Source organism: Xanthomonas sp. D-36-1 (assembly GCF_017746155.1).
Classification (GTDB): Bacteria; Pseudomonadota; Gammaproteobacteria; order Xanthomonadales; family Xanthomonadaceae; genus Xanthomonas; species Xanthomonas cissicola.
In genome coordinates this window covers 1-56,888 of sequence record NZ_JAGHWR010000020.1, presented here as the reverse complement: position 1 = coordinate 56,888, position 56,888 = coordinate 1, and the positions used below count along the sequence as shown (strand labels likewise).

The following is a 56,888-nucleotide window of genomic DNA, read 5'->3' as shown; positions in this document are numbered from 1 at the left end:
GCCTGGGCCTGTATCTCACCTACACGCCCCGCGTCGGGCTCACCGATGCAGCGCGCAACTGCATTTCCAACATTCGCGCCGAAGGACTGAGCTACGCCGAGGCGACCCACAAACTGGAGTATCTGCTGCGCGAGGCATTTCGCCGCAAACTCTCTGGCGTGCAGCTGAAAGACGAAGCCGAGCAACCTGCATTGTTGGCAGGCCCTGCCGATGCCATGCCGCGCACGTTCTTGCTGCCTGACTGACCTGCGCGGCGTGTGCGGGACCCGGGATCGACACCGCTCAGCAAGCAATCACTCCGTTATTTCAATGCCCCATCCTGCATATTGCTGGCGGCATAGGTGCTGGTCTGCAGCTCGTTGTCATGCGGATGGCGCAGGGCATTGCGTACATCATCGGGAAGCTTGTCGACATCCAGCATCACCTTTCCCGAATGCACATCACGCACCACCGATGCAGGCAGCACGAAGTCGCCGCCGTTTTCGATATTGATGACCAGCTCGGCCCCCTCGTTGCGGATGTCGCGGATGGCACCGACGCCGACTTCGCCATCGCGTAGAAACACCATCTGGCCAATTTCAATTTGCTGCATGTTCGATCTCCTGGAATGGCGTCATCACGCAAGCGCGCTGTGCCGGTGGCAGATCATCGCGCTGCGGTGCGTTGGCGTGCGGTGAAGCGCAGATCACTGTGGCGTGGGTGCGTGCAGCAAGGCGCCGCTTGGCAGTCGGGCCGGCTGCCCGGCAACGCGCTCGAACTCGCTTACATCGTGCGAACAGAACACCTCCACCTCACCGCCGTGCTGTTGCCGTAGCGCGCGCAGACGCTGCTGGTTGGTCAAGCGCGCAGTCCGGTCCTTTTCCAGCATCCATTGGTAAGCACGCAGCCCCGGCGTGCAGTAAGGCGCATCTGCATCCATTTCGCGATGGAAGAAATATGCATCACCTGCCAGCAGCAGCCATCGCTCCGGCGTATGCACCGCAACCGCGGCGTGACCCAGGGTGTGGCCGGGAAGCGGCACCATCAGCAGTTCTGGCGGTAGTCCATGCAGGTCGCGCACGCATTCCAGGCCCATCCAGTGCTCGCCTGCTGCGCCATCGTAGGTGCGCCACTGCCCACGCGTAGACCACTGCTGCGGACGAAAGCGCTGGCGATCCATCCAGGTACGCTGTGCCAGTGCGGCATCGCGCTCGCTCGTCATCAGGTGCACGCGCGCATGCGGAAAATCGTCCAGCCCGCCGGCGTGGTCGAAATCCAGATGGGTCAGCACGATGTGCCGCACATCGCGCGGATCCAGCCCGAGCCGTTGTATCTGCCGGATTGCGGTCATGTCCTCGCGCAAGTCTGGCTTGACCAGCGCCAGAAAAAATCGACTCAGAAGCGCGCGTGGCTCGGCCACATCGCGCAGGCCGAAACCGGTATCGATCAGCACCAACCCGGCGCTGGTTTCCACCAGCAAGCAATGGCAACACAGATGGCCGCGATCCAGTACCCCCGGCGTACGGCCGTCCATAAGATGGCCGCCTAGCGGGCAGGTGGAGATGCAATTGAGGTGATGCACGCGCATCGGCGCGCTCCGCTTGGCGGGCCAGCATTGCAACGCAGCCGTTGCACAGCGGTGAGCGGTACCGATCGCGCAACCAGCGCGCATACGCCACCTTGACGGTGGCGTATGCGAGGCAGGTGTCAGCGCAGCGGAACGTCCGCCACCTTGTCTTGATAATCCTTCTTCGGGTCTACGCCCAACAACACCTTGATTCCTGCCAGCAGGCTCGACTCGTTGAGCCAGATCTGCGCATGGTCGGCATCCAGGCGCAGCAGCGCCAAGTTCGGATCGGTCTTGCCGCCTTCGTACCACGCGGCGACATATGGATTCCACAACCGGTCGACCATGGCCGGGTCGGTGTCTTCGCGCAGCGAGCCGCTGATGCTGGCGAACAAGTCGTGGCCCTTGCTGCTGAAGGCGCCGATGACGCGGCGGCCCTGCCCCAGCATGGCGATCAGCGCGTTGTCCTTGGATGTAAAGAACCAGATCGGCCCACCGCTATCGCCCTCGATCTGTGCGGTCATCGGACGCGCGTGGCCGTCTTCGACACCGTCCAGGCCCAGCATCACGGTGCGATCTGATTTGAGCGCCTTCCAGAATTTTTCCTGCAACTCTTTGGTGTCTGCCATTTCGATTCCTGACATGCGCGTGGTACGCGGGTGAGCCAGTCTGAAAGGCCCGGCGCCCACGGCATGTGAGGACGCGCCGTCGATCGCCGTCGTTGTGCAACCGCAATATCGTCCGCGTGCGCGCGAGGTCCGTTGCGACAGTATTGGGCCGCAAAGCGTGACCGATTCGCAGTTCCGGGACATTGGCTGATACGTCATCAGCCAAGACATGAGCACGGCAGTAGGATCGGCCGGCCGCCCCTGCGGCACGAACGAGAACCGCGCATGGCAACGAGCTTCGTGCACTTGCGTTGCATTGCTCGGAATCCCGCAGCGGCCGGACACCTGTTGCGATCGTTCACCAGGCCAGCGCGCAACAGCGTCGTGACCGCTCCTGGCTTACCCGGCATCTGCAGCGTCTTGCGCACGCGTCCCCTCCCGAGAGAGCGCCACCACATGTCTGCATCGCATATCCGCAAGACCTGCATCGCCGCCGCATTGCTGAGCCTTGCCAGCGCCACTGCACTAGCACTGACCGGCACCGCCACACGGCCGCAACTCACCAGCAGCGAAGCGAGCACTTATACGATCGCCAAAGCCTTGGCCAAAGCCGGGCCGATCAGCGCATTGGTGACCGACAACTGGAACCCGACCGCAGGTGTCGCCCTGCTCAGTGCCGACTACGCGGTGGCTGCCGACGGCTCCACGCGCTATCGCAGCGTGCAATCTGCCATCGATGCTGCCGTGGCTGCCGGCGGCACGACGCGCCGCTACATCAGCATCAAGGCAGGCACCTACACCGAGCTGGTCTGCGTGCCGACCAATGCGCCACCGCTGACGCTGTTCGGGCTGGGCACAAACACCGGCGACACCGTCATCCGCTTCAACAACGCCAACCCCACTCCCAAGCCAGCGGGCACCGCAAGCCATCCGTGTGCGAGCAATGCGTCGGCGACCACGGTGGGCACCTCCAACAGCGCGACGTTCACGGTGCGCGCAGCGAATTTCGAGGCGCGCCATCTGCACGTGGACAACAACTATGTGGAAGGCACCTACACCGACAAAATCAATCAGCGGTGGCGCTGGCTGTGCGTGGCGACAAGGCCAACTTCCAGGATGTCCTGCTGACCGGCAACCAGGACACCTTGTTGATCAGCGCGACCAGTGCGTCCGATGTGATCCGTGCGTATTTCAAGAGCAGCACCATCGAAGGCGATGTCGATTTCATCTTCGGCTCCGGGGTCGGTGTTTTCGATGGCGCCACCATCCGTTCCACCGGCGCACGTCTGGGCAGCAGCCCCGGCGGCTATATTTTTGCCCCCAGCACGCGTCCCGGCAGCAGCTACGGATTTCTGGCGATCAACAGCAGCTTTACCGGTGTCTCCGGCTCTCCGGACAACAACACCTATCTTGGGCGTGCCTGGGACGAAAGCGTCGGCAGCCTGAGCGCCTACGTCAATGGCACTTCGCCCAATGGCCAGGTGACGGTGCGTGACTCGACCTTGGGCAGCCATATCCGCAAGACCGCGCCATGGAACGCATCGACGGTCGGCCGCCCGTATTGCAGCAGCAACTGCACCAATTCGGCCAACCGTTTTTACGAATATAAAAATAGCGGTACCGGCGCGGCCAATTGAGTCAGCGCTTGGCCGCAACTGCGTCGCAAGCCGGGCATTGCCCGTGCTTGCTGCGTAGCGCGACGAGCTGGAAGTCCTGCCGCGATGCCTGCCCGCTGTCGGCGTCGCGCAGCACGCGATCATCTCGGCCGCGACGACCGCAGCGCGCCGGCTGCCGGTAACAGAGCGTGCGAACGGTTCGACTGCGACGCCTTGATCCAAGGCCTGCGCAAAATTGGCGGTGTCATGATCTCCGCGCTGTGCTGCCAATCGCCCCGATCCGAACACGACAGATCGGGCCGCCGCGCCCGCCACGCATATACGCGCATGCAGCACGCAGCTGACGTACCGGCGCCGCTTAATCGGTGCCACTGGCAGCACGCCAGCAATGCCAGAGCTGTTGCATCGGCGGCGGGTACGCGGGCTTGCCCGCCAGCTCGCGCTGCAAGCGCAGCCGTGCCAGACGCGACCACACCCGGTGCGGCCGTGCCAAGGCGACTTTGCGCGGCCAGGCCTGCAGCAGCTGCGAGCGCCAGGCGGGCGTGGCGATATCGCCCGGCGCTGCGCCGTCGCCAGCCACGCGTTGGCGTGCATCCAGCCATTGCACCGCCACCGCAGTGGCATCGCCAGGCCGCGCCCGTGCGAACAGCACCGCTTCCACCGCAACCACCGCCTCGGCGAACGTGCGCAATGCCCCTAGCGCGTGCTGCAGCGATTGCGGCTGGACGCGTGCGGCCTGCATGGCAGGCAAGGTGTCGGCCAGCTGTGACCACGGCGCACGGACCGGCTCAAGCACGCGCCCCAACGGATGCCGCGAGCGCTGGCTCGACCAGTCACGCAGCTCCTGCTGCCACCACGCCAGCTTGGCATCGGCCGGCAACGGGTCGCCGGCGATATTCATGATGTCTTCCCATTCCTGCAGCAACGCGAACCAGGCAACGGCCAGGCGGCGTTGCGGCTCGGGCACGAACGGTTCGGCAACCGACCATTCCGGCCAGCGGGTTGCCCACTTGTCGAGAAAACTGTCGAGGGCGCTGGATTGGCTCATGGCGGGTCCAGAAAAATACCAAGAAAGATCAGATCTGCGGCCACGTTGCCGGATTCCAAAGCGCCCGCGGCTGCTCGACCAGCACATCGGCCTGCCAGCGCGACGGGTCGTCGTCGTCCAGACGATAGCCCCACAGCGCCGCGACCGACGGCATCGCCGCCGCGCGCGCAGCCACGATGTCGCGCTCATCGTCGCCGACATACACGCATTGCGCAGGTGCAACGCCGATGCGTTCTGCGGCTATCACCAGCGGCAACGGATGCGGCTTGCGCTCGGCCAGCGTGTCGCCACCAATCAGCACTGCGCAGCGCTGCTCCCAGCCCAACTGCGGCAGGATCAGGCGCGCCAGATATTCGGGCTTGTTGGTGACGATGCCCCAGACGCAGCCGGCATCCTCCAGCCGCATCAGCATCTGCTCGATGCCATCAAACAGCTGCGACTGCGTACCAATCAAGCCCTCGTAGCGCTGCAGGAATTCCGGCACCAGCGCAACGCACGCCGCGGCATCGAGCTCGGCAAAGGCCACGCCGAGCATCGCACGCGCACCTTTGGAGACCACCGGGCGCAGCGAAGCCAACGCAACGGGCGCACGCCCACGCGCATCCAGCATGGCGTTGACCGTCGCGAGCATGTCCGGCGCGCTGTCCAGCAAGGTGCCATCCAGATCGAATAGCACCACCCGCGGAAAACCCACAGCAGCAAGAGCTGTCGTCAATTGCATATCGCCCGGCACGCCACCGAGACCATCAAGACACCAACCAACGGCCGTTGCGAATCCCAAATCCCGAATTTGGAATCCTGGCTCCTCACGGCTTCACCGCATACGCCAGGTAATTCACCTCGGTACGCGAAGACAGGCGGGCGCGATTGCGCCACGGCTCGTACAGCATGCCGCTGACGTCTTCCAGCTGCAGCCCGGCGTTGCGCAACCATGCCGCAAGCTCGGCCGGCTTGATGAAATCCTTGTAGTGATGCGTGCCCTTGGGCAGCAGACGCGCGATGTATTCGGCGCCCACCACCGCCAGCGCGAACGCGGCCGGGGTGCGATTGAGCGTGGACAGGAACAGCTTGCCGCCCGGCTTGAGCAGGCTGGCGCAGGCACGGATGATCGCGGTCGGATCCGGCACGTGTTCGAGCATTTCCATGCAGGTCACCGCATCGAAACTGCCGGCCTGCTCGGCGGCCAGGTCTTCCACCGATTGCACGCGATAGTCGACCTGCACGCCCGATTCCAGGCTGTGCAGACGCGCCACCTTGACCAGTTCCGGCGCCAGGTCGATTGCAGTCACCTGCGCGCCCAGGCGCGCCATCGACTCGCTGAGCAAGCCGCCACCGCAGCCGACGTCGAGCACGCGTGCACCGGCAAGTTCCAGCCGCGCGGACACATACTCCAGACGCACAGGATTGAGCGCATGCAGCGGCTTCTGCGGGCCGTCGGCATCCCACCAGCGATTGGCCAGTGCGGCGAATTTATCCAGCTCGCTCTGATGGAAATTGCTGGATTTGGCGTGCGTATTCGAATTCATGCGGGGGGCTCCGTGATGCGGTGACGCGCGCTCAGGCGCGGACGGTGCGGATGCGTTCGCGCCATTGCCGCGCGTTGGCGACCAGGGCGGCGGTATCCATGTCGATGAGCTCGCGCTGCACCAGTTTAGGCTTGCCGGCGATCCACACATCGGTGACCTGATGGCGGCCGGCCGCGTAGATCAACTGCGACAACACGTGGTGCAGCGGTTGGGTTTCCAGTGCAGACAGGTCCACGCAGGCCAGGTCGGCCTGCTTGCCGACCTCGATCGAACCGATGGTGTCGCCGAAGCCCAAGGCACGCGCGCCGCCCAGGGTGGCCGCGCGCAAGGTAGTGGCCGCGTCCAGCGCGGTCGCATCGTTGGCCACGGTCTTGGCCAGGATCGCGGCGGTCCGGTTTTCGCTGAACATGTCCAGGTCGTTGTTGCTGGCGCAGCCGTCGGTGCCGATGGCCAGATTCACGCCCGCACGCTGCAGCGCGCATGCCGGGCAAAAACCCGAGGCGAGCTTGAGGTTGGATTCGGGGCAATGCACCACGCTGACGCCGCGCTCGGCGCACAGATGGATTTCCGCATCGGTGAGCTGGGTCATGTGCACCGCGATCAGGCGGTCGTTGACCAGGCCCAGGCGATCCAGCCGCGCCAGCGGGCGCTGGCCGTACTGCTTGATCGAATCGGCCACTTCCTGCGCGGTTTCGTGCGTATGCAGATGCACGGGGATGTCGAGCTGGTCGGCCAGCATGCGCACGCGTTCGAAGTTGGCATCGTTGACGGTGTACGGCGCATGCGGGGCGAACGCGGTACTGATCAACGGATCGTCGCGCCATTGATCGTGCAACTCGCCGGCACGCGCGAAGTATTCATCGTCCGACGATGCCCAGGCAGTGGGGAAATCGATGATCACCGCGCCCACCAGCGCGCGGAAACCGTGCTGCTTGTAGACGGCCGCCTGCACATCGGCGAAGAAGTAGTTTTCGTTGACGCAGGTCGTACCGCCGCGCAGCATTTCGGCGATTGCCAGCGTGGTGCCATCAGCCACGAATTCCGGCCCGATCACCGCCGCTTCCACCGGCCAGATATGCTGCTGCAACCACACCATCAGCGGCAGGTCGTCGGCGACGCCGCGCAGCAGCGTCATCGGATTATGCGTATGCGCATTGACCAGGCCGGGCATCAACGCAGCATCGGGCCGCGACACGGTCTGCTTGGGCGCAAAACGCGCGCGTGCGTCGGCAATCGGCAGCACGGCAACGATGACGCCGTGAGTGACCGCCACCGCGTGGTCTTCCAGCACCACCGCATGCGGTTCGATCGGCACGACATAGCCGGCCTCGATCAGCAGGTCGCAGGGTTCGGGCGGGGCATTGGTCATGAGTGGATCCATTGAAGTTAGTTGCCGAACGGCCAGGAGCCGTCGGAGCGTGACACAGGCGCATACCGCGTGCCGTCGTAGCGCAGCAGCTGGCGCTGGCGGTGCGTGCGCTCGATATCCTCTGCATCCTCGACCGTGGTCGAAGTCACCAGGTTGGCAGTAAGTGCGATGTCGGCATAGCCCGCGTGGACCGGCGCGTCCATCGACAGGGTGAGCGTGCCGCGCTCGGTCACCACACCCGTCGCGCCCCAGTTGCATGGTTCGCCTTCCACCCGCCGCCACACAGTCAGATCCCGCTGCAGCACCGGGCGCAACCGGCGCTGTTCGCGCACCAGCAAGGTCAATGCGTCGTTGCTGTCGAAATCCGGGCAACTGGGCCCGCGCGCAACGCTGTGCACTACCACGCCAACCGCGCGCACGCCCGGTGCCAGGTCATAGCGTGCGGTGTCCAGGCGCAGACTGTCGGCAGCAAGTTCGAAGCCGGCATCCTCGCCCATGTCCTGCGTGTACAACGCGACGACCTGGGCAGTGCGGGCATCGAGCATGGCTACGCGCAACTCAAGGTTGCGTTCGCCTGCCTCGGTGGTGGCATCGCCGGCGAACGCAATGGCCGCCAGCCGTATCGATGGGTCGTACGGCCACGGCTTGCAGGTCTGTGCCACCGCATGTTCGACCGGCACCGCCCCTGCGGCGCCGGATGCCGCACCAGCTGCCACCGCTGCCACGCTCTGCGCGTCGCAGGCGGTGGCGGTTTGCGCAAGCACCGGGCAGGCGGCCAGCATGCCGCTCAGCCCGGCCAGCAACGCAACGCGAACGCGCGTCAGGTGGGTGCGGACGGCGCACGGGACCTGCGGTGTCCGCATGCTAGGCGCCGATTCCGGACACGGGCCGCCCAAGCCTGGCGACTGGGCAGTCGGTTTGTCAGCTGCTCCTAACGCCATCAGGACACTGGCACTGCATACCGCTCGACCGGACCGGCGTCCCAGGCGCATCCGGATTACTTGACGCGCGCCGAGTATTCGCCCGAACGGGTGTCGACCTTGATGATTTCGTCCTGGTTGACGAACAGCGGCACGCGCACCACCGCGCCGGTTTCCAGCGTGGCCGGCTTGCCGCCGCCGCCGGAGGTGTCGCCGCGCACGCCCGGGTCGGTCTCGGTGATCTTGAGTTCGACGAAGTTCGGCGGCTGCACCCAGATCGGCGTGCCATTCCACAAGGTCACGATGCAGTCTTCCTCGCCCTTGAGCCACTTGTCGGCGCCACCCATGCCGGCCTTGTCGGTCTGCACCTGCTCGAAGGTTTCCGGGTCCATGAAGTGCCAGTACTCGCCATCGCTGTAGAGGTAGCGCATGTCGGTATCGACCACGTCGGCCACTTCCACATCGTCGGTCGCCTTCATGGTCATTTCGACCACGCGCCCGGACTTGATGAAGCGGTACTTCATGCGGGTGAAGGCCTGGCCCTTGCCCGGCTTGACGTATTCGGTCTCGGTGATGACCGCCGGCTCGTTGTTGACCAGGATCTTCATGCCGTTCTTGACGTCGTTCATGCCAACAGTGGCCATGGTGCAGCTCCTCGATAAGACCACGACCCGCCACGCGGTGGCAGGTCGGATTAGAATGGGGCGCCCGCCGCAACCGGCGGGCATTTGGTTTTGTGACCGCACATGATAACCGCAGCCCCCCTCGCCTTACAGCCATCCCCGCCCCCCGCCCTGCCGCCTTCGCGCTGGCAACAGCAATGGCGCGACGCCGTGCGCGATCCGCGCGTGATGCTGCAGCTGCTGGGCCTGGATGCGCAGGCGGCGGCGATCAGCGATGCCGCCGCCGCGCAGTTTCCGCTGCGGGTGCCGCGCGCGTTCGTGGCGCGGATGCGCCATGGCGACCTCCATGACCCGTTGCTGCGCCAGGTGCTGCCGCTGGATGCGGAAATGCAGCCGGCTCCCGGCTTCGGCCTGGACGCGGTCGGCGATGCCGCCGCCAGGACCGCTGCTGGGGTGATCCAGAAATACCGCGGCCGCGCCTTGCTGATCGCCACCGGCAGCTGCGCGGTGCACTGCCGCTACTGCTTCCGCCGCCACTTTCCGTATGCCGAAGAGACCGCTGCGCGCGATGGCTGGCGCGACGCCGTCGTCGCGATCGCCGCCGACCCAAGCATCGAGGAAGTGCTGCTTTCCGGCGGCGACCCGCTCTCGCTGGCCACGCCCAAGCTGGCCGAACTCACCGACGCCCTGGCCGCCGTTCCGCACCTCAAACGCCTGCGCATCCACAGCCGCCTGCCGATCGTGCTGCCCGAGCGCGTGGATGCGCCACTGCTGGCCTGGCTGCGCAGCCTGCCGTGGCCGGTGGCGTTCGTACTGCATGCCAACCATGCCAACGAATTCGATTCCGCGGTGGACGCCGCCGCGCAGGGGCTGCGCGAGGCCGGCGCACAATTGCTCAACCAGGCCGTGCTATTGCGTGGCGTCAACGACAGCGTGGATGCGCTGGCGGCGTTGAGCGAGCGCAGCTTCGCCGCCGGCGTGCTGCCCTACTACCTGCATCAGCTCGACCGGGTCGCCGGCCTGGCGCATTTCGAAGTGGACGATGCCCGCGCGCGCGCGCTGCATGCCGAGCTGGCCGCGCGCCTGTCCGGCTATCTGGTGCCACGATTGGTGCGCGAAATTCCCGGCGATACCGGCAAGCGGCCGTTGTAACCGCCCTTACCTCAGCCCGATCCGTCGTAGCAGCGCACCCGGGCGCGATGGAGCTTTACCGGTAACGCCCGGTCGCGCCCAGGTGCGCTCCTACGCTGTTATCCAGCGCTGCGCGAAGTCCCCGGCGATGACCGCTGCAACGACCCAAACACGCTTTTCCCAGCAGCGCACCCGGGCGCGATGGAGCCTTACCAATAAAGCCCGTTGCACTCAGGCGCACTCCTGCGCTGCTCAGCCTGCCGCGATCAGCTTGACCATGTCGGTCGGGCTCAACGGCCTGCTGAACCAATAGCCCTGGCCCAGATCGCAACCGCGCTCGCGCAACAGGTTGAATTGCGCCTCCTGCTCGATGCCTTCGGCAACCACGGTGATTCCCAGCGAGTGCGCCATGTTGATGATCGCGGTGGTCAGCGCCAGATCGTCCGGGTCGCGCTGCAGGTCGGCAATGAAACTCTTGTCGATCTTGACCCCGTCCACCGGCACCTGACGCAAATGGCTCAAGCCGGAGAAGCCGGTGCCGAAATCGTCCAGCCACACCTTCACGCCGGTGCGGTGCAGTTGATCGAGCAGGCTGGCAGCCATCATCTCGTCGCCGATCACGGCGGTCTCGGTCAGCTCCAGATGCAGGCGCGCGGCAGGCAGTCCCGACTCGGCCAGGCACCCGGCCACGGTGTCGATCAGCGCACCGCTGCGCAGTTGCCGCGGCGAAACGTTGACCGACACGAACAGGCCCTCGCCCAACACTGGCCACTGCGCCGCCTCCAGGCAGGCCGCGCGCAGTACCTTGGGGCCGATCACTTCGATCAGGCCGCTCTGCTCGGCAATATCGATAAAGGTGGACGGCGCAATCGTTCCGAGCGCCGGATGCTGCCAGCGCAATAGCACTTCCACGCCCACCAGCACGCGGTCGCTGGTGCGGTAGATGGGCTGGTAGACCAGGCGCAGCTCGTCGCGTTCCCAGGCCCCGCGCAACTCGTGCTCCATGTGCACGCGGCGTTCCACCGCGTGGTCGGCGGCGCGGCTGTAGAAGCGATGGCAGTTCTTGCCGGCCACCTTGGCCTGGTACATGGCGATGTCGCCATTCTTCAGCAGCGCGGTGGCATCGCGCGCATCATCGGGGAACAGCGTGATGCCGATCGAGGTCCCCAGGAACACTTCGCGGCCCTGCACGTTCAACGGCCGGCTCAGTTCGTGCACCAGCCGGTCGGCCAGTTGCGCCGCCAGCAGGCTGACATCGCCGCTCTGCAGCAGGATCACAAACTCATCGCCGCCGAAGCGCGCCAGAATCGCATCGTCGCCGCCCAGCGCGGCAACCGCGCGGCTGATGCGGCTGGCGAACTGCAGCAAGGCTTCGTCGCCGGCCTCATGGCCAAGCGTGTCGTTGACGCGTTTGAAGTCGTCGATATCGGCGAACAGCAAGGCCAGCTTGCTGTCGGTGCTGCGCGCGGTGTGGAGCAGATGATCCAGACCCTCGCGAAAGCCTAGGCGGTTGGTCAGCCCGGTCAACGCATCGGTGTAGGCCATATGCCGCACCTCGCGGTCGTGCCGGGCGATGCTTTCGCTCATGCGCCCGAACGCGGAAATCAGCTCGCCGATCTCGTCGTTGCGCGGATGCGGCGGCAGCTGCACCGCGTAGTCGCCCCGTTCGATCTGCTTTGCCGCTGCCGCCAGCAACCGAATCGGCGCCACCAGCGTGCGCTGCACGTAGATGGCCAGCAACACGCCCAGCCCGACCAGCGCGGCCAGCAGGACCAGCAACCAGCCCAGATCGCGCTTGCCGATGGCGTTGAGGTTCTGCACCAGGGTGAGATTGGCGCCGGATTCGATCTTGCGCACCCGCTCGCGCGACATGCCCACGCGCACCCCACCGATGCGCTGGTCGCCGATCTTGATCGGCACCGTCACATCCAGCACCTCCGGCGAGGACTGCAACACCATCGCCTGCGCCGCCAGCGCCTTGGCGGCGAGCGGATCGGTCATGGCCTGCCCGTAACGCTGCAAGGTCGGCGTGCCGTCATGAACCAGCCGGCCGTGGCGGTCGAACACCAGTACGTAGCTCACCACCTGCTGGCGCGAGGCATTGCGCACCAGCGCGCCCACCGCGCCCAGATCCGAGTAATACAAGGGGTTGGCCAATCCGGAAGCCAGCTCGGTCGCCAGCGTTTCGCCGCGCGTGCGCAGGCTACAATCGAACAGCTCGTGCAGGATTTGCGCACTCAAGCCGCGCACTTCGCGCTGCATCGCGCTTTGTCGCTGCAGCAGCGAAGCCAGAATCGCACCGACCAGCAGCAGCGTCAGCGCCATCACCAAGAGAAAGCGTGCCTGCAAGCCGAAGCGCACCTGAGTCATTCCACGTGATCCCTGACGCGTTGCACGCCCGCGCTCAACTCCTGCAGACGTCGGCGACTAGCGGAATCCAGCGGACGAAACCCGGTGGTATCGAAAAAGCGTTTCAGCGCCGGGCCCGCCTTGGGATCTGAGGCGGCCTGCAGCAACACCACCCGCAGACGCTGCTCCACGGCCGGATCCATTCCTGCGCGCACCATTTCCACCGCGCGCGGCACCGGCGCGGTGCGGTGCACGATGCGGAAGTCGCGCTTGAACACCGGTGGCATGTGGCGTTCGTCGTCCCAATCGACGTTGCTGAGCGCGCCCACGTCGATCAGGTGTTTGTACACGAACGCGGCAACGTTCAATTTCGACCCCACCATCAGATAGCCGGCCGATCCGCGCGCCGGGGTGTCGTCGGCCGACAGCAGCACATCGCACGCGATGCCGTTGCGCAGCAGTTCGAGCATCGGTAGCAGGTAGCCGCTGGTGGACGAGGCGTTCTGCAATGCCAGGGTGTGGCCGCGCAACTGCGACAGCGAATGGATCGGGCTGTCGCGGCGCACGAAGAACAGCGTATGGAAATCGCGCAGTCCGCCACGCTCGGTCATGAGCAAGGGGTGCGCGCTGCCGCGCTGTTCCAGCAGCATCGCCGCACCGGTCGTCTCGCTGACCCAATCGACCCGGCCACGCCGCAGATAGCTGGACATCTGGCGCGCATCCGGCGCCATCAGGATTTCGCCGCGGCGGATCCCGACCTCGCGCATGCGCGGCACCACGTAATCCAGCAGGGGCTTGAGCTGCTCGTAATGGCTGGCGGGATCATCGCTGATCCGTCCAAGCACCAGGACCGAGGAAGGCGCTGCCGCAGCCGTCACGGCCAAGCCTGCCCCGGCAATCAGCCAGCAGGCAATCAGACACCATCGTAGACCGCGCAAAACGGACACTCCCCTAGAGCCGCGGACAGCCTAGCCGAATCTTCGAAGATGTGACAGACGTCAGTTTCCGGCCTGTCTGGCAAGCATGGCCATGCGCTGCGCATCGGACAGGATGCCGCGAATCAGTCGCACCTCCTGCTCGGTCATCTCCGCGCGCAGCAACAGCCGGCGCAGCTTGCGCATCGCCGACTCCGGCGCACGGCCCTTGTGGAAGTCGATCTCGTCCAGCGTGTCGCCCAGCTGGCCGAACATCCCTTCCAGCTGTGCGTGGCTGGCCGGTCCGTCGCGCAACCCGGAAGCCGCTGCCGGAGCTGGTTCGGCCTCGCCTGCCGCCAGTTGCGCCAGTCGTACTTCATACGCCAGCACCTGCACGGCCGCAGCCAGATTCAGCGAACTGAACTGCGGATCGGAGGGGATATGGACCGCGGCGTGGCACAGCTGCAGCTCATCGTTGGTCAGACCGGTGCGCTCGCGGCCGAACACGAAGGCCACTTCGGCCGGCTCGCCCGCCTTGGCGAGCGCGCGCTGCGCGCCCTCGTCCGGCAGTAGTTCTTCCAACGCGACCCGGCGCGCGCGCGCAGTGCAGCCAATCACCAGCGTGCAGTCGGCCACCGCTTCGCCCAGCGTCGCGAAGATCGGCGCCTGGCTCAGCACGTCTTCGGCGCCGGCCGAGCGCCGGTAGGCATCTTCATCGAGTGCGCGCTCGGGTGCCACCAGCACCAGGCGCGAGACCCCCATGGTCTTCATCGCACGCGCCGCGGCGCCGATGTTGCCTGGATGCTGGGTACCCACAAGAACAAATCGGATGCGCTGGCTGACGGACATGAACGGAGATCGGGAAGCTGTTCGGCCGTAGATGGTAAACTGCGCGGCCGGCTTTCGCGCCGGACCGCTCTTTTACCTTCGCCATTGTCCGATTCTGCCTTCACGGGAGCTTTCACCATGCAGAAACCCGCCGTCACCGTCATGGTCAAAGCCGCCCGCCTCGCCGGCAATGTGCTGTTGCGCGGTATCAACAAGCTCGATGCGCTCAATGTGGTGCAGAAAGGCAGAATGGACTACGCCAGCGAAGTCGATGCCGATGCCGAGAAGGTCATCATCAAGGAACTCAAGCGCGGCTACCCCGAATACGCCGTGTTCGGCGAAGAAGGCGGCGTGCAGGGCGGCAAGAGTGGTCGCTACACCTGGGTCATCGATCCGCTCGACGGCACCAGCAACTATCTGCGCGGCTTTCCGCATTACTGCGTGTCGATCGCGCTGGTGGAAAATGGCGAACCGACCGATGCGGTGATCTTCGACCCGCTGCGCAACGAGTTGTTCACTGCCAGCCGCGGCGCCGGCGCGGTGCTCAACGACCGTCGCATCCGTATTGCAGAGCGCAAGGATCTGGAAGGTGCCATGGTCCACACCGGCTTCCCGCCGCGCGAACGCGCGCGCGCCAGTGCACAGCTCAAGTGCGTGGATGCGCTACTGGTGCAGGCCGAAGACGTGCGTCGCACCGGCTCGGCGGCGCTGGACCTGGCGTATGTCGCCTGCGGCCGCGCCGATGCCTATTTCGAAGCGGGGGTCAAAGCCTGGGACATCGCCGCTGGTGTGTTGCTGGTGCGCGAGGCCGGTGGCCGCGTCTGCGACTACAAGGGCGCCACCCCGCCGCGCATGGACAACATGGGTCCTGAGACGCAGCAGATCGTGGCCGGCAACATCAAGATCAGCGATGCATTGCAAAAGGTCATCGTCAACACCGGCTACGCCCGCGAGTTCGACGCCAAGTTCTGATCGCCCCACACCCCGGGTTCTAAGCGACGCCTGCACAACGTAGGAGCGCGCCCGGGCGCGAGGAGCGTTCCCTGCAAAGCCTCTCGCGACCGGGGTCGCTCCTACACACGGCGCAGTAAACGCACAAGGCCGGGATCGCTCCCGGCCTTGTGCGTTGGGTGCCGCTGTGACAGCGCTAAGCAGTGACTAGCGCCGATGCAGGACCTCAGGCGATCGCGGCGTGGTAGCGGCGCTCGACTTCTTCCCAATTGACGGCGTTATAGAACGCGCCGATGTATTCCGGGCGACGGTTCTGGTACTTCAGGTAGTACGCATGTTCCCACACGTCCAGACCCAGGATCGGCGTGTTGCCTTCGAACAGCGGGCTGTCCTGGTTGGCGGTACTTTCCACCACCAGCTTTTTGTCCGGGGTCACGCTCAGCCACGCCCAACCGGAGCCGAAGCGGCTGACGGCGGCCTTGGTGAAGGCTTCCTTGAACTTCTCGAAGCCGCCGAGATCCTTGTCGATCGCCTTGGCGACCTCACCCTTGGGCTCGCCGCCACCGTTGGGCGACAGCACGGTCCAGAACAGGGAGTGGTTGGCGTGGCCGCCGCCGTTGTTGCGCACCGGACCCTGCAGGTTTTCCGGCAGGCTCTTCAGCTTGGAGACCAGTTCTTCGATCGGCAGATCGGCGTACTCGGTCCCTTCCAGCGCCGCATTGACGTTGTTGATGTAGGTCTGGTGATGCTTGGTGTGATGGATTTCCATCGTCTGCGCATCGATGTTCGGTTCCAGCGCGTCGTAGGCGTAGGGCAACTGCGGAAGGGTGTAAGCCATGCGTATCTCCTGGACTTGCCGCCCGGCGAAGGCCGGGCGTTGCGGGGTAGATGGTAAGGACGGCGGCAGCGCTTACCAAGGGTGCTGGTAGGGAAACTTCATCCCATCGCATGCCGCACGATGTTCGCCGCACACCTTGCACCATGTCCCGGTTACTTGGGCGTGAACCACCCCGGTGCCGGCCACGTTCAAAGTCGACACAGTCGCGCATCGGCATACTTGCTCTGCCGCACCCATTTTTCGGACCGTCTTCATGCGCAAGCCCGCTTTGCTCATTGTCGCCATCGCGCTGCTCGTTGCCGGCCTGTGGGGCATGCGCGCGATGCAGACGCCCAAGCCGCAGTTCGCGCCGCAACTCAATGCACCGATCGCCGCAACCGCACCGACGCGCGAGGTGCCGCGTCTGCCCGCCTTTCTGCCGACCGAGGCAATGGCCACCATCGTACTGATCCAGCGCGGCGGCCCGTTTCCGCATCCGCAGGATGGTGGCGTGTTCGGCAATCGCGAGCATCGCCTGCCTGAGCGCCCGCGCGGCTATTACCGCGAATACACTGTCGATACCCCCGGCAGCCCGGATCGCGGCGCGCGCCGCATCGTCACCGGCGGCACCCCACCCGAGGCGTGGTACTACAGCGACGATCATTACCAGAGCTTCAAAGCCTTCGATGGCCCGACCCCGGACCAGGCACCGTGAGCGCTGGCGACTTCGCGCTGGATCTGTCCGATCCGCAGCAATCGGGGGTGTATCAGGCCGAGACCGACGATCTGGACACTATGGCCGCGCTCGCGCGCGATGCCGGCTTACGCATCTTGCGCGTGGATCTGACCACCTGCAGCGACAAACGCATGCTACTGATGCGCCTGGCCACGCAACTGGATTTCCCAACCAGCTTCGGCCGCAACTGGGACGCGCTCAGCGATGCCCTGCGTGACCTGGCGTGGCTGCCTTCGCCACATGGCTATGCACTGCTCATCGACAGCGCCCAGGCGCTGGCCAGCACGGCACCCAACGACCGCGACACCTTGCTGGATCTCCTCGACGAAGTCGCAAATGCCTGGGCAGCGCGCGGGCTGACCTTTGCGGCGTTCGTTGCGCCAGCAAGCGCCTGCGACTGAGGGCAGCCAGCAGAACGCCTGCGCAACCAGCCGAGCGGACACACCTGGCACCGGCGCCACACGCCCATTGCAGAAGCCCTGGCTTCATGCATGCCGCCGCAGACCTGATGCGCGCTTGCGATGTTGCATAGGCATCGCGCGGCGCTGGCGGTCAGCGATGGTACTTCTGGCGAATACCGATCGCGGCACACCCGCATCCAGCGGCGCCCGGGCGCGATCGCACGCCACCATCGCCCTGCCCCGCGCCAGAGCGGCGCGCGTTAGCGTGCCGGCCAACGATCAACTATCCAGCTCGCTCCAGCGCGCGTACGCCGCATCCAGTTGCTTTTGCGCATCGCCCAACGCTGCGGTGTGGGCCGCCATCGCCGCACTGTCGCGCTGATAGAAAGCCGGCTCGTTCATTGCCTCAGTGAGCGTGGCCACTTGCTGCTCCAGCGTCTCGATCAGGACAGGCAGTTGCTCCAGTTCGCGTGCATCCTTGTAGCTGAGCTTGCGCTTGGCAGCAGCGTCCGCCGGCACCGCAGCCACGGGCGCGGTCGCCACCGCGGTAGCCGACGCCTTGGCCACCGCCATCGCGTTGCCCACCGGCGTACGGCGCTGGCGCAGCGAATCGCTGTAGCCGCCGATGTAATCGCCAATCAGGCCGTCGCCCTCCATCACCAGCGTGGAGGTCACCACGTTGTCGAGGAAGTCGCGGTCATGGCTGACCAGCAGCAGCGTACCGGAGTATTCGCCCAGCAATTCCTCCAGCAGCTCCAACGTTTCCACGTCCAGGTCGTTGGTCGGTTCGTCCATCACCAGCAGGTTGGACGGCTGCGCGAACAGACGTGCCAGCAACAGGCGATTGCGCTCGCCGCCGGACAGGCGCGTGATCGGCGCGCGGGCGCGCTCGGGCGTGAACAGGAAATCCTGCAGATAGGCGTGCACGTGCTTGCGCTTGCCGTTGATTTCCAGGAAATCACGGCCCTCGGCCACGTTTTCGATCGCGCTCCAGTCTTCGCGCAGGGTGGAACGGTATTGGTCGAAATACGCGATCTGCAGATTGGTGCCGATGCGGATTTCGCCCTGCTGTGACTGCAGATCGCCCAGCAACAGCTTGAGCAAGGTGGTCTTGCCGCTGCCATTGGGGCCGATCAGGCCGATGCGGTCGCCACGCTGGATGATGGTGGAAAAATCCTTGACCATCGTGCGCGCACCGAACGCGAAGCCAACCTCCTTGGCCTCGATCACCTTCTTGCCGGACGCCTCGCCTTGCGAGACCTCCATGCGCACATTGCCGGTGAGCTCGCGGCGCTGCACACGCTCGTTGCGCATCGATTCCAGACGCCGCACGCGACCCTCGTCGCGGGTGCGCCGGGCCTTGATGCCCTGACGGATCCAGATCTCTTCCTGGGCCAGCAACTTGTCGAAGCGCGCATTCTCCTGCGCCTGCGCATTGAGCCGTTCCTCGCGGCGACGCTCGTAGTTGGCCCAGTCGCCTGGCCAGCTGGTGACCTGGCCGCGATCGATTTCAACGATGCGGGTGGCCAACGCACGCAGGAAGCGCCGGTCGTGGGTGACGAACAGCACGCTGCCGCTCCAGCCCTTCAGGAAGGTTTCCAGCCAATCGATGGCTTCGATATCCAGATGGTTGGTCGGTTCGTCCAGCAGCAGCACATCCGGCGAGGACACCAGCGAACGCGCCAACAACACGCGGCGCTTCATGCCACCGGACAGCCGCGCGAACTCCGCATCGCCATCCAGTTCCAGCTTGGTCAGCGTCTCGGTGACGCGTTGATCCAACGCCCACCCGTCGGCCGCATCAATCTTGGCCTGCACCTTGCCGAACGCATCGGCGTCGAACACATCGGCATGGCTGAGCTGATGGAATTCGGCCAGCCAATGGCCCAACTCGCCCAGACCATCGGCCACCACGTCGAACACGCTGCCACCGGTCCCCTGCGGCACCTCCTGCTCCAGCCGCGCGATACGCACACCCTGTTGCACGCGCACTTCGCCATCGTCTGGCTTGAGCTCGCCGGCGATCAATTTCATCAAGGTCGATTTGCCGGCGCCATTGCGGCCGATCAAGGCGATACGCTCGCCCGGCTCGATTGCGAGGTCGGTTTTTTCCAGCAACAAGGGGCCGCCGACGCTGTAGTCGACGCTTTGCAGAGTGATTAAAGGCATGGGCCAATTGTACGGGATTGGTGATTGGGGATTCGGGATTGGCAAAAGCGCACGCTGTCGCGGTGACCAATCCCGAATCCCTACTTCCCAATCCCGGGCTAAAATGCGCCATGAACGAATTCTCCGCGCTGCCGCTGTCGCCGGCCCTGGCCCCCGGCATCGACGCCCTTGGCTACACCGTTTTGACCCCCATCCAGGCGCAGAGCCTGCCGCCGATCCTGCAGGGGCTCGATGTCATCGCGCAGGCGCCGACCGGCAGCGGCAAGACCGCCGCGTTCGGACTGGGCCTGCTGCAAAAGCTCGACCCCGCACTCACCCGCGCACAGGCGCTGGTGCTCTGCCCCACCCGCGAACTGGCCGACCAGGTCGGCAAGCAGCTGCGCAGGCTCGCCACCGGTATCCCCAACATGAAGCTGGTGGTGCTTACTGGCGGCATGCCGCTGGGCCCGCAGTTGGCTTCTCTCGAAGCGCACGACCCGCAAGTGGTGGTCGGCACGCCCGGCCGCATCCAGGAACTGGCCCGCAAACGCGCCCTGCATTTGGGCGGCGTGCGCACGCTGGTGCTGGACGAGGCCGACCGCATGCTCGACATGGGCTTCGAAGAACCCATCCGCGAGATCGCCAGCCGTTGCGACAAACATCGTCAGAGCCTGCTGTTTTCGGCCACGTTCCCGGACAGCATCCGCACGCTCGCACGCGAGCTGTTGAAAGAACCGGTCGAGATCACGGTGGAAGGCGCCGATAGCGCACCGGAGATCGATCAGCAGTTCTTCGAGGTCGACCCGACCTATCGGCAAAAGGCCGTCGCCGGCCTGCTGCTGCGCTTCAATCCCGAATCCAGCGTGGTGTTCTGCAATACCCGCAAGGAAGTGGACGAGGTGGCGGGTTCGCTGCAGGAATTCGGTTTCTCTGCGCTCGCCTTGCATGGCGACATGGAACAGCGCGACCGCGACGAAGTGCTGGTGCGCTTCGTCAACCGCAGCTGCAACGTCCTGGTGGCCAGCGACGTGGCCGCACGCGGGCTGGACGTGGAAGACCTTTCGGCCGTGGTCAACTACGAGCTGCCCACCGATACCGAAACCTATCGCCACCGCATTGGCCGTACCGCACGCGCCGGCAAGCACGGGCTGGCGCTGAGCCTGGTTGCCCCGCGCGAAACCGCTCGCGCGCAGGCATTGGAAACCGAACAAGGCCAGCCGTTGAAATGGTCGCGTGCACCGCTGGCCACTGCGCGTCCGGCGCAACTGCCGCAGGCGGCAATGACCACCTTGCGCATCGACGGCGGCAAGACCGACAAGCTGCGCGCCGGCGACATCCTGGGCGCCCTGACCGGCGAAGCCGGGCTCTCCGGCGCGGCAATCGGCAAGATCGCCATCTACCCTACCCGCTCCTACGTGGCCATTGCCCGCGCGCAGGTCGCCAAGGCGCTGGCACACTTGCACGCAGGCAAGATCAAGGGACGCCGGTTTCGGGTAAGCAAGCTCTAAACGCAGCGCGGCCGGCGTCGTGCCGGCCGCCGCTGTTCAGCAGGAGCAATCCTGGATGCAGGCGCTGCCACGCACCCAGCGTCGCTTCCAGCGCTTGGACTCAGTAAGAAAGCGTCGCCAACAGCGGTACATCGTTCGCCCACTTCTGGCGACCCTGCAGTCCCTGCAGCTCCACCAGCACGGCTGCGCCAACGACTTCAAGTTCGAGTTGGGCAGCAAGTCCCAAGGCCGCACGCAGTGTGCCGCCGGTGGCCAGCACGTCGTCGACAATCAGCACGCGCGCCCCGCGCGGCAGCGCATCCTCATGCATTTCGATGCGATCGGTGCCGTATTCCAGCGCATATTCCTGGATCAGCGTGCGCCCCGGCAGCTTGCCCGGCTTGCGCACCGGCACGAAGCCGGTCCGCAGTTCGCGCGCCAGCGCCGCCCCCAGAATGAAACCGCGCGCCTCGATACCCAGCACCGCATCCAGCGGCGTGGTCCGCCACGGCTGCGCCATTTCGTCCAGCGCAGAAGCGAAATCCGGGCCATCCGACAGCAACGGAGTAATGTCCTTGAAGACGATGCCTGGCTTGGGGAAATCGACGATGTCGCGAATGCGCTCCGACCAATGGTTGGGTCCGGAAGTATTGGTGCCGGCGCAGCGGCTGCAGTCAGTCATGAGGGCGGTGGCGTGGTGGCCGGTGGGGTTGCGCCTATTCTAGGCTGCGTACGCCATCCACGCCGGATTGACGGCATACCTGCATCTGAGCGCGTCAGGAACTGCACGACAGCATCGAACACCCGGCGCGATCGCGTGCCCATTCCGGCCGCCGCGCCGCAAATGCATCGCGCCCGGGCTGATCGTCGTATGGGCGGCGCATGACTTCCAGCAACTCCTGAACCCCGGACGGGTCCCCCTGTTCGGCACGGTCGATCGCCTGCTGCGCCAGATAATTGCGCAATACATAGCGCGGGTTGGCCAGGCGCATGCGCGTGTGTCGCTCGTCCGGCGGCAGTGGATCCTGCTGCAGGCGCGCGGCGTAGCGCTGCAGCCATTGCTGCAGCTGCGGCGCATCCGCAACGCGTTTGTCTTCGTCGTAAAAGGCCGCGCGCAGCTGCGCGGGGTCCGGATGGTCGGGCGACAGGTCGATCAGGCCACGGAAGGTCAGCGTCATGTCCATCTCGGATTCGCGCATCAGTGCGCGCAGCGCGTCGATCAGCTGCAGATCCTCGTCGCGACACTCTGCCAACCCCAGCTTGGCAGCGGTGTCGTGCCGGTCGCACGCCAGGTAGGTATCGCGAAAACGGTCCAGCCCGTGTTGCAGCGGGGCCTGGTCGGGAAACAGCGGCGCCAGCGCCTGGGCAAGCCGGCCCAGATTCCAGTAGGCCACTTGCGGCTGGGTGCCGAAGCGATAGCGCCGCCCCTGCGCGTCGGTGGTATTGGGCGTCCAGTCCGGGTCGTAGTCGTCGACCCAGCCATACGGGCCATAGTCGATGGTCAAACCAAGGATGGACATGTTGTCGGTATTCATCACCCCATGCACGAACCCGACCCGCAGCCAATGGGCCACCATGACCGCGGTGCGCTCGCAGACCTGCGTAAACCAGTCGGCGTAGAGCGCCTCGCCGGCACCGGCCAACGCCGGGAAATCGCGGGCGATGGTGAAATCCACCCACTGCCGCAGCAAAGCGATATCGCCGCGTGCGCTGGGCAATTCGAAGTTGCCGAAGCGGATGAACGAGGGCGCCACCCGGCATACGATCGCGCCCGGCTCGCGTTGCGGGTGGCCGTCGTAGAACATGTCGCGCACCACCGCATCGCCGGTGCCGACCAGGCTCAAGGCACGCGTGGTCGGCACGCCCAGATGATGCATGGCCTCGCTGCACAGGAATTCGCGGATCGACGAGCGCAACACGGCGCGCCCATCGGCGCCGCGCGAATACGGCGTCGGGCCGGCACCCTTGAGTTGCAATTCGTAGCGACCGCCGTCGGTTCCGATCGCCTCACCCAGCGAGATCGCCCGCCCGTCGCCAAGCTGCCCGGCCCAATGCCCGAACTGGTGCCCACCGTAGTTGACCGCCCAAGGCTGCATTCCCGGGTACAGCGCATTGCCGCCGAACACCTGGGCGAACTGCGCACTGGCGATCTCGGCCGCATCCAGGCCCAGCACCTGCGCCATCTCCGCCGAATGCGCGATCAAGGACGGAGCAGCGACCGGCGTCGGCAGGACTGCCGACCAAGCAGCGCTCACCTCGCGCCGGCGCGAACCCTCTTCCGGGTCGCCAGGCAGCTGTTGACGCAGACGATTATCGAAGCGCAGGTGTGTCATGCCGGCAAGCCTAGGCCACCGGCGGTGAACCTGGCATGGGCGATACCGCATCCGGCGCTGCCCGCGCACCGTATCTTCACTCGACTGGCGTGTGCCGAGCGGGCTCGTCCTGCACATGCTTGCGACGTGCGATAGCCGCTAATAGCCGCCGGCTGCGGATCGGATGCGAACCAGATAGAGGCGAACGTTGCCGGCTCGCCACATTCTCGCCTGCACTTGCCAGCCTGTTGCGTTCGTACCTGCCCCCCTCCCGCCCACCTGACGATACTGCCCATGCCCTCGCGCGCTTCCCGCTGGTTCCGTCCTGCCATTCTGCTGCTCGGTTCGTTGACCATGACGGCCTGCAGCAGCGTCTTCTTTGGGAGCATCAATGCTGCATCCAGCCGGTCGGGCATCGTCGAGCATCGCGACCAGGTGTTCGATCCCGAACACGGCCTGGCGTTGGATGTCTATCAGCCTCGCGGTGCAGTCGACGCGCCAGTGGTGGTGTTCTTCTACGGCGGCACCTGGAAGCGCGGTTCACGCGCCAACTATCGCTGGGTGGGCCGCGCACTTGCGCGCCAGGGCGTGGTGGCGATGGTGGCCGATTACCGCAAGTATCCGCAGGTCGGGCTGCATGGGTTCATGTCCGACGCGGCAGGCGCCACCGCTTGGAGCTACCGCCATGCGCACGAGTACGGCGGCAACCCGAGCCGCCTCGCGGTGATGGGCCATTCGGCAGGCGCGCATATGGCCGCGCTGCTTGGCACCGATGCCCGCTGGCTGCAGGCGCATGGCCTCAAACCTAACCAGTTGTGCGGCGTGGTGGGCCTGGCCGGGCCGTACGACTTCATGCCGATGACCGATCCCGAATTGGTCGAAATTTTCGGCGATGCGCCGGCAGCGCAACGGCAATCGCAACCGGTGCGTTACGTCGGCGGCGACGAACCGCCCATGTTGCTGCTGCATGGCGATGCCGACCGCGTGGTCGAACTACAGAACAGCATCTCGCTGCAGCAGGCGCTCACGCGCGAAGGCGGCAGCGCCGAACTGAAGGTCTACCCGGGCATGGGCCATCTCGGCATCCTGCTGGCGCTGCGCAAATCGCCCGAGCGCTCGCAGGTGCTGAACGATACGCTGCAGTTTGTGCGCCAGTGCCGGGCGCCTTGAACCGCAGTGCGTCCTGCCGTGGTTGCGAATTGAGTGATTGCTGCGAACGGCTGATGGGCAGCGGTACCGACGTCGGTGTCGCTGGGTAGCCATTCGGATCCGGAATGAGCGAATGCGTGGCGATGAGAGCGCCATGTCGTAGCAGCAGACAGCGGGCGTAAAACAGTCCCGCCCACCTACACTCACACCCGCTCTCCCTACTCTCCGATGCCGTCACTTGGCCGGTTTGCTTCCCATCAGCTCGAACGGTCCGCCTTTCTTCAGCGCAGCCTGATACGCCGGACGCGCTTGGATCCGTTCCACAAACGCATGCAGACGCGGGTATTTCTCCAGACCGCCGCCGCGTGCAGCAGCGGCCTGTACCGGGAAGCTCATCTGGATGTCGGCGGCGGTGAAGCGTTCGCCAGCGAACCAGTTGCCGGCCTGCAACGACTGCTCCATCCAGTTCAAATGCAAGGTGAGCTGCGGTCCCACAAAGCCCGACATCGCCTTGTCCACGATTGCACGCGCGATAGGCTTGGCGAAGAACGGCATCGGCGCGCTGCGGATGCGACCGAAGATCAGGGTCATCAGCAACGGCGGCATCGCCGAGCCTTCGGCGTAATGCATCCAATAGCGGAACTGCAGGCGCTCTGGCGAATCCAGCGGCCGCGGCGACGGCGACAACGCGCACTCGGTGTCGTAGCGCTCGGTCAGGTACTCCAGGATCGCCCCAGATTCGGCCACGACCAGGTCGCCATCGACCAGCACCGGCGACTTGCCCAGCGGATGGATCGCGCGCAGCGCCGGCGGCGCCAGCATGGTCTTGGGGTCGCGCTCATGGCGCACGATCTGGTAAGGCAGCGCCAGTTCTTCCAGCAGCCACAGCACGCGCTGGGAACGGGAATTATTGAGATGGTGAACAGTGATCATGAGATGGCTGCGCGCGGAAAGCGCACATCCTACCGATCCAGGCGTCGTCGCAGTGCGCAAGCAGCGCCCGGCGGACGCTCCAGCGAGGCTCCGCTTGTCTTGCAGGCAAAAAAAAAACGCCAGTCGCTTGCGCGACCGGCGTCCTTGGCAACCTTACGGTTGCAGACGGATTAGACCGCCTGCACCTGGTCAGCCTGCATACCCTTCTGGCCCTGCACGGCGACGAAGGTGACCTTCTGGCCTTCCTGCAGCGACTTGAAGCCGGTGCCCTGGATGGCACGGAAGTGCACGAACAGGTCGGGGCCACTTTCCGGGGTGATGAAACCGAAGCCCTTGGCATCGTTGAACCACTTCACAACACCGCTCTGACGTGATGCGTCTGACATTTTACTAACTCCTGAACTATTGATGGATAAATCGCAGCGTCCGAAAAGCCGGAGCTGAGACTGAGTTGCAGGCGTTGGTAAAGCGGAACGATGAAGCGAGATCTGTAACGATCCGGCTGCACCAGGCCACGATTCACGGTGACCCTTGCAAACACAGTGCGTGCACAGTACTCGTGTTTTCTGCAAAAAGCGACACCCTGCGTCAAATCTTTTGCAGTCAGGTCCAATCCGACGGCCTGTCGGGACTGTCCCCATCCCAATTGGCCGGATGACACTGCCTGACGACCCTACAGCTGCGCAGATCATGGGGGCCGTTAACGACACCTGCCCGGCCATGGTCCGCGACGTCCTGGACCGCGCCTCAGCGCCTGTCGCCCCGCCGTGACCCTTGCAGCCATTCGCCCTCTGAGCCAGGCCCACCCTGCCCTTGGTCGTACCATCCAGCTGTCAGCCAGCCCAGACCCGGCCGACGACGCACCTCTGCCAGATGCAGGCGACACCCGGCACATGAACCGGGCGCGTATCATGAGCGCCCTTTGCAACCGGCATCCTGATGGCCCTCACCGCCACCGTCCGCAGGGCGGAACCCCAGATCAGCGACATGGACCGCGGCTATTACGCCAACCATTCGCTGACCCTGGCCCAGCACCCTTCCGAGACCGACGAGCGCCTGATGGTGCGGCTGCTCGCGTTCGCGCTGTTTGCCGACGACCGTCTGGAATTCGGCCGTGGCCTGAGTAACGACGACGAGCCGGACCTATGGCGCCGCGACTACACCGGCGATCCGGATCTGTGGATCGACCTTGGCCAGCCCGACGAGAGCCGCGTGCGCAAAGCCTGCAATCGCTCGCGCGAAGCGGTAGTGATCGGCTACGGCGGCCAGGCCACCGAAACCTGGTGGAAGAAACACGCCAACGCCATGGGCCGGTACCGCAATCTGCGCGTGATCGAGCTCGACTCGCAGGCCACCGAAGCACTTGGTGCACTGATCCAGCGCGGCATGCGTTTTGACGTGATCATCCAGGACGGCGAAGTGCAGATGCTGGCCGACCACGGCAGCGTCACCCTGACCCCGATGGTGCGGCAAGCCCCGGCCGAATGAGCATGCGTTGCGACGTGCTGGTCATCGGCGCCGGCGCTGCCGGGCTGATGAGCGCCCTCACTGCCGGCCAGCGGGGCCGCAAGGTGCTGGTGATCGATCATGCCAACAAGGTCGGCAAGAAGATCCTGATGTCCGGTGGCGGGCGCTGCAATTTCACCAACACCGGCACCACGCCTGGCAACTTCATTTCGGCCAATCGGCATTTCTGCAAATCCGCACTGGCGCGCTACAGCCCGGCGGATTTTGTGGAGATGGTCGAACGGCATGCCATTGCCTATCACGAGAAAGAGCTGGGCCAGTTGTTCTGCGACATCTCCTCCAAGCAGATCGTGCGCATGCTGCTGGACGAATGCGATGCGGCCGGCGCGCAGATCCGCACCCAGTGCGATGTGCTGTCGGTCCAGCGCGGCAGCGACGGCTTCGAGGTCCAGACCAGCCAGGGGAGCGTGCAGACGCAGTCGTTGATCGTGGCAACCGGGGGACTGTCGATCCCCAGCATGGGGGCCAGCGGCTTCGGCTATACCTTGGCCAAGCAGTTCGGCCATGCGCTGTTGCCCACCCGCGCCGGGCTGGTACCACTCACGCTGAGCGGCACGCATCAGGAGCGTCTGCACGAGTTGTCCGGGCTGGCGTTGCCGGTCCAGGCGCAGTGCAATGGGGTCAGCTTTCGCAATTTCATGCTGCTCACCCATCGCGGGGTCAGCGGCCCGGCGATCCTGCAGATTTCCTCGTATTGGCAGCCGGGCGACGACTTGCGGCTGGATCTGCTGCCCGGTCGCGATGCAGCGACGTGGCTGCGCGAACAAAAGCAACAGCGCGGCGCCACCGAGCTGCGCAACGTGCTGGCCGACGTGCTGCCGAAACGGTTTGCACAACGCTTGTGCGAGATATGGCTGCCAGACAAGCCGGTCCGGCAGCTGGATCCGCCGCAGCTGAAAGCCGCCGCCGACCTGCTCGGCAGTTTTCCGCTGATCGCCAGCGGCACCGAAGGCTACCGGACGGCTGAAGTCACCCTGGGCGGGGTCGATACCCATCAAGTCTCCAGTTCGACCATGGAGTCGCGTCTGGTGGCGGGCCTGTACTTCGTCGGTGAGGTGCTGGATGTCACCGGCTGGCTGGGCGGTTACAACTTCCAGTGGGCGTGGGCGTCCGGCCATGCAGCGGGGAGCGTGGCGTAACGCCGATGGCGAGGAGTTGCTGGTCGCCCACCGATCACGCCAGGCGCCTTGAACGCGCGGTCGCGGCATGGGCAGCACGCGGTGAAAGCGGTCGATGCTCCCGCAAGGCAGTTCCACCGCAAATATTGCTCTACGTCTCACACTTGATGCGGCATGCTCCACACACATGGACGTGCCAAACCCCTTCGTGTATTAAAGCCCGTCTCTAGGGAGCCGCGCATGCAAAAAGGCAAAGACCTCACCCTCCGCCTGATGATCGTCGACGACAGCGTGGAGAGTGCGGAGACCATCGTCACCGCGCTGCGCAATGGCGGCATTGCGGTGCGCCCATCGCGACCGCAAAGCCAGGAGGAACTGGCCAGCATGCTGTCGGGCCAGATCGATCTGGCCATCCTGGGTCAGGCGCAGCAGATCCCCATGAGCGCCTTGCAGACCCAGATTGCCGGCAGCGGCAAGGACATCCCGATCATTTTGCTGGCCGAGCGGATCGAAGAGAACGCGCTGGTCGAGGCCGCTTCGCACGGGGTACGCGCCATCGCATTGCGCCACCGCCCCGCACACTTGCTTGCATTGGTGCGCTCGGAATGGGACGACCTGCAGGCCCGCCGTGGACTACGCCGCATCGAAGCCCAGATGCGCGAGACCGAGCGCCGCTGCGACGCACTCATCGCGTCCTCGCGCGACCCGATCGCCTACGTGCATGAAGGCATGCATATCCGCGCCAACGATGCCTATCTGGAAATGTTCGGCTTCGAGTCGTTCGACGATGTCGAAGGCATCTCGCTGCTGGACATGATCGCTGCGCAGTACGTCGACGATTTCAAACAGCTGCTCAAGGCGATGTCCAAGGGCGAGCCGCCGCCGGCGCAGTACAAGCTCGATGCACGCCGCGTGGAAGGCGACACCTTCCCGGCCACGATGGAGTTCGCCACCGCCACCTATGAAGGCGAGCCGTGCATCCAGGTGGTGTTCCGGCGCCGCGAGGAGTTCGACCCGGAGCTGGCGCGCGAGGTCGAAGACTTGCGCCAGCGCGACCAGGTTACCGGCCTGCTCAATCGCCCCACCTTCATGGTGGCGCTGGAACAGGCCGTCGCGCAGGCCGGCCGCAGCGAAGGCCAATCCGGCTTCCTGTTGATCGAGCCGGATCACTACGCACGCATCCTGCCGGAGTTCGGGCTGGATTCGGCCGATGCGCTGATTGCTGCGCTCGCCGCGCACGTGGCGAGCGTACTGGACGACAGCGTGTTGGCCGCCCGCTTCGGCGAACACAGTTTCGCCCTGCTGTTGAACGGAAATTACGCGCGCACGCATGCGCTGGCCGAAACCGTGCGCAATGCGTTCGCGCAGCATGTGTTCAGCGTAGGGACGCGCTCGGCCACGGTGACGGTCAGCATCGGCGGCGTGCAGATCGGCGAGAAGATCGCCAGCATCGGCCAGGTACTCAATCGCGGCACCGAGGCGGTGCGCACCACTGCCGAGCTCGGTGGCAACGCGGTCAGCATCTATGATCCGGCTGCGGCGGATCGGGCCGAAGAAGAACGCATCGAGCGCTGGGTCGAGCAGTTGCGCGAAGCGCTGGTCGGCGACGGTTTCCTGCTGCATTACCAGCCGGTGCTCAACCTGCAAGGCGAGCCGCTGGAGCTGTACCAGGCGTTCCTGCGCCTGGAACGCAATGGCGAAATGATGTCGCCGAACGCGTTCATGGCCATTGCCGAAGAGCACGACCTGGTCACCGAAATCGACCGCTGGGTGGTGGCGCGGGCAATCCGGCAACTGGGCGAACGCCAGCGTGCCGGACACAAGACCCACCTGCTGGTGCGCATCGGGCCGAACTCGTTCTCGGACCCGCAGATGATCGACACCATCCGCGAGCAGTTGGCGGTCTATGGCGTTCCCGGTGAACGGCTGTGGCTGCAGACGCCGGAGTCGAAGGTGTTTACGCACCTGCGCAACGCGCAGCAGTTCCTGGCGGCGGTGTCGGCGATGGATTGCAAGGTCGGGCTGGAGCAATTCGGCTCGGGCCTGGACTCGTTCCAGTTGCTGGCGCATTTCCACCCGGCCTTCCTCAAACTGGATCGTGGCATCACCGGCGACATCGCCTCGGCGCGGGATAGCCAGGAAAAGATTCGCGAAATCACCTCGCGCGCGCAACCGGCCGGCATTCTGACAATGGCCGAGTTCGTCGCCGATGCGCAGTCGATGAGCAGCTTCTTCAGCGCCGGGGTGGACTATGTCCAGGGCGATTTCGTCGCACCGACCGGGCCGTTGATGAATTACGAGTTCGGCTGAAAGCCGGCAGCACCCCCTCGTTCGTACCATCGCTAGGCAACAAAAAACCCGCATTGCGCGGGTTTTTTGTTGCCTGCCAGGCAGCCGGAGACCCGACACCTTACATGGCGCTACCGCTGGCGGCGCGCAGCGCAGCGATGCGCTCTGTGAGCGGCGGATGGCTCAGGAACAGGCGGCGCAAGCCCTCGCCCACCCCGCCGGAGATGCCGAACGCCTGCACTTGCGAGGGCAAGGTGTTCTGGCCATGGTTGAGCGACAGCCGCTCCAGTGCAGCGATCATCTTGCTGCGGCCGGCCAGCTGCGCGCCACCGGCATCGGCGCGGAATTCGCGGCGCCGCGAGAACCACATCGCAATCATGGTCGCGAACAGGCCGAACACCATCTCCAGTGCGAACACGATGACGTAGTACGCAAAGCCGCGGCCACCCTCGCGGTTGCCAGACAAGGCGCTGTCGATGATGCCGCCGACCACGCGGGCGAGCACGATCACGAAGGTATTGAGTACGCCCTGCAGCAGCGCCATGGTGACCATGTCGCCGTTGGCGACGTGGGCGATCTCGTGGCCAAGCACTGCCTCGGCTTCATCCTGGTCCATGTTCTGCAGCAGGCCGGTGGACACCGCCACCAGGGCGTTGTTGCGGTTGGCGCCGGTGGCGAACGCGTTGATTTCCGGGCCCTCGTAGACCGCCACTTCCGGCATGCCGATGCCGGCAGCCTGGGCCTGACGGCGCACGGTTTCCAGCAACCAGCGTTCTGTCGGCGTGCGCGGCTCGGTGATGACCTGCGCACCGGTGCTGCGCTTGGCCATGAACTTGGACAGCAGCAAGGAAATGAACGAGCCGCCAAAACCGAAGATGGCGGCCATCACCAACAGGCCACTCATCTGCGCGGGATTGACGCCCAGCAACGACATGACGATGCCGGCGAGCATCAGCACCGCAAGGTTGGTCAGCAGGAACAGGAAAATGCGGTTGAACATGACGCGATGGCTCCACGGATGCGGGGTGAACTGTTGCGGATCTGCGGGTGTTGCGGCTTGAAATCAAGCAAGCACCTGACCGACGATTCAGCTGCCCATGCCTTCGCCCCCTTATCTCGGCCGCTTCGCGCCCTCGCCCACCGGCCCCCTGCACTTCGGCTCCCTGCTGGCTGCATTCGGCAGCTGGCTGCTGGCCCGGCATGCCGGTGGGCAGTGGTGCGTGCGCATCGAAGACATCGACCCGCCGCGTGCCGAGCCCGGCGCCTGCGAACGTCAGTTGCGCACGCTGGCCGCATTCGGGCTGCACTCGGACCTGCCGGTAATTCGGCAGTCCGAGCGCGATGCGGCCTACATCGCGGCGATCACCCGGCTGCTGCAGACCGGCCAGGCATTCGAATGCAGCTGCAGCCGTGCCGATCTGGCCGGCATGGGCGGCATCCACCACGCCTGCGTCGCGCCGCTGGGCGAGCGCCGCGCGGTGCGCCTGCGGGTGCCGCCGCAACCACCGGTCGGCTTCGACGACGCCTTACAAGGCCCGGTACTGCAGGATGTCTACGCCGAGGTGGGCGATGTGGTGTTGCGCCGCGCCGATGGGTATTGGGCGTACCAACTGGCGGTGGTGGTGGACGATGCGGCGCAAGGCATCACCGACGTGGTACGCGGCGCCGACCTGCTCGACTCCACCCCGCGCCAGATGGTGCTGCAGCGCGCACTGGGCCTGCCGCAGCCGCGCTACTTGCACCTGCCGCTGATGCTGGATCGCGACGGCCGCAAGCTCTCCAAGTCACACGCTGCACCCGCGTTGGACGACGCCGATCCACTGCCGGCCCTGCACGCCGCCTGGGTGGCCCTGGGCCAACAGTCCGACGCGTTGCCGCGGCATGCAGCCGTGGAAACCGTGCTGCGCGACGCCGTGCAGCATTTTTCGCCACGGCTGCTCCCGCGCCAACGCCAGCTGGACCTCGATATGCGCACATCCGACCTCCAGCGTGACTAGAATTGCGCCCCAGCACCGGCATCCGGGCGCAGCATCCCGCGCCCAAATCGCCCTCAGCCTCACTTGTTGATTGGAGTCGTCATGACATCTCGCGTCGCATTGGTCACCGGCGGCACCGGCGGTATCGGTACTGCCATCTGCAAGCGCCTGGCCGACCAGGGCCACCGGGTCGCCAGCAACTTCCGCAACGAAGAAAAGGCACGCCACTGGCAGCAGCGCATGCAGGCACAGGGGTATGCATTCGCCCTGTTTCGCGGCGATGTCGCCTCCTCCGAGCATGCACGCGCGCTGGTGGAAGACGTCGAATCTTCGCTGGGGCCGATCGAGGTGTTGGTCAACAACGCCGGCATCACCCGCGACACCACCTTCCACCGCATGAGTGCCGAGCAGTGGCACGAGGTCATCAACACCAACCTCAATTCGGTCTTCAACGTGACCCGCCCGGTGATCGAGGGCATGCGCAAACGCGGCTGGGGTCGGGTGATCCAGATCAGCTCGATCAACGGGCTCAAGGGCCAGTATGGCCAGGCCAACTACGCCGCCGCCAAGGCTGGCATGCATGGCTTCACCATTTCGCTGGCGCGCGAAAACGCGGCATTCGGGGTCACCGTCAATACGGTCTCGCCCGGTTATGTAGCCACCGACATGGTGATGGCGGTCCCGGAGGAAGTGCGCGCCAAGATCGTGGCCGATATCCCCACCGGACGCCTGGGCCGTCCGGAAGAGATCGCCTACGCGGTGGCGTTCCTGGTGGCGGAAGAGGCTGCCTGGATCACCGGATCGAATCTGGACATCAACGGCGGCCACCACATGGGCTGGTGACGTTTGCTGCAACTTTGCGGTGCAGCATGGATTTTCCTCAAAAACCATGCTGCGCAACATTTTTAATGTGTCCGCTTAAGCAAATAAGGCGTTTTGGCTGTTGCAAGCGCTGCTGCGGTGCGCCATCCTGCGCGCACTATCAGTGTGGGTGAACGTTCCATGGCCGGACTTCGCATCATCAAGAAGTATCCCAATCGCCGTCTCTACGACACGGAAATCTCCAGCTACATCACCATCGAAGATGTGCGCCAGTTGATCATCGATGGCGAAGAATTCGAAGTACGCGACGCCAAGAGCGGCGAGGACCTCAGCCGCGCAGTCCTGCTGCAAATCATCGCCGACCGCGAGCAGGACGGCGAGCCGATGCTCTCCACCCAGTTGCTGAGCCAGATCATCCGGTTTTACGGCGACTCGCTGCAGGGCTTCATGGGCAATTACCTGGAGCGCAGCATGCAGGTGTTCCTGGATCAGCAGCAGCAGTTCCGCCAGCAGATGGGTAACCTGCTCGGGCAGACCCCGTGGGCGATGATGAACCAATTGACCGAGCGCAACCTGGAGTTGTGGCAGGAGTTCCAGCGCAACTTCGGCGCCGGCTTCGGTCGTCCCGGCGGCCCTGGCACGCCGCCGAGCCCACCTGGGGCGAGCGGCCTGGGCAGCGGCCCGATGGGAACAGGCACGCATGGCTCGGCCGGTGGCAATCACGGCACGACCGGCAAAGCCCGCAACCGCGGCTAAGAGCCGCCCACATCATTGCGCAGCCGCCAGGCAGGTGCGGCCGGTGCCGGAATCCTCTTGTGCTACTCGTACGTTCCGGTTCCGCTGCGCGGGCCCAGGCCAGCTGACGACTGGTCGCGCCGTGGTGTCGACCGTTCCAAACATCGAACGCTGCGCCAGGAGCGTCGCGCTCCCAGGCGCAGCCGATCAGCGGCCAGCCTGCGTTGTGCAGGCCGAGCAGATGCGCTCCACGTGGTAGCCGCGTGCACGCAGACGCTCCACCACCCCGTCATTGCCCAGTAAATGCAGCGCACCGACCACCACCAGCGTGGTTCCGCTGCCTTTGCCGAGCCGCTGTTCCAGCCGCGGCACCCAGCGCGCATTGCGCTCGACATTGATGTCCTGATACAGCGCCGGATACTGGCGGCGCATGTCGTCGGCCATCTGCGTGGAGAGCGTATGCACATCGCCGTTGCGCCAGGCTGCATGCAGCTGGCGTAGCTGGTCGGAGGCATCGGCCTCGTCCAGCGATTCTTCCAGCAACTGATGCTGCTCGGTCGGCGACATGCCATCGAGCAAGGCGATTTGCTCGGCGGCGCGCTCCAGGCCGTCGGCCGGTTTGCCGCGCGCCTGCGCCTGTTCCATCAGATAATGATCCAGCCCCGCGTTCGGGTCCATGCCTTGCCGAGTCATCTCCGCCAGGCTGATCGTCAGCGCCACGAACCAGGGCTTGAGCGGCTGCAGGCTCGCCAGCGACATGCCGTACTTGCGCGCGTAGGCGCTCAGCGCCTGCCAGGTCTTCGCATCCAGCGTGTCTTGCAGCGTACGCCCGTCGGTGCGCCGCGCCGCCCGCAACATGCGACTGGCCAGCTCGGGCGATTGCGCATCGTCAGGCGGCAATTCGAACAGCAGGCGGTCGGCCTTGGCGAAGGCCTGCATCACATCCGGCGATAGCGGATAGTCGCTGGGCTTGAGCACATGAAACGAGCCCAGCAGATACAGTGTGCCGCCCTTGCCATCGACCTTCCACAGCAGCGGCACCGGCGGGCCTGCCGGCGCGTGGCCGGCAGCGCGCGCCCACACCGGTAGGAGCGCCCCGCTCCACAAGGCCAGGCCGAGCAGCGCGCCGCTGCACCAGGCGGCACCCCGCTGGCGCGTCGACGTTATCCATAGCCCGGTCACGGTACTTTTCCGCGCATGTGAATGTCGCGCATGTCAGTGCGGCACCTTGTAGGCCTTCTCGCCTGCCGACACCGCCAGATCGATGCGGTTTTCCGGTGGCGGCAGTGGACAGGTGGCGAACGGGGTGAACGCGCATGGCGGGTTGTAGGCGCGGTTGAAATCGACCATCACATGCCCCGAGGCATCGGGCACGTCCAGATCGAGAAAACGTCCGGCCGGATAGCTGCCGTGGCCGCTGGTACGGTCGGCGAATACCACGAACATCGCCCTGCCTGGCTCGCCGATGGTTTCCAATCGGAAGGTCTTGCCGTCGCGTTCGAACTCGATCGCGCCCGCGTTCGGCTGCTCGCTGCTGATCCCGACGATGTCGACGATCGGGATGGTCTTGCCCACAGCGTTGGGCACATAGCGCGCGTTGATGCGCCAGGACGGATCCAAGGGCCAATAGTCCAGGCCAGCGAAGTGCGTGCGCGAACTCGCGTCGGCATGCTTGACCCGTAGCGCATACCGGTCGCCGCGATGGATCAGGCTCAACACGCCCTTGCCGTCGTCGAACCGGATCAGGGTGGGCTGCGGATCGCGGTCGGACTGGAAGCGGATCCGGCTGGTCAGCGGCTTGCCATCGAGGGTCAGCGCCGCACCACGCTCGGGCACGAACCAGACCGTGTTGTTCTCGGTGGACACCATGCCCATTTTCGGCGGGCCCACCGCCAGCTTGATGCCGCTGTCGGCACTGCTGCCGATGTAATGCGCATTCAGCGACAGCCAGTGCAAGCCGACCAGGCTGGTCCAGCCATCTGGTGCGCGTAACTCCTTCAGCCGCGCTTCGCGCCAGGCGGCGGTGTCGGCCAGAAATGTCTTGTCGAGTGCGACCGGCGCGGCCGGCGGCGGTGCATCGCGTCCGCACCCGACCAATATTGCCGCCACCAGCATGCCGAGCAGCCAGCCCTTCCCCCTGTGCACTGCCATCAACGCCCCCTCAAAAACCAACGATCGATATCGCTCAGCGTAAACCGCGCCCAGGTCGGTCGACCATGGTTGCATTGGCCCGAGCGTTCGGTGGCTTCCATATCGCGCAGCAACGCGTTCATTTCGGGCACGGTGAGGCGGCGGTTGGCGCGTACTGCACCGTGGCACGCCATGGTGGAGAGCAGTTCGTCGCGTGCGCTGGCGATGCGGCGGCTTTGACCATGCTCGCGCAGATCGCCCAGCACATCGCGCAGCAGCGCCTCCGGTTCGGCATTGGCCAGCAGCGCGGGAATGCTGCGCACGTGCAGCGACTGCGGGCCGGCGCGGGTGATCTCGAAGCCTAGCGTGGCCAACGTCTCCGCTTCGCGCTCGGCGGTGTCGGCTTCGCGCTCGCCCACTGCCAGCGTCATCGGCACCAGCAACGGCTGCGCGTGCAGGCCGATGCTGTCATGCGCCTGTTTGAGCCGCTCATAACCGATGCGCTCGTGCGCCGCGTGCATGTCGACCACGATCAAGCCTTCGGCGTTTTCGGCCAGGATGTAGATGCCGTGCAACTGCGCGATGGCATAACCGAGCGGCGGCACACCGCTGTCTTCTGCAGTTGCCGGCAATCCGGTGCCGGCCATGTTCGGCATGCCTGCCGATTGCTGCGCGCTGCTCGGCGGTGGTGCATACAGCGCGCTGTAGGCGGCGCGCGCCTCGTCCACACGCAGCCCCAGCGGCGTTTGCGAAGGCGTCCAGCTGGCGTAGCCGTACGTGCCATTGCTGCCCCCAGGCATACCGCCATGACTTGGAGCGCCGCCGCCAGCGAGACTGCCCATTCCACCGGAGGTCGTCCCCATGTCGCCGACGCGATCGCTACCGATGCTGTTTGGCGTGGCGCCGGCACGGGTATGCGCCAAGGCATCCTGCAGGGTGCGATAGACGAAATCGTGGATCAGCCGCGCTTCGCGGAAGCGCACCTCGTGTTTGGCCGGGTGCACATTGACGTCCACACGTGCCGGGTCCAGCTCCAGAAACAGCACATAGGCCGGCTGACGGCCATGGAACAGCACATCGCCGTAGGCCATCTTCACCGCATGCGCCACGCTGCGGTCTCTGACCGAACGGCCGTTGACGTAGAGGTATTGCTGGTCGGTGCTGGCACGCGAGTAATGCGGTTGCGCAACCCAGCCGTGCAGGCGCAGACCGGCGCCGCTGTGGTCCACGCGCAGGGCCTGGCGCGCAAAATCGTCGCCGAGCGTTTCGCCCAGCCGCGCATCCGAATACAGATCGCCCGGCTTGTAACGCCGCGACGGCTTGCCGTTGTGCGAGACGCGCAATTCGACATCCGGCCGCGCCAGCGCCAACGAACGCAACCACTCTTCGATGTGGCCGAGTTCGGTGCGTTCGGCACGCAGGAATTTGCGCCGCGCCGGCACATTGAAGAACAGTTCGCGCACTTCGACCGTGGTGCCTGGCGCATGCGCGCGCGGCACCACCTCGCCCAGGCGGCCGCCGTCGATTTCCAATGCCGAGCCGTGTTCAGCGTCGTGGCGGCGCGAGGTCAGGGTAAAGCGACTGACCGAGGCGATCGACGGTAAGGCTTCGCCGCGAAAGCCTAGCGTGGCGACAGTCTCCAGGTCGTCCAGCGAAGCGATCTTGCTGGTGGCATGCCGCGAGACTGCCAGCGGCAGCTCGTCCGGGGTGATGCCGCCACCGTTGTCGCGGATGCGGATCAGCCGGACGCCGCCCTCTTCGAGCTCGATATCCACGCGCGTGGCGCCGGCATCGAGTGCATTTTCGACCAGTTCCTTGACCACCGATGCGGGCCGCTCGACGACTTCGCCGGCAGCGATCTGGTTGATCAGAATCTCGGGCAACTGGCGGATCGCCATCAGCGCACGCTCCAGTGCGGCACGCGCGAAACGCGGTAGATCGGCGGTGTGACAGGCAAAACGGACATCGGCACGGCAATCCGGCGGCGCGCAGGCGCCGTCATCCAAGGAATCAGTGCGGAATGATAGCCGAGCGGGTCAGCGACTGCCGCCGGCCACGGTGCCGACTGCATCGGCTTCGGCCTGCGCACGCGCCGCGAACAAGGTGCCTGGGGGCGGTTGGCGGGTAAAGAAGGTATCGATGCCGTCCAGCACGGCGCTGGCAATCTTGCGCTGATAAGCCGGATCGATCAGGCGACGTTCTTCATGCGGATTGGAGATGAAGGCGGTTTCCACCAGCATTGCCGGCATGTCGGAGGTCCGCAGCACCGCGAAGTTGGCGCGTTCCAGCTGCGGCTTGTGATTGTTGCCGATGCGCTTGAGCCCACCCAGCACATGGCCTGCGGCATCTTCGGAGGCCTTCATGTGGCCGCTCTGCGCCAGGTCCAGCAACACGTTGGCCAGGGTGCTTTCGGTTTGTTGCAGGCGCACGCCCCCAACCAGATCGGCGGCGTTTTCCTTGTCGGCCAGCCAGCGCGCCCGTTGCGACGAGGCTCCCTTGGTCGACAGTACATACACGGAGGAGCCGGTGGCGCTGCGGTTTTCGGCGGCGTCGGCATGGATGGAAATGAAGATGTCGGCCTTGGCAGCGCGGGCTTTCTGCGCACGCATCGGCAACGGAATGAACACGTCGGTATCGCGCGTCAGGTAGGCCTTCATGCCTGGCGTGGCGTTGACCTGGCGTGCCAGTTCACGGCCCACCGCCAGGGTGACGTCTTTCTCGCGCTTACCGGTGGGCCCCATGGCGCCCGGGTCCTGGCCGCCGTGGCCCGGGTCGATCGCCACGACCAACGGCCGCATACCCGGTGCCATCTTGGTCCGCGAGGCTTCGCTGGGCAGTACCGGACGCGGCGGCAGGTCGTCGTCGCCTGCGGCAGCCGCCACGCTCGAGGCACTACTGGGGGCAGTTGCTGCGGCATTACCGGGCGTCGCGCCCATCGGTGCGCTGCCGCCATTCAAGATCGCAGCTGCAGCTGCGCTGCTGCCCGCCCCCCCTGCACCAGACGGTACGGTGGTGATGGCACCGGCGGCACGGTTCGGCGTGTTGCCGGCAACGCCGGTCGGCGCTGGCGCACCGGTGGTCGCGGAGGTGGCAGGCCGAGGCGTCGGCACACCGGTGGCGACGGTGGTCGGTACCGGGGCCTGAGTGACAGTGGGCATCGCCGATGCCGGCACAGACGGTGCAGACGGCGGCGTCGACGGCTGCGACGGCGGCGACGGCGGCACCGAAGAGGCACGTTGCGCAGACGCGGCCAAGGCTGCCGTTGCGCGTGCCGCTTCGGCCTGCGCATTGAGCGGGCGCGGCGCCGGGGCAGCGGTCGGTGCAGCCGCAGCAACTGTGGAGGCCACCGCCGGCGTCGGATCGCCGGGCCATTCGATCACCAATGTCGACACGCTGCCCAGCGTCTGCATCTGCGGCTTCAGCGGGGTCACCGGCGTTGCCAGTTCGAACACCACACGGAACGTGCCAGGCACCGGCTGGCCGGTGCGCACCGAAGTCACCAACCCGGCGGCAGGCGGCAGCTTGAGACCGCGCACGCCCGAGGATTCCGGAAAATCGACCACCAGGCGCGTCGGGTTCGCCAGCGCCAGCGTCTTGAAGCCGCCGCTGCCGGCCAGTTGAATTTCCGCGCGGGTCCCGGTGGCTCCGGTACTGACGCCGACTCCCTTGATTTCGCCGCCCCAGGCAGCAAAAACCGCCAGGCTCAAGCTGGCGGTCAGGGCGGAACGACAGAAGTTGCGGATCCCCGGTGTCATGGCGCTGGATTCAAGCATCCAACTGCGTGAATTGCAAGGCAATTTCCCTTAATAATCCATAACCTGGCGTTCATTCTTCTCGTGCGGCGGCAAAAAGGGGCTGCAACTGGGGCTGCCGTGACAGTCTTTCCATCCAGGCATGCCCGATCGCACTGCGGCCCAGCAACCGAACGCTGCGGCCTTCGCCGACCACCGCCAGTTCAACGTCCAGATCGACCGGCGGCAGCACGCCGACGCCGCGCTCCGGCCATTCGACCAGCCACAAGCTCGCACTGCCCTCGTCGAGCCCGAGAAAGTCCAGCTCTCCGGCGTGGCCGATGCGATACAGATCCAGATGCCAGGCTTCATCGCCAGTACTCAGCGGATAACGTTCGACCAGGGTATAGGTGGGGCTGCGGATCGGCCCGGTGACACCGAGTGCGCGCAGCAGCGCGCGCGCCAGCGTGGACTTTCCCGCGCCCAGGTCGCCATGCAACTGCACCACCGCGCTCGCCGGTCGCGCTGCGGCCAGCGCTTGGCCCAGGGTTTCGGTGGCCTGCACGTCGTGCAGTTGTCCGTCGAGGTCGATCATGCGATGGCTCCAGCGTTGGCGAGGCGGCGCAGCTCGGGAAGCAGGTCGGTGGGCAGCAGGCCGCGCTCGCCTGCATGCGCTGCCGCATCGCCGGCACAGGCGTGCAGCAAGGCGCCAAGACTGGCGGCATCGAATGGCGAGAAGCCCTGCCCCAGCAAGGCCGCGATGACGCCGGTCAACAGATCGCCCATGCCGCCGACCGCCATGCCGGGATTGCCTGCGTCGATGATGCGCGGCAAGTGACCTGGCGACGCGACCACGGTGCCGGCGCCCTTGAGCACGACCACTGCGTCGTAGCGTGTTGCAAGTGCCGCAGCAGCGGACGGACGATCGCGCTGAATCTGCCGGGTCGACAGGCCCAGCAGACGCCCGGCTTCGCCCGGGTGCGGCGTCAAGACGCGCGGACCACGCACCGGAACGTCGTTGGCGGCCAGCAGATTCAGCCCATCGGCATCGAGCACCACCGCCGTGGCGGCGCCCAGCGCTGCGCGCCACAATGCCTGCGCCCACTCGTCCTGCCCTAGCCCGGGCCCGAGCGCGACTGCATCCGCCGCCTCGGCCAGTGTGGCGATGTCGTCATTGGCCTGCACGGCACGCGCCATCGCTTCGGGGCAGCGCGCCAGCAGTGGCGTGACATGCTCGGCGTGCGTTGCGACCTGCACCAACCCGGCGCCGCTGCGCAACGCCGCTTCGGCGGTCAGCATGATCGCGCCACCGCTGCCGAGATTGCCGCCCACGCACAGCACCCGCCCGGATTCGCCCTTGTGCGTGTTGCGGCGACGTGGGCGCAATTGCGCCGCCAGGGCATCGCTGTTCCAGCTGCGTGCGACTGGCGTGAGCCCGTCGAATGCTGAAACCGGCACCTCCAGCGAAGCCACTTCACGCTCGCCGGCGTGTTCCAGCGCATCGCCGGTGTAGAGCCCCAGATGCGGCACGATGAACTGCAAGGTCAGTGCTGCGCGTACCGCCGCACCGAAGGCCACCCCATGGTCGGCATCGATGCCGCTGGGCACATCCAGCGCAAACACCGGCACGCCCGCCGCGTTGATGGCGTCGATCAAGGCGGCGGTCGCATCGTCCGGTGCGCGATTCAGGCCGATGCCGAACAGCGCATCGACGATCACATCGGCCTGTGCCAGCGTATACGGAAACAATTCGATTGCACCACCGACGGCGAGGTAGTCGGTACAAGCGCGCTGCGCCAGGTCCGAGCCCGGGTCGTGTTCGGGCAGGTGCACCACGCGGACCTGACGCCCTGCGCGGTGTGCCAGGCGCGCCAGCACATAGCCGTCGCCCCCATTGTTGCCGGTGCCGCACACCACCACGAGGCGGCGCGCCTGCGGCCAGCGTTCCAGCAAGCACTGCCAGGCCGCCTGCCCGGCGCGTTGCATCAGGGTGTAGCCGTCGCCGCCGAGCAGCGTGGTGGCCTGCGCATCGAGCGTGCGCGCGGCGGCAGTGTCGTAAAGAGGGAGCGGTGCGTACATGCCGGGAATTCTATACTTGTCGCCATGTCTGCCGTTCTTGCCCGCCCCGACCCTGCCGATGCCGCTGCGCGCATTCGCGTGCTTGCGCGCGAAGCCGGCTTTCAACGCTGCGGCATTACCGGCATTGAGCTGGGCGAGGACGAGGTGCATCTGCGCAGCTGGCTGGAAGAAGGCCTGTACGGGACCATGCATTGGATGGCCCAGCACGGCGACAAACGCTCGCGCCCGCAAGAGTTAGTGCCCGGCACCCTGCGCGTGTTGTCGGTTGGCATGGATTACGGCCGCAAGGACGACGCCGAGGCCTGGAACACCTTGCACGACGGCAACCGCGCCTATGTGGCGCGCTACGCGCTAGGGCGCGATTACCACAAGCTGATGCGCAACCGGCTGCAGAAGCTGGCCGAGCGTATCCAGGGCGAAATTGGCGCATTCGGTTTCCGCGTGTTCGTCGACTCGGCGCCGGTGCTGGAGCGCGCGTTGGCGCGCAATGCAGGGCTGGGCTGGATCGGTAAACACACCTGCCTGATCGATCGCAACGGCGGCTCGTGGTTCTTTCTCGGCGAGATCTACCTCGACCTGCCACTGCCGATCGACACGCCCGCCACCGCGCATTGCGGCACCTGCACGCGCTGCATCGACATCTGCCCCACGCAAGCCATCATCGCGCCCTACCGGCTGGATGCGCGCCGCTGCATCGCATACCTCACCATCGAACACGACGGCGCAATTCCCGAAGACATGCGCAAGCCGATCGGCAACCGCATCTTCGGCTGCGACGACTGCCAGCTGATCTGTCCCTGGAACAAGTTCGCCAAGCGCACCGACGAAGCCGATTTCCGCGCCCGAAACGACCTGGACGTGGCCACGCTGCCGCAACTGTTCGCCTGGAATGAGGACGAATTCCTGCGTCGCACCGAGGGCAGCCCGATCCGCCGCAGCGGACACGAGCGCTGGCTGCGCAACATTGCCGTGGGCCTGGGCAATGCGTCTGGTACGCCAGAGGTGCTGGCCGCCTTGGAAGCACGTCGCGACGACGACTCGGCGCTGGTGCGCGAACACGTTGGCTGGGCGCTGGCGCAACACGGTCTTTGACCGGCACAGGCCACTTGTGAGTGCGTTGCGCATGCGGCAGCTGCGGCCTGCACGTGCACGTGCACGTGGCCAACGCTGCGGCACTGTGCCAACGGCGTTCGCCGGCCAATCACCCATCACCGTCGTCGCTACGGGATAATGCAGCGATGGCCGACCGCAACGAACAGATCCTCACACCCAGCCAGCTCAATTCACTGGCGCGCGACCTGCTGGAAGGCAGTTTCCCGCTGGTGTGGGTGGAAGCCGAACTGAGCAGCGTCACCCGGCCCTCGTCGGGACATCTGTATTTCACGCTCAAGGACGCGCGCGCGCAGATCCGCTGCGCGATGTTCAAGCCCAAGAGCACCTGGCTGAAATTCCAGCCGCGCGAAGGCCTGCGCGTGCTCGCGCGCGGGCGCCTGACCCTGTACGAAGCGCGCGGCGACTATCAGCTGGTGCTCGACCATCTGGAAGAAGCCGGCGAAGGCGCCTTGCGTCGCGCCTTCGACGAACTGCGCGCGCGTCTTGCCGCCGAAGGCCTGTTCGATGCAGAGCGCAAGCAGGCACTGCCTGCGCATGTGCAGCGGCTGGCGGTGATCACCTCGCCCAGCGGCGCGGCGGTGCGCGATGTGCTCAGCGTGCTGGCGCGGCGTTTTCCGCTGCTCGAAGTGGACCTGCTGCCTTCGCTGGTGCAAGGCGACAGCGCTGCGGCACAGATCACCTCACTGCTGCAACGCGCCGATGCCTCCGGGCGCTACGACGTTATCCTGATCACCCGCGGTGGCGGCTCGCTGGAAGATCTGTGGGCCTTCAACGACGAACGCCTGGCGCGCGCCATCGCCGCCGCGCAGACGCCGGTGGTGTCTGCAGTCGGCCACGAGACCGACTTCAGCCTCAGCGATTTCGTCGCCGACGTACGTGCACCCACGCCCTCGGTCGCGGCCGAATTGCTGGTACCCGATCAACGCGAGCTGGTCGCGCGCGTGCGGCGTGCGCAGGCACGCATGACCCAACTGCAGCAACACGCCTTGGGCAATGCCATGCAACGCGCAGACCGCCTGGCACTGCGGCTGCGTGTGCAGAGCCCGCAGGCGCGCTTGCAACTGTTCCATCGCCGCCAGGAAGACGCCGGTCGCCAGCTGCGTGCGCGCATGATGCACGTGCTCGAACGCTTGCAGGCGCGTGTACAGCGTGGGCAAGCACAGCTGCAATCGCACAACCCGCAACGTCATCTGGCCGGCTTGCAACAACGCCTGCGGGCACTGCATCCGCAGGCGACGATGCAACGTCGCCTGCAGCATGATCAGCTGCAATTACGCAGCATTGCACGCTCGCTGGAAGCGGTCAGCCCACTGGCCACAGTCGCACGCGGCTACGCCATCGTGACCCGCCCTGCCGATGGCAGCGTGGTGCGCAACGCTGCCGAGGTGGTCACGGGCGAACGCCTGCGCGCGCAGCTGGCCGATGGCAGTATCGAGGTGCGCGTGGAGTCTGGCGAAAGCTGACCGCAAGCAATGCGCGACACCGTGGTTCCTGCAGCAATGCCGGCGCTCAGCGCTGACATGAACTCTTCGAAGGGGCCCATTCCACGGAATGCCAGGCGGGTCTGCGCGGCGCCGGAGAGCGCCTTTTAACACGCCAAAGGGGCGGACGAATCCGGGATTTCGATGAAGCAGGGCCGCCAGCCGTGCTTCAGCGTCGAGCACCTTCGCATGGTGGAAGGTGCTCGGTGGCAATCATTGCGTGTCGATCAACCGCTCTAGAACACGTTATGCAACGCTTTGCTGGTTGCAAGCGGCATTAGGAGCGGCTCGCCGCTTCCGCGATCGGCGTCTGCGCTGCATGCTGCCAGCCCTCCATCAGCAGATTGGCCAGCACCACCGGATCGTGGTCGAAGTGATGCCCACCCGGGCGCGCCAGCACCTGCACGCCGCGTGCGCGCAGCTCCGGACACAGCGTGTCCTTTTCTTCGTCGCCGTAGATGCATTGCAGGCGGTGCGCGTCCAGCGCCTGGATGGCCGGCTCCACATCGCGCTCGGCGTCGTTATGCCAGCCCAGCCACCCACCCACGCGCACCTTGAAGTCAGCCTCGTGGCCTAGGCCGAGCAGGCTGACGAACTGCACCGAGGCGCGTTGCTGCGGCGACAGTTCTGGATAGGCGAACGGCAACACATCGGCACCGAACGAATACCCCACCAGGGCGACGTGCTGGATATGCCAACGCTGGCGATAGCTGGCGATCACTCGATCCAGATCCGCACCAACCTGCTGCGGCGTGCGGCTGCCCCAGAAGTAGCGCAGGCTATTCCAGCCCACCACCGACACGCCCTGTTGCTGCAGCTGCGCGGCAATGCCTTTATCCAGTTCGCGCCAGCCGCCATCGCCGGACAGCATCACCACCAGACGGTCGCTGCCGGGCGCGTGCATTTCCACCAGCGGCAAATCGCCTAGGCCTTGCGACTGCGCAGCCAGGAAGTGCCCGCGTGTGGCCGCTGCGATCTGCATTGGGCTGGATGCGTCGGCCAGATCGTCCAGGAAGCCCTGACTGGCATTGGGCAGATCGCGCGAGCACGCCAGGCCTGGATCCTTGGTACCGGCGTCGGCAACCACCGCACCGCCCAGCACGTCGGGCGCGGCTGAGGCCACTGCCTGGCGCGCCAGCACCGCGCCATCGCCCTGCCCCACCAACACCGGCGGCAGGAACGCATCGACACGTTCGGCGCGCAACAATTTCTTGCCCAGTCGCTCGGCATCGTCGGCCAGCGAGCTGCAGGCGGCTTGGTGGGAGCGCACGCGTTCGCGATAGTTGGCGGTGTCCACCACTGCCACCAGCGCGCCATCGTTGCTCAGCATGTCGGCCAGCTTCTGGCTGTCTTGAGGATGATCGCTGTCGGGCAGCAGGATCACCATTGCCTTGGGCGTGCCCTCCGGACGGATAACTTCGACCGAGCCGTAATGGCCAGCCGTATTACTGTCCTGCAGATGCCGCGCCACGGCATAGCCGCTGCCGCCGATCAGCAAGATCGCAATCACCCAACGAAACATTTTGATCCCCATGCCCATGACGGCAGTCCCTGGTTAGCGGTTGCGATTTGACCACAGCAGACACGACCGATTTCACCGCGATTGCACGCGGTGTTCGTTGCTGTTAAGCCATCTGAACCCTACCTTGCGCATGACGCATGATCGGTGCAGCGCGTTGCCCGCGGGCGCCCGCTGCACGGCTGACGGCCGGAAATTGCCGCCTCGGAAACTTCCGCACTCAGCGGTCGTCCTGGGAACGTTATTGGATGGCCATGAGGGATCCAAACGCAGTCCGCGCGCACTCGATCACCAAAGGCACTGGCGCGACTGCAGCGCTGTTCTGGCAATCCTTTCTCGTCGTGCAAGCGAGATGCCCGGCTCGTCCAGCCGCGCCCCGCCCGGCCGCCTTTGTCGGAACGAACACTTCCCCGCCGAGACCTCCCCCAGGTCGCAGGGCCGATCCGAAAGCGCTCGCGGCGACAGCGACGGCAAGCCGAAGGCGGCAGTCGCGCGGGACGCGCTCGACACGCCCATCCGCTGCCGGTCGTCGCTAGATTCCGCGTGCGACGCGAAAGCCGATACGGGCACTGGTGGTGTCAGAGTCCTGCGACTGCCGCCAGGCCGCGCGCGTCTGTTGCGGCGAATTGGCCCAGCTGCCGCCGCGGATCATGCGTTGCCGGCAGCCCGGGTTGTACCAGGCAGCGCCATCGGCCGGTGCACGGCGGTAGCTGGCGTGCCAGCAGTCGGCCACCCATTCGCTCAGGTTGCCGCCCATGTCGTGCAGACCCCAGGCGTTGGCGCGAAAACTGCCGACCGGCGCCGGGCCCCAAAAGCCATCGCCGTAGCCGACGAAGCCGTTGTTCCAGTGCCGGCCGCTGCGCGAGACGTCGTTGCCGCCGGTGAAATTGCCGGCGTCGGCCGGCGGCGAGCCTGCATTGCCCCACGGGTAACGTCCGGTGGTGCCGGCACGCACCGCATACTCGAACTCGGCCTCGCTGGGCACGTGGTAATGGCGGCCGGTCTGTTCCGACAGCCAGGACGCATACGCTTCGGCGTCGCGAATGCTCACGTGCATCACCGGGCTGTTGGGCGCGGCCTGGGCGCCGTTGTAGTCGGACTGCCAATCCACACCGCTGCGGCGGATGAAGTTGCCGCTGCGCTCGTCGTAGACCACCGAATGCCCGCGCCGGGTGGCACGCGGGCGCGCGCCGGTGGCTTCGACGAACTGGCGGAACTCGGCAACCGTGACCTCGGTGATCGACAACGCAAAGCCGCGCGCGAAGCGCACGTAATGGGCGGGGCGCTCGTTGTCGGATGCGCCCGGTTCGGCATCGCCGGCTCCCATCTGGAATGCGCCATGCGGCACCACGATCATCTGCGGCCCGCGCCCGCCGACCTTGAGCCCGTCGGTGAACACCTGCCCGGGACGGAAGCTGCCGTAATGCGTGGCCAGTTCCAGCCGGCGGCGTAGATCGCCGGCCACCGGGTCCCCGGGGTCAGCGATGCGCAGCACTTCGGCAAGTTTCTCGCCGGCCGCCTTGAGCCCGCGCGGCGAGGTGAGGTCGTGCAGACCGGCGTCGTGCAACGCAGCGATCTGCGCCCGGCGCACGCGTTCGACCCGCGCGCGCGCATCGGCGATGGTGGGCGCACGGTCGCGTACCTGCCCGGCCATCTGCAGCCAATACCGGGCACCGATGAAATCGCTTGCCTGTGCCGCCTGTTCGGCGCGCCCCAGCAGCCCGCTTTCCACGGCGGCCAGGCCCTGCCGGGTGCGCGGGTTGTCGGGATCCAATTGCGCGGCATCGCGAAAATTCACCAGCGCCCCGTTGCCGTCCTCGCCCAGCCGCCCGCCGCGCAGGTCTTCTTCGCCGGCGCGGTTGAACGCAAGCACGCGCTGCGCGGTTTCCACCTCGCGCTGCAGTGCGCGCACCTTCGGGTCCTGTGGCGAAAGGGCGAGCGCCACGAAGGCCACTTCACGCGCCTGTTCCAACGCATCGTCCTGGCGCTCGGTTTGTTCGATCAGCGCCGCGCCGCGTTCGAGCAACCGGCCACGCGCCTGCTCCAGGCCGCGACGGCTGGCTGCATCCTTGCCACCGGCGCGCTGCTGAATCGCCAGATACAACGGGATCGCATCGCCGGCATCGCGATACAGGCGGTCTTCCCGCAATGCCTGGTCGGCGCGCTTGCGCACCTGTGCCAGGGGCTCGTCGCCCAACTCCACCGCCGGCGGTTGCCATTGCGCCACGGTTTCGGCGGATTCTTCGCCGCCGATGGAAACGTTCGGCTTGCTCGGCACGGCGGCAGGCGCCGGTTGCGGGGCGACCGCAGGCGCGGGCGTCGGTGTGCGCGAACAGGCGCACACACTAAGGGCGGCCAACAAAACGTAACGAGCGGCCCTCGGGCAGGTGTGGCCGGCGCGCGGGAACCGGAATGTATGCGTGTCACATGCCGAGTCCGCACCCCGGCCGCGCCCGCCTGCTGGCTGCGCAGGAGTTTCGCCAGTCGCCCTCAGCGCAACCATTGCCCACGCTGCCATCCGGTCACCGCACTCACCCACCACCTGCTCCTTCCAGTGCTCTGCCGCACGACAGGCGATCGCGACGTTAGGCTATTCTGCGCGCTCTGCGCAAACCCTTGCCGCCGACGGAAATCACGTGCCCCATTGGATCACCCACCCCTCCGAGCTGACTGACCGCCTGCAGGCAGCGCGACCATCGCGCATCGGCCTGGATACCGAATTCATTCGCGAACGCACCTACTGGCCGCAACTGGCCCTGGTGCAGATGGCCATCGGCGAGGAGATCCTGCTGATCGACCCGCTGATCCCCGGCATGAACGCGGCGCTCAAGGAGTGGTTGATCGCCACCGACATCGTCAAGGTGATGCATAGCGCCAGCGAAGACCTGGTCACGTTCAAATGCGCGTGCGGCGCATTGCCGCGGCCGTTGTTCGACACCCAGATCGCCGCGGCGCTGGCCGGTGTCGGTGGCGGCATGGGCTACCAGAAACTGGTCCAGGAAGTCACCGGCACCTTGCTGACCAAGGGCGAAACACGCTCGGACTGGATGCGTCGCCCGCTGTCGCCAGCGCAGCTGGAATATGCCGCCGATGACGTGCGCTATCTGTTTGCGATCCACGACGAGCTCACCCGCCGCCTCACCGAGCAGGGCCGTCTGGAGTGGCTGGCCGAAGATGCCGACCGCCTGCTCGCCACGGTGGAGCACGACGATGGCGAGCGCTGGCCGCATGTAAGCCTGCGCGCCGCACAATTCCTGGAACCGGCGGCGCAACGACGGCTGCTGCGCCTGCTGCGTTGGCGCGACCTGCAGGCGCGGCAGAGCGATCGCCCGCGCAGCTGGATCCTGGAAAACGAACTGGCTAGCCAGCTGGCGCGGTTCCCGCCCGCCGATCTGGAGACCCTGCTGCGCCAGTTCGATAAATTCCCCAAGGCGCCGCGCAAGCTCGCCAACGCGGTGTGGGATGCACTCAACACCCCGCTGCCGGACGAAGAACATGCGCCGCTGGCGCAGGCCGCCACCGACGGCAACAAGGCTGTACTCAAGCGCCTGCAGGACACCGTGGCGCAGCGGAGCCGCGAACTCGGCCTGCCGGACGGCCTGCTGGCCTCACGCCGCCACCTGGAAACCTTGATGGAACAGCGCAGCTGGCCTGCGGCGCTGGGCCAATGGCGCCGTTCCCTGCTGGAAGCACAGTTGATGCCGCTGCTGGAAGACACAGCAGCGTAGGATTGCGCCGGCATGACGCCAGAGCCCGCAGCGATGCGGGCTTTTCGTCAGGTGCACGCGAGTGGCCCCGAACCGGCGCATGCCGCCTCGCAAGCAGTGGTGCAATGCGTCAGGACACTACGAAGCGCCTGCGTCGCGCGGCGATTTCGACTACCGTCCGCGTTTGCGCAGCGATGATGCCGGCAGTCTCTATCGCACCGCATCAGTCCTCGTCCTGCTCCGCCCAGCGCGCCAGGTTCTGCCGAATGCGGTCCATGTCTGCCCACGGGTCCTTGCGCCGACGGCGCAGCTTTTCCGGCACATCGCGCAAGGTGAATGCGTCGGCGCGCTGCAGCTTGGACAGGTCCGACCACGCCAGCGGCAACGCGACCGGCGCCCCTGGGCGGCCGCGTAAGGAATAGGACGCGACCGCCGTGGCGCCACGGCCGTTGCGCAGGTAGTCCACGAAGATGCGCTTGTTGCGTAGCCGCTTGGTGGCAGTGGCGATGAACCGCTGCGGCTCGGACTGCGCAAGGGCATCGGCAAATCCCTTGGCAAAACGCTTGGTCACCTCCCAGTCGCAGCCGGGGTTCAGGGGCACCACCACGTGCAGCCCCTTGCCGCCAGAGACACGCAGGAACGATTCCAGCTCCAATTGCGCCAGCAGCTTACGAATATCGTTGGCGGCACGTTTGACCTCGGCGAACGGCACGTCCGGGCCCGGGTCAAGATCGAAGACCACCCGGTCGGCCACATCCGGGCGGTCGGCATGCGAGCCCCAGGGATGGAATTCCAGCGCATTGAATTGCACCAGCTCCAGCAGGCCAGGTGCGTCTTCGACCACCAGGTAATACGCATTGGTGCCGGTTTCTTCGGTCAGTTTGACCGAGCTCACACGCTCGAGGCCGGCGGTGTGGTGCTTCTGGAAAAAACACGGTTTTTCTGCGCCGCTGGGGCAGCGGATGATGGACAGCGGGCGTCCCACGATCTGCGGCAACAGGTGATCCATCAACGCCTGGTAGTAATCCCAGACATCGCCCTTGGTCGCGCGGATATCCGGGTAGATCAGCTTGGTCGGGCTGGACAGCGTCGGCAGCGCAGCCGAGCCAGGTGTAGCAACCGCAGATTTGCGCGCAGGTGCTGTTGCCCGCGTCGCTGCACGTTTCGGCACCTGGGTTGCCGCGTTTTTGACAGCACGTGTTTTTGCCCAACGCGGGGTAGACGACGAAGTAGCCGGGCCATTTCCGGCATCGCTGTCGGCCAGATCGGCAATGCGTTTATCCGGACGCAGCGCCTTGAACGATGCCTGGCGCAACAACTGTTGCCCACCGATGCCGCGATAGAACACCTCCACCACAAAGCGCGGCGCAAACCAGGTGGCGCCGCGCAGGTCGGTATCTTCGGTGGAAATATGCGCAGTGGGTTTGCGCCCACCGCCTTCCAGTTGCTGGGTGACCTCGCGCATCAAGGCATCGGAGAAACCTGAGCCCACACGGCCGACGTACAGCCAGCCGTGCACCGGGTCCGGCGTGGCCAGCAACAGCGAGCCAAAACCACTGCGGCTGCCCTTGGGCGCCGTGTAGCCGACCACTGCATATTCCTGGCTGCCCAGTTGCTTGGTCTTGCGCCAATCGTCGCTACGCCCATCGCGATACGGGCGATCTGCGCGCTTGGAAATGATGCCTTCGAAGTGCTGTTCGCCGGCCACCCGGAACGCCTCGGTGCCGTCGCCCTCGACGTGCGAGCTATAGGCCAGGTGCGTGTGGGGTGCAGCCTCCAGCACCTGCTGCAACAGCTGCTTGCGCTCGCGCAACGGTGCCTCGCCGATGTCCACCCCATCCACATGCAGCAGGTCGAATACCGCCAGCGCCAGCGGCACCTGGCGTTCGCCGGACAAGGTGGCCTGCAGCAGGTTGAAGTCTTCCTTGGCGCCGCGTCCGGCGATCAATTCGCCATCGATCTGCGCACTGCGCAGCCCCAGCGACTGGATGGCATCGGCAATTTCCGGTGTCTTGTCGGTCCACTCCAATGCATTGCGCGACCACAGCCTCACCTTGCCGTTGGTCACAGTGGCAAGGATGCGATAACCGTCCCATTTGATTTCATGCAGCCACTGCGCGCCTTCGGGCGGGGACTGCCCCAGCTTGGCCAGCTGCGGCGCAAACGGGCCATCTTCCATCTCGGCGCGACGTGCATTGCTCAGCGCCAGCGCTTGTTTCGCCCAGGTACCACGCTTTTTAGCCGCTGGCGGTGGTACGGTCGTCAGCGCCTTGCGCTGGGTCTTGCCGGCACCCGCGCGGCGTACATCGTCGGCAGGCGCGGCAGCGACGTCGGCCAGTAGGTCGTCGGCCTCCAATGTGCCGGCGTAGGCATCGTCCTCTTTGAACAGCAGCCACTGCGGCTGCCGCGCCGGCTTGCCCGAGCGCACCAAATGCCAGCCGCCCTTGAGCTTGTTGCCGAACAACTCGAAGCGCAGATGCCCCTTGGCCAACTGCGCTTCGGGGTCGCCTGCGGTGGCCCACACGCCATGATCGAACTGCGCCACGTGCCCGCCGCCGTACTCGCCCCTGGGAATCTCGCCCTCGAAGCTGGCGTAATCGACCGGGTGGTCTTCCACCTCCACTGCCATCCGCTTGACCTTGGGGTCGTAACTTGGCCCCTTCGGCACCGCCCAGCTCTTGAGCGCATCGCCCACCTGCAGGCGAAAGTCGTAGTGGCGGCGACTGGCGTGGTGCAGCTGGACCACGAAGATCGCGCGCTGCCCCGGCGGCAGGGTCTTGCCCGGCTCCGGCTCGCGGGTTTTGTCGAAGCTGCGCTTGCGGCGGTATTCGCTCAGGCTCATGGCAGACCTTTCCGCTTATTTGCCCAGGTGCTGGCGTACGCTGGCGGCCATTGGCCCCACCTTCTGCACGGCCGCGCGCAAGTCATCGGCACTGACGCCAAGGGTCTTGGTCCAGTACTGCAGCTCATAGGCTTCATTGACGTTGATGCGGTCCCGGTCTGGCGATCCGACGTTGCGTTTGTCGTCACTCATGACATGCTCCTGTATCGTCGTGGTCGGATCTGCTAACGTGAGCCTTCGGCCCAGCAGCGCCCGTAGCGACAATGCGAAAGCGTTCGAACAGGCGTCGTGAAAGGCCTGTTCACGCCATGTGCAAGCCCCTGCTCCATAACGGCCGTTCCCGGGCCACATGCCATAATGCCGCGCGCCCTCCGGGCGGCGTGTCCACTCTTTATTCCGAGGCCATACCTCTGTGAGCAATACCTCTTCGAAACTGGATTCCATCGCGCAAGCCAAAGCCAAGCTGCTGGACGAACTGCAGAAGCTGGAAGAACAGGAGAAAACCGAGCGCGCGAGCGAGGCATCCTCTGCGCATGCGACCATCGTTTCGCTGCTCGAACAGTTCGCCGGTCACTTCAACACCAAGCAGCGCAACGACATTGCCGCTTACTTGGGCACCACTGCCGCGCGCAAGGAAGTGGTCAAGAGCGGCCGCAGCGAAGTGAAGCCCAAGTACGAACTGCCGCACACCGGTGAAACCTGGTCCGGTCGTGGTCGCACGCCGAAGGCTTTCGCCGCCTGGGAAGGTTCGGTGTCGTACAAGGAATGGAAGGCCAAGAACCCGGACCTGAAGTTTCCGCTGGTCCGCGAGTAAGGCGAAAGCCCGCACGACGGTGCCGCCTCGCACCGTCGGCCGCCTCCTTCGCTTGGCGAACCGCGCGGCTTGTGGGTAGAATCGAAGCACGTGGGGCGGTAGCTCAGCTGGGAGAGCGTCGCGTTCGCATCGCGAAGGTCGAGGGTTCGATCCCCTTCCGCTCCACCAATAGAATCAAGGGCTTAGCCGATGACTGGGCCCTTTTTCTTTGGTAGATTCCATTTATTGCGCCAATTTTGCGCCACTCGGGCTGTCGAAGCCTTGGACGCAACACTTGAGGAGCAGTGAATGGCATCTATCACCCGTCGAGGCGATCTTCAGTGGCAGGCTCGCGTTCGGCGCAAGGGCTACCCCGTACAGATCAAGACGTTCAATACGCGCTCGGAAGCGGAAGCTTGGGCGCGTCAGGTCGAATCCGAAATTGATCGCGGCGTGTTCGTGAGCCGAACAGAGGCAGAGTCAACGACTCTTTGCGAGGCGCTTGATCGATACGAGCGCGAAATCGTCTCCTTGAAGAAGGGGAAGGCCCAAGAAGTTTCCCTGCTGAAGACGTGGAGGGCAACGCCTATCGCGCAACGATCGATGGCGTCGGTACGCAGTTCGGACATAGCCAAATTGCGCGACGACTGGCTGAGGCAGACCAACCCGGCATTGAAGCCGGCGTCAGTGCTTCGACGCTTGGCCATCCTCTCCCACGTTTTCAGTATCGCCCGCAAGGAATGGGGGATGGAAAGTCTTTCCAATCCCCTCGAGCTCGTGCGCAAACCGCCCGCGAACAATGCTCGCACCCGGCGAGTCAGAGAAACCGAAGGTGACTCTCGGGACGACCGACGCGCGCCCGATGGCGAACTGAAGCGAGTCGTCTCGGCAAGCAGCTCCGACGTGTTGCCGACAATCATTTCCCTCGCGGTGGAGACTGCAATGCGCCGTGGCGAAATTGTTGATCTTCGGTGGGAACATGTAGATCTCAAACGCCACGTAGCCCACCTGCCCCACACCAAGAACGGGAGCTCGCGGGATGTACCACTTTCGCCCCGCGCCGTTGAAGCCCTCAAAGAGTGGCGAAAGGTCGTCGGCAAAAATCCGGGTGACGGGCGCGTTTTCTCAATTCGCGGAGATGCGGTGACGAGAGCGTTCGAGCGCGCGGTAGATCGAGCACGAAAAACCTACGAGCAAGAATGTAGGGGTGCGGGTCGGACGCCGGATGCAAAATACTTAATCGACCTTCGCTTTCACGACCTGAGGCACGAAGCCACGTCCCGGCTGGCATCGATCTTTCCGATGCACGAGCTAGCCAAGATTACCGGCCATCGCGATCCGCGGATGCTAATGAGGTACTACCATCCCAGCGCAGAAGACTTGGCAAAGCGGCTTCGATAGTGATCCGGTGCATACGTACGGAATTACGTACATACGTATGTACGCAGCAAGTTGCGCAGCAATGATGCTTGACGCGTCTGGAGGATCACTCTAAATTCTTCAATGCAATTCGCGACACTGACTTGCTGCCAGTGTCACGATGACGCTGGTGCCGCTGAGTCAAGTCAGTGAAGGGATAGCTCAGAAAGCGGCTACGCGACCCAAACGCGTAGGAAACCGATAAAGCGTTGCGATAAGCGCGACCTTGCATCGCCTCGTCGGTTCGGAAGTTCGCCAGCCACCCGCAAGGGGCCCTCACACGTGGGGAACGACACCCCACACGCGCTTTTGCTCGTCTGTGAGAGGTAGACGTGCGTCCCTTACCCGCCTCAGATCGCGGATCTCCGCGTGTCATATTCATCGAACAGCTTGCCGAGCTGATCGGCAAGACCCCAGCCACTATTCGCACCTTCGTTTCGAAGGATCGGTATCGGCACCTCATTCCCGAGCCGTTCAAGATGCCACACAGCCGCAGGCTGTGCTGGTACGAACACGAGGTTGTTGCTTGGATTGAACAAAACCGTCGGGGGCTGCAATGACACAGGTTCCCAAACCAAAATTGGCGGCTGATCAGCTTTCCACGAAGAGAACGGTTCTCTTCTGGCTGCTCTTCTCAGTCGTGGGGCTCGTATATGGATGGCCGTTCGCGGCGCCTTCCGTGCTATCAATCCTGCAATACAGAACGACCTGGGCTTTGTTCACGGCGACGATGCTCGTGTGCGCGATGGCCGTCGACGGGCACCTTTGGATGTTGCGAAACCCTGGGAAAACGCAAGCGGACTACTATCGCCGCAAACACTGGTGGCTCCATGCCCTTGACTGGGAATTTCGGTCCGGCAAGGCAAAGAGGGAGGGCCAGCAATGAAGTACTCGAAAGTCCTAAGCGGACTATGCGTTGTCATGACCTGGGCCATATCGCTTCCTGCATTCGGGGAAGGCACGACGCTGGGGGAGATCAGTCAAGCAGCCCAGCGCTCCGGCGACAAGTCGCGCCAGGCGCTCGTCGCGATGTACGGAAACGTCGTCAACAATCCCCTTGCGACCGGTAGCGCAGGTGGGGGCGACACGATCTTGGCCAGCCTGTTTCAGGTTACGAACGGCGCACTGCTGGTCATCGGAGCGATCTTCACCTGCTACATGATGTTCCTGAAGGTATCGCAGACAGCGCACGACGGGGCCGTATTCGATCGCGCAAAAAACACGATGTGGGGGCCGATTCGGATCGTTTGGGGCCTTGCGTCCCTCGTGCCGACCGCGAATGGCTGGTCACTCTCGCAGTTACTGATGCTGTGGGCTGCGTCTGTGATGGGCGTGGGTGTGGCAAACATGGGCGTCGATGTCGCTGTCTCGGCGCTTAACGACGGCAAGGCAATGGTGTTACAGCCGGTCATGCCGAGCACCAATGAACTGGCCCACAAGATATTCGAGATGGAGCTTTGCCGTCATGGAATCAACGCGGGCTTGGCCACAGCCTCTAGCGAGGGCGGGTTGGTTGACGAAAGCGGATACGTGCAGACGCAATCGACAGATACCGGCTTCATGCTCGCCAACAAAAGCTTTGTATGCGGCGGTGCCAACGTCGACCCGAATCTCGAATCGCAACCGAGCTCGACGAGCTGGTTCTCGAACACGATTGATGTTGCCGAAGTCCGCAAGGCTCACCTCCAAGCGCTCTCAGGCATGGAAAAATCGCTGAGTACGGCGGCGATCGAGTTCGTCAATGCTGTCACGGTGCGGAGCACCGACGGCAGCACAACGATCCCTGACGCAGAAGTAGCGATCCAGGCAGCAGCGCAGCAGTACGAAAACACCGTCAATTCGATCGCCGCTACGAAGCGGGGGAACATTGAGGAGCTGTCCGGTCAACTCAGCTCATCCATCAAGGAAGGCGGATGGTGGACGCTCGGCGAGTGGTATCAGACCTTCGCCGCAGCCAACACGAGGCTTTCTGATGCGGTAGCTGGCAAGGCAACGACATTCGGGCCGTCGATCGCCGGTGACGCTGCCATGAAGAGCGTCTACCAGACGGCGTTGACTGCATATCAGGCACAACAGGGGCGAGCAACGACGACGCACGCTACCCCTCTCGGTACGAAGCAACAGAATGACGGCGGTAACATCATCGCGAAGCTGTTCAGCTCGCCAGGACAAGCACTAAGGAAGGTCTGATCAAC

General features: G+C 65.3%; 48 protein-coding genes, 1 tRNA gene, 2 other RNA genes and 1 pseudogene (1 of these 52 running past the window's edge). 22 read left to right on the top strand and 30 right to left on the bottom strand.

The window, feature by feature from the left end; genetic code table 11:
- Positions 1 to 245, top strand: the 3' portion of a protein-coding gene (gene eutC / locus J7367_RS06345) for an ethanolamine ammonia-lyase subunit EutC (RefSeq protein WP_057660973.1). 571 nt of this gene lie to the left of the window's left edge; only the last 245 of its 816 coding nucleotides appear in the window; the start codon falls outside the window, past its left edge; it ends in the stop codon at positions 243 to 245.
- Between the two features lie 56 nt (positions 246 to 301).
- Here eutC and J7367_RS06340 read toward each other — a convergent pair whose 3' ends face one another.
- The 3 genes from J7367_RS06340 to J7367_RS06330 all read right to left on the bottom strand — a co-directional run bounded on the left by J7367_RS06340 (position 302) and on the right by J7367_RS06330 (position 2,190).
- Positions 302 to 592, bottom strand: a complete 291-nt coding sequence (locus J7367_RS06340; RefSeq protein ID WP_022559300.1) for a hypothetical protein — start codon at positions 590 to 592, stop codon at positions 302 to 304.
- Positions 593 to 685: 93 nt separating this feature from the next.
- Entirely contained in the window at positions 686 to 1,567 is an 882-nt protein-coding gene (locus J7367_RS06335) for an MBL fold metallo-hydrolase (protein ID WP_057660971.1), read from the bottom strand.
- Positions 1,568 to 1,686: 119 nt separating this feature from the next.
- Positions 1,687 to 2,190, bottom strand: coding sequence for a pyridoxamine 5'-phosphate oxidase family protein (locus tag J7367_RS06330; protein WP_008573434.1), 504 nt, complete (start codon positions 2,188 to 2,190; stop codon positions 1,687 to 1,689).
- A 420-nt stretch (positions 2,191 to 2,610) separates the two neighbouring features.
- On the opposite strand from J7367_RS06330, the pseudogene J7367_RS06325 reads away from it, so the two are divergent.
- A pseudogene (locus J7367_RS06325) lies at positions 2,611 to 3,791 on the top strand (putative acyl-CoA thioester hydrolase).
- 337 nt (positions 3,792 to 4,128) lie between these two features.
- Here J7367_RS06325 and J7367_RS06320 read toward each other — a convergent pair.
- From J7367_RS06320 to efp, 6 genes are all read right to left on the bottom strand, one after another.
- Positions 4,129 to 4,818, bottom strand: a complete 690-nt coding sequence (locus tag J7367_RS06320) for a hypothetical protein (RefSeq protein ID WP_057660969.1) — start codon at positions 4,816 to 4,818, stop codon at positions 4,129 to 4,131.
- A 28-nt stretch (positions 4,819 to 4,846) separates the two neighbouring features.
- Positions 4,847 to 5,539, bottom strand: a complete 693-nt coding sequence (locus tag J7367_RS06315) for a phosphoglycolate phosphatase (RefSeq protein ID WP_057660966.1) — start codon at positions 5,537 to 5,539, stop codon at positions 4,847 to 4,849.
- Between the two features lie 85 nt (positions 5,540 to 5,624).
- Positions 5,625 to 6,344 (bottom strand): bifunctional 2-polyprenyl-6-hydroxyphenol methylase/3-demethylubiquinol 3-O-methyltransferase UbiG, encoded by a 720-nt coding sequence (ubiG, locus tag J7367_RS06310; protein WP_007962668.1) that lies wholly within the window; start codon positions 6,342 to 6,344, stop codon positions 5,625 to 5,627.
- A gap of 31 nt (positions 6,345 to 6,375) precedes the next feature.
- Complete coding sequence (locus J7367_RS06305) at positions 6,376 to 7,713, bottom strand: TRZ/ATZ family hydrolase (protein ID WP_057660964.1); 1,338 nt, start codon at positions 7,711 to 7,713, stop codon at positions 6,376 to 6,378.
- A gap of 17 nt (positions 7,714 to 7,730) precedes the next feature.
- Positions 7,731 to 8,516: a hypothetical protein gene (locus J7367_RS06300; RefSeq protein ID WP_033481181.1), complete on the bottom strand. Its 786-nt coding sequence runs from the start codon at positions 8,514 to 8,516 to the stop codon at positions 7,731 to 7,733.
- Positions 8,517 to 8,710: 194 nt separating this feature from the next.
- The gene (efp, locus tag J7367_RS06295) at positions 8,711 to 9,277 is read right to left on the bottom strand and encodes an elongation factor P (RefSeq protein ID WP_007962665.1); all 567 of its coding nucleotides are present in this window, start codon (positions 9,275 to 9,277) and stop codon (positions 8,711 to 8,713) included.
- A 102-nt stretch (positions 9,278 to 9,379) separates the two neighbouring features.
- Here efp and epmB point away from each other — a divergent pair, with 102 nt between their 5' ends.
- Positions 9,380 to 10,408, top strand: coding sequence for an EF-P beta-lysylation protein EpmB (gene epmB, locus J7367_RS06290; RefSeq protein ID WP_057660962.1), 1,029 nt, complete (start codon positions 9,380 to 9,382; stop codon positions 10,406 to 10,408).
- Positions 10,409 to 10,639: 231 nt separating this feature from the next.
- Here the strand turns inward: epmB and J7367_RS06285 are convergent, their stop codons facing one another.
- The 3 genes from J7367_RS06285 to J7367_RS06275 are packed head-to-tail and all read right to left on the bottom strand — an operon-like array spanning position 10,640 to position 14,499.
- Entirely contained in the window at positions 10,640 to 12,757 is a 2,118-nt protein-coding gene (locus J7367_RS06285) for an EAL domain-containing protein (RefSeq protein WP_057660960.1), read from the bottom strand.
- Positions 12,754 to 13,683: a phosphate/phosphite/phosphonate ABC transporter substrate-binding protein gene (locus J7367_RS06280; RefSeq protein WP_057660958.1), complete on the bottom strand. Its 930-nt coding sequence runs from the start codon at positions 13,681 to 13,683 to the stop codon at positions 12,754 to 12,756. Before J7367_RS06280 ends, J7367_RS06285 begins: the two co-directional genes overlap by 4 nt.
- 51 nt (positions 13,684 to 13,734) lie before the next feature.
- Positions 13,735 to 14,499 (bottom strand): RNA methyltransferase, encoded by a 765-nt coding sequence (locus J7367_RS06275; protein WP_007971076.1) that lies wholly within the window; start codon positions 14,497 to 14,499, stop codon positions 13,735 to 13,737.
- Between the two features lie 117 nt (positions 14,500 to 14,616).
- Between J7367_RS06275 and J7367_RS06270 the strand changes: the two genes are divergently transcribed.
- Positions 14,617 to 15,450: an inositol monophosphatase family protein gene (locus J7367_RS06270; protein ID WP_005913068.1), complete on the top strand. Its 834-nt coding sequence runs from the start codon at positions 14,617 to 14,619 to the stop codon at positions 15,448 to 15,450.
- A 205-nt stretch (positions 15,451 to 15,655) separates the two neighbouring features.
- On the opposite strand, the gene J7367_RS06265 is transcribed toward J7367_RS06270, so the two are convergent.
- A complete protein-coding gene (locus tag J7367_RS06265; protein ID WP_003486056.1) occupies positions 15,656 to 16,267 on the bottom strand; it encodes a superoxide dismutase in 612 nt (203 codons plus the stop codon).
- Between the two features lie 253 nt (positions 16,268 to 16,520).
- Here J7367_RS06265 and J7367_RS06260 point away from each other — a divergent pair, with 253 nt between their 5' ends.
- Positions 16,521 to 16,961: a ribonuclease gene (locus J7367_RS06260; RefSeq protein WP_057660956.1), complete on the top strand. Its 441-nt coding sequence runs from the start codon at positions 16,521 to 16,523 to the stop codon at positions 16,959 to 16,961.
- The gene (locus J7367_RS06255) at positions 16,958 to 17,383 is read left to right on the top strand and encodes a barstar family protein (protein WP_057660953.1); all 426 of its coding nucleotides are present in this window, start codon (positions 16,958 to 16,960) and stop codon (positions 17,381 to 17,383) included. Before J7367_RS06260 ends, J7367_RS06255 begins: the two co-directional genes overlap by 4 nt.
- Before the next feature lie 279 nt (positions 17,384 to 17,662).
- Here the strand turns inward: J7367_RS06255 and J7367_RS06250 are convergent, their stop codons facing one another.
- Entirely contained in the window at positions 17,663 to 19,552 is a 1,890-nt protein-coding gene (locus tag J7367_RS06250; RefSeq protein ID WP_007962650.1) for an ATP-binding cassette domain-containing protein, read from the bottom strand.
- 110 nt (positions 19,553 to 19,662) lie between these two features.
- On the opposite strand from J7367_RS06250, the gene dbpA reads away from it, so the two are divergent.
- Positions 19,663 to 21,039: an ATP-dependent RNA helicase DbpA gene (gene dbpA / locus J7367_RS06245; RefSeq protein ID WP_057660951.1), complete on the top strand. Its 1,377-nt coding sequence runs from the start codon at positions 19,663 to 19,665 to the stop codon at positions 21,037 to 21,039.
- A gap of 100 nt (positions 21,040 to 21,139) precedes the next feature.
- On the opposite strand, the gene J7367_RS06240 is transcribed toward dbpA, so the two are convergent.
- Together J7367_RS06240 and J7367_RS06235 are read right to left on the bottom strand one after the other, a co-directional pair.
- Complete coding sequence (locus J7367_RS06240) at positions 21,140 to 21,700, bottom strand: adenine phosphoribosyltransferase (RefSeq protein ID WP_007965724.1); 561 nt, start codon at positions 21,698 to 21,700, stop codon at positions 21,140 to 21,142.
- A gap of 94 nt (positions 21,701 to 21,794) precedes the next feature.
- A complete protein-coding gene (locus J7367_RS06235; protein WP_057660949.1) occupies positions 21,795 to 23,351 on the bottom strand; it encodes a YdiU family protein in 1,557 nt (518 codons plus the stop codon).
- A 273-nt stretch (positions 23,352 to 23,624) separates the two neighbouring features.
- Here J7367_RS06235 and J7367_RS06230 point away from each other — a divergent pair, with 273 nt between their 5' ends.
- Positions 23,625 to 24,500, top strand: a complete 876-nt coding sequence (locus J7367_RS06230; protein ID WP_057660948.1) for an alpha/beta hydrolase — start codon at positions 23,625 to 23,627, stop codon at positions 24,498 to 24,500.
- A gap of 213 nt (positions 24,501 to 24,713) precedes the next feature.
- On the opposite strand, the gene J7367_RS06225 is transcribed toward J7367_RS06230, so the two are convergent.
- Both J7367_RS06225 and J7367_RS06220 read right to left on the bottom strand, forming a co-directional pair.
- Positions 24,714 to 25,412: a glutathione S-transferase gene (locus tag J7367_RS06225; protein ID WP_057660946.1), complete on the bottom strand. Its 699-nt coding sequence runs from the start codon at positions 25,410 to 25,412 to the stop codon at positions 24,714 to 24,716.
- A 170-nt stretch (positions 25,413 to 25,582) separates the two neighbouring features.
- Complete coding sequence (locus J7367_RS06220; RefSeq protein ID WP_057660944.1) at positions 25,583 to 25,798, bottom strand: cold-shock protein; 216 nt, start codon at positions 25,796 to 25,798, stop codon at positions 25,583 to 25,585.
- A 553-nt stretch (positions 25,799 to 26,351) separates the two neighbouring features.
- On the opposite strand from J7367_RS06220, the gene J7367_RS06215 reads away from it, so the two are divergent.
- From J7367_RS06215 to J7367_RS06205, 3 genes are all read left to right on the top strand, one after another.
- The gene (locus J7367_RS06215; RefSeq protein WP_057660942.1) at positions 26,352 to 26,900 is read left to right on the top strand and encodes a YaeQ family protein; all 549 of its coding nucleotides are present in this window, start codon (positions 26,352 to 26,354) and stop codon (positions 26,898 to 26,900) included.
- Positions 26,897 to 28,078: an NAD(P)/FAD-dependent oxidoreductase gene (locus tag J7367_RS06210; RefSeq protein WP_057660940.1), complete on the top strand. Its 1,182-nt coding sequence runs from the start codon at positions 26,897 to 26,899 to the stop codon at positions 28,076 to 28,078. Before J7367_RS06215 ends, J7367_RS06210 begins: the two co-directional genes overlap by 4 nt.
- A 219-nt stretch (positions 28,079 to 28,297) precedes the next feature.
- Positions 28,298 to 30,367: an EAL domain-containing protein gene (locus J7367_RS06205; protein ID WP_007973193.1), complete on the top strand. Its 2,070-nt coding sequence runs from the start codon at positions 28,298 to 28,300 to the stop codon at positions 30,365 to 30,367.
- Positions 30,368 to 30,467: 100 nt separating this feature from the next.
- On the opposite strand, the gene htpX is transcribed toward J7367_RS06205, so the two are convergent.
- On the bottom strand, positions 30,468 to 31,346 hold the full coding sequence (gene htpX / locus J7367_RS06200; protein ID WP_007965712.1) for a protease HtpX: 879 nt from the start codon (positions 31,344 to 31,346) through the stop codon (positions 30,468 to 30,470).
- Between the two features lie 97 nt (positions 31,347 to 31,443).
- Between htpX and gluQRS the strand changes: the two genes are divergently transcribed.
- The 4 genes from gluQRS (at position 31,444) to J7367_RS06180 (ending at position 34,033) form a co-directional block, all read left to right on the top strand.
- Complete coding sequence (gene gluQRS, locus J7367_RS06195) at positions 31,444 to 32,343, top strand: tRNA glutamyl-Q(34) synthetase GluQRS (protein ID WP_057660938.1); 900 nt, start codon at positions 31,444 to 31,446, stop codon at positions 32,341 to 32,343.
- A gap of 81 nt (positions 32,344 to 32,424) precedes the next feature.
- Complete coding sequence (locus J7367_RS06190) at positions 32,425 to 33,165, top strand: beta-ketoacyl-ACP reductase (protein ID WP_003486018.1); 741 nt, start codon at positions 32,425 to 32,427, stop codon at positions 33,163 to 33,165.
- A 159-nt stretch (positions 33,166 to 33,324) separates the two neighbouring features.
- Positions 33,325 to 33,900 carry a polyhydroxyalkanoate synthesis repressor PhaR gene (gene phaR / locus J7367_RS06185; RefSeq protein ID WP_007965709.1) on the top strand — a complete coding sequence of 192 codons (576 nt, stop codon included), beginning with the start codon at positions 33,325 to 33,327 and terminating at the stop codon, positions 33,898 to 33,900.
- Positions 33,901 to 33,957: 57 nt separating this feature from the next.
- Positions 33,958 to 34,033, top strand: a non-coding RNA gene (locus J7367_RS06180) — sX9 sRNA.
- A gap of 53 nt (positions 34,034 to 34,086) precedes the next feature.
- Here the strand turns inward: J7367_RS06180 and J7367_RS06175 are convergent.
- The 6 genes from J7367_RS06175 to J7367_RS06150 form a co-directional block, all read right to left on the bottom strand.
- Positions 34,087 to 35,061: a TraB/GumN family protein gene (locus tag J7367_RS06175; protein WP_042675602.1), complete on the bottom strand. Its 975-nt coding sequence runs from the start codon at positions 35,059 to 35,061 to the stop codon at positions 34,087 to 34,089.
- A 33-nt stretch (positions 35,062 to 35,094) separates the two neighbouring features.
- The gene (locus J7367_RS06170; protein WP_057660936.1) at positions 35,095 to 36,030 is read right to left on the bottom strand and encodes a DUF1684 domain-containing protein; all 936 of its coding nucleotides are present in this window, start codon (positions 36,028 to 36,030) and stop codon (positions 35,095 to 35,097) included.
- Positions 36,030 to 37,907: a DNA mismatch repair endonuclease MutL gene (gene mutL, locus J7367_RS06165; protein WP_057660980.1), complete on the bottom strand. Its 1,878-nt coding sequence runs from the start codon at positions 37,905 to 37,907 to the stop codon at positions 36,030 to 36,032. Before mutL ends, J7367_RS06170 begins: the two co-directional genes overlap by 1 nt.
- Positions 37,908 to 38,045: 138 nt before the next feature.
- Positions 38,046 to 39,764 carry an N-acetylmuramoyl-L-alanine amidase gene (locus J7367_RS06160; protein ID WP_057660934.1) on the bottom strand — a complete coding sequence of 573 codons (1,719 nt, stop codon included), beginning with the start codon at positions 39,762 to 39,764 and terminating at the stop codon, positions 38,046 to 38,048.
- Positions 39,765 to 39,834: 70 nt separating this feature from the next.
- Positions 39,835 to 40,335 carry a tRNA (adenosine(37)-N6)-threonylcarbamoyltransferase complex ATPase subunit type 1 TsaE gene (tsaE, locus tag J7367_RS06155; RefSeq protein WP_007965704.1) on the bottom strand — a complete coding sequence of 167 codons (501 nt, stop codon included), beginning with the start codon at positions 40,333 to 40,335 and terminating at the stop codon, positions 39,835 to 39,837.
- On the bottom strand, positions 40,332 to 41,819 hold the full coding sequence (locus tag J7367_RS06150; RefSeq protein WP_057660932.1) for a bifunctional ADP-dependent NAD(P)H-hydrate dehydratase/NAD(P)H-hydrate epimerase: 1,488 nt from the start codon (positions 41,817 to 41,819) through the stop codon (positions 40,332 to 40,334). The genes tsaE and J7367_RS06150 overlap by 4 nt, the downstream gene beginning before the upstream one ends.
- Before the next feature lie 24 nt (positions 41,820 to 41,843).
- Between J7367_RS06150 and queG the strand changes: the two genes are divergently transcribed.
- Together queG and xseA are read left to right on the top strand one after the other, a co-directional pair.
- Positions 41,844 to 42,911: a tRNA epoxyqueuosine(34) reductase QueG gene (gene queG / locus J7367_RS06145; RefSeq protein WP_007965702.1), complete on the top strand. Its 1,068-nt coding sequence runs from the start codon at positions 41,844 to 41,846 to the stop codon at positions 42,909 to 42,911.
- A gap of 146 nt (positions 42,912 to 43,057) precedes the next feature.
- Complete coding sequence (xseA, locus tag J7367_RS06140; RefSeq protein ID WP_057660931.1) at positions 43,058 to 44,395, top strand: exodeoxyribonuclease VII large subunit; 1,338 nt, start codon at positions 43,058 to 43,060, stop codon at positions 44,393 to 44,395.
- A gap of 295 nt (positions 44,396 to 44,690) precedes the next feature.
- On the opposite strand, the gene J7367_RS06135 is transcribed toward xseA, so the two are convergent.
- The 3 genes from J7367_RS06135 to J7367_RS06125 form a co-directional block, all read right to left on the bottom strand.
- Positions 44,691 to 45,953 carry a virulence factor gene (locus tag J7367_RS06135; RefSeq protein ID WP_057660930.1) on the bottom strand — a complete coding sequence of 421 codons (1,263 nt, stop codon included), beginning with the start codon at positions 45,951 to 45,953 and terminating at the stop codon, positions 44,691 to 44,693.
- Between the two features lie 511 nt (positions 45,954 to 46,464).
- Positions 46,465 to 48,210, bottom strand: a complete 1,746-nt coding sequence (locus J7367_RS06130; RefSeq protein ID WP_173362051.1) for a formylglycine-generating enzyme family protein — start codon at positions 48,208 to 48,210, stop codon at positions 46,465 to 46,467.
- A gap of 75 nt (positions 48,211 to 48,285) precedes the next feature.
- Positions 48,286 to 48,361: non-coding RNA, sX9 sRNA (locus J7367_RS06125), on the bottom strand.
- A gap of 207 nt (positions 48,362 to 48,568) precedes the next feature.
- On the opposite strand from J7367_RS06125, the gene rnd reads away from it, so the two are divergent.
- Positions 48,569 to 49,660: a ribonuclease D gene (gene rnd, locus J7367_RS06120; RefSeq protein WP_007965696.1), complete on the top strand. Its 1,092-nt coding sequence runs from the start codon at positions 48,569 to 48,571 to the stop codon at positions 49,658 to 49,660.
- A gap of 202 nt (positions 49,661 to 49,862) precedes the next feature.
- On the opposite strand, the gene ligD is transcribed toward rnd, so the two are convergent.
- Together ligD and J7367_RS06110 are read right to left on the bottom strand one after the other, a co-directional pair.
- Entirely contained in the window at positions 49,863 to 52,481 is a 2,619-nt protein-coding gene (ligD, locus tag J7367_RS06115; protein ID WP_057660929.1) for a DNA ligase D, read from the bottom strand.
- Positions 52,482 to 52,496: 15 nt separating this feature from the next.
- Positions 52,497 to 52,673, bottom strand: coding sequence for a DUF3606 domain-containing protein (locus J7367_RS06110; RefSeq protein ID WP_022559336.1), 177 nt, complete (start codon positions 52,671 to 52,673; stop codon positions 52,497 to 52,499).
- A 220-nt stretch (positions 52,674 to 52,893) separates the two neighbouring features.
- On the opposite strand from J7367_RS06110, the gene J7367_RS06105 reads away from it, so the two are divergent.
- The 4 genes from J7367_RS06105 (at position 52,894) to J7367_RS06090 (ending at position 56,883) form a co-directional block, all read left to right on the top strand.
- Positions 52,894 to 53,295, top strand: a complete 402-nt coding sequence (locus J7367_RS06105; protein WP_003485983.1) for an H-NS family nucleoid-associated regulatory protein — start codon at positions 52,894 to 52,896, stop codon at positions 53,293 to 53,295.
- 92 nt (positions 53,296 to 53,387) lie between these two features.
- Positions 53,388 to 53,463 (top strand) — tRNA-Ala (locus J7367_RS06100).
- A 120-nt stretch (positions 53,464 to 53,583) separates the two neighbouring features.
- Complete coding sequence (locus J7367_RS06095; RefSeq protein ID WP_057660926.1) at positions 53,584 to 54,675, top strand: site-specific integrase; 1,092 nt, start codon at positions 53,584 to 53,586, stop codon at positions 54,673 to 54,675.
- Between the two features lie 900 nt (positions 54,676 to 55,575).
- A complete protein-coding gene (locus J7367_RS06090; protein ID WP_244672275.1) occupies positions 55,576 to 56,883 on the top strand; it encodes a DotA/TraY family protein in 1,308 nt (435 codons plus the stop codon).
- Positions 56,884 to 56,888: the final 5 nt, after the last annotated feature.

What these genes read in the sequence shown, in the direction of transcription:
- J7367_RS06340 (WP_022559300.1), bottom strand. Translation starts at nt 592, where the DNA reads ATGCAGCAAATTGAAATTGGCCAGATGGTGTTTCTACGCGATGGCGAA.
- J7367_RS06335 (WP_057660971.1), bottom strand. Translation starts at nt 1,567, where the DNA reads ATGCGCGTGCATCACCTCAATTGCATCTCCACCTGCCCGCTAGGCGGC.
- J7367_RS06330 (WP_008573434.1), bottom strand. Translation starts at nt 2,190, where the DNA reads ATGTCAGGAATCGAAATGGCAGACACCAAAGAGTTGCAGGAAAAATTC.
- J7367_RS06320 (WP_057660969.1), bottom strand. Translation starts at nt 4,818, where the DNA reads ATGAGCCAATCCAGCGCCCTCGACAGTTTTCTCGACAAGTGGGCAACC.
- J7367_RS06315 (WP_057660966.1), bottom strand. Translation starts at nt 5,539, where the DNA reads ATGCAATTGACGACAGCTCTTGCTGCTGTGGGTTTTCCGCGGGTGGTG.
- ubiG (WP_007962668.1), bottom strand. Translation starts at nt 6,344, where the DNA reads ATGAATTCGAATACGCACGCCAAATCCAGCAATTTCCATCAGAGCGAG.
- J7367_RS06305 (WP_057660964.1), bottom strand. Translation starts at nt 7,713, where the DNA reads ATGACCAATGCCCCGCCCGAACCCTGCGACCTGCTGATCGAGGCCGGC.
- efp (WP_007962665.1), bottom strand. Translation starts at nt 9,277, where the DNA reads ATGGCCACTGTTGGCATGAACGACGTCAAGAACGGCATGAAGATCCTG.
- epmB (WP_057660962.1), top strand. Translation starts at nt 9,380, where the DNA reads ATGATAACCGCAGCCCCCCTCGCCTTACAGCCATCCCCGCCCCCCGCC.
- J7367_RS06285 (WP_057660960.1), bottom strand. Translation starts at nt 12,757, where the DNA reads ATGACTCAGGTGCGCTTCGGCTTGCAGGCACGCTTTCTCTTGGTGATG.
- J7367_RS06275 (WP_007971076.1), bottom strand. Translation starts at nt 14,499, where the DNA reads ATGTCCGTCAGCCAGCGCATCCGATTTGTTCTTGTGGGTACCCAGCAT.
- J7367_RS06270 (WP_005913068.1), top strand. Translation starts at nt 14,617, where the DNA reads ATGCAGAAACCCGCCGTCACCGTCATGGTCAAAGCCGCCCGCCTCGCC.
- J7367_RS06265 (WP_003486056.1), bottom strand. Translation starts at nt 16,267, where the DNA reads ATGGCTTACACCCTTCCGCAGTTGCCCTACGCCTACGACGCGCTGGAA.
- J7367_RS06260 (WP_057660956.1), top strand. Translation starts at nt 16,521, where the DNA reads ATGCGCAAGCCCGCTTTGCTCATTGTCGCCATCGCGCTGCTCGTTGCC.
- J7367_RS06250 (WP_007962650.1), bottom strand. Translation starts at nt 19,552, where the DNA reads ATGCCTTTAATCACTCTGCAAAGCGTCGACTACAGCGTCGGCGGCCCC.
- dbpA (WP_057660951.1), top strand. Translation starts at nt 19,663, where the DNA reads ATGAACGAATTCTCCGCGCTGCCGCTGTCGCCGGCCCTGGCCCCCGGC.
- J7367_RS06240 (WP_007965724.1), bottom strand. Translation starts at nt 21,700, where the DNA reads ATGACTGACTGCAGCCGCTGCGCCGGCACCAATACTTCCGGACCCAAC.
- J7367_RS06235 (WP_057660949.1), bottom strand. Translation starts at nt 23,351, where the DNA reads ATGACACACCTGCGCTTCGATAATCGTCTGCGTCAACAGCTGCCTGGC.
- J7367_RS06230 (WP_057660948.1), top strand. Translation starts at nt 23,625, where the DNA reads ATGCCCTCGCGCGCTTCCCGCTGGTTCCGTCCTGCCATTCTGCTGCTC.
- J7367_RS06225 (WP_057660946.1), bottom strand. Translation starts at nt 25,412, where the DNA reads ATGATCACTGTTCACCATCTCAATAATTCCCGTTCCCAGCGCGTGCTG.
- J7367_RS06220 (WP_057660944.1), bottom strand. Translation starts at nt 25,798, where the DNA reads ATGTCAGACGCATCACGTCAGAGCGGTGTTGTGAAGTGGTTCAACGAT.
- J7367_RS06215 (WP_057660942.1), top strand. Translation starts at nt 26,352, where the DNA reads ATGGCCCTCACCGCCACCGTCCGCAGGGCGGAACCCCAGATCAGCGAC.
- J7367_RS06210 (WP_057660940.1), top strand. Translation starts at nt 26,897, where the DNA reads ATGAGCATGCGTTGCGACGTGCTGGTCATCGGCGCCGGCGCTGCCGGG.
- J7367_RS06205 (WP_007973193.1), top strand. Translation starts at nt 28,298, where the DNA reads ATGCAAAAAGGCAAAGACCTCACCCTCCGCCTGATGATCGTCGACGAC.
- htpX (WP_007965712.1), bottom strand. Translation starts at nt 31,346, where the DNA reads ATGTTCAACCGCATTTTCCTGTTCCTGCTGACCAACCTTGCGGTGCTG.
- gluQRS (WP_057660938.1), top strand. Translation starts at nt 31,444, where the DNA reads ATGCCTTCGCCCCCTTATCTCGGCCGCTTCGCGCCCTCGCCCACCGGC.
- J7367_RS06190 (WP_003486018.1), top strand. Translation starts at nt 32,425, where the DNA reads ATGACATCTCGCGTCGCATTGGTCACCGGCGGCACCGGCGGTATCGGT.
- phaR (WP_007965709.1), top strand. Translation starts at nt 33,325, where the DNA reads ATGGCCGGACTTCGCATCATCAAGAAGTATCCCAATCGCCGTCTCTAC.
- J7367_RS06170 (WP_057660936.1), bottom strand. Translation starts at nt 36,030, where the DNA reads ATGGCAGTGCACAGGGGGAAGGGCTGGCTGCTCGGCATGCTGGTGGCG.
- mutL (WP_057660980.1), bottom strand. Translation starts at nt 37,907, where the DNA reads ATGGCGATCCGCCAGTTGCCCGAGATTCTGATCAACCAGATCGCTGCC.
- J7367_RS06160 (WP_057660934.1), bottom strand. Translation starts at nt 39,764, where the DNA reads ATGACACCGGGGATCCGCAACTTCTGTCGTTCCGCCCTGACCGCCAGC.
- tsaE (WP_007965704.1), bottom strand. Translation starts at nt 40,335, where the DNA reads ATGATCGACCTCGACGGACAACTGCACGACGTGCAGGCCACCGAAACC.
- J7367_RS06150 (WP_057660932.1), bottom strand. Translation starts at nt 41,819, where the DNA reads ATGTACGCACCGCTCCCTCTTTACGACACTGCCGCCGCGCGCACGCTC.
- queG (WP_007965702.1), top strand. Translation starts at nt 41,844, where the DNA reads ATGTCTGCCGTTCTTGCCCGCCCCGACCCTGCCGATGCCGCTGCGCGC.
- xseA (WP_057660931.1), top strand. Translation starts at nt 43,058, where the DNA reads ATGGCCGACCGCAACGAACAGATCCTCACACCCAGCCAGCTCAATTCA.
- J7367_RS06135 (WP_057660930.1), bottom strand. Translation starts at nt 45,953, where the DNA reads ATGGGCATGGGGATCAAAATGTTTCGTTGGGTGATTGCGATCTTGCTG.
- ligD (WP_057660929.1), bottom strand. Translation starts at nt 52,481, where the DNA reads ATGAGCCTGAGCGAATACCGCCGCAAGCGCAGCTTCGACAAAACCCGC.
- J7367_RS06110 (WP_022559336.1), bottom strand. Translation starts at nt 52,673, where the DNA reads ATGAGTGACGACAAACGCAACGTCGGATCGCCAGACCGGGACCGCATC.
- J7367_RS06095 (WP_057660926.1), top strand. Translation starts at nt 53,584, where the DNA reads ATGGCATCTATCACCCGTCGAGGCGATCTTCAGTGGCAGGCTCGCGTT.
- J7367_RS06090 (WP_244672275.1), top strand. Translation starts at nt 55,576, where the DNA reads ATGAAGTACTCGAAAGTCCTAAGCGGACTATGCGTTGTCATGACCTGG.